The 57671-nt window shown below is 67.2% G+C and carries 51 protein-coding genes and 1 pseudogene (2 of these 52 running past the window's edge); 18 read left to right on the top strand and 34 right to left on the bottom strand.

Annotated features, from left to right (window positions below; all coding sequences use genetic code 11):
- From P0L94_10405 to P0L94_10375, 7 genes are all read right to left on the bottom strand, one after another.
- Positions 1-172: the start of a DUF4012 domain-containing protein gene (locus P0L94_10405; GenBank protein ID WES62870.1), read on the bottom strand. 1580 nt of this gene lie to the left of the window's left edge; the window shows 172 of its 1752 coding nt (coding positions 1-172); it begins with the start codon at positions 170-172; its stop codon lies off the left edge, out of view.
- 91 nt (positions 173-263) lie between these two features.
- Complete coding sequence (locus tag P0L94_10400) at positions 264-1523, bottom strand: polysaccharide biosynthesis tyrosine autokinase (GenBank protein ID WES62869.1); 1260 nt, start codon at positions 1521-1523, stop codon at positions 264-266.
- 201 nt (positions 1524-1724) lie between these two features.
- Positions 1725-2201, bottom strand: a complete 477-nt coding sequence (locus P0L94_10395) for a hypothetical protein (protein WES62868.1) — start codon at positions 2199-2201, stop codon at positions 1725-1727.
- 174 nt (positions 2202-2375) lie between these two features.
- Complete coding sequence (locus tag P0L94_10390) at positions 2376-3320, bottom strand: hypothetical protein (GenBank protein WES62867.1); 945 nt, start codon at positions 3318-3320, stop codon at positions 2376-2378.
- 56 nt (positions 3321-3376) lie between these two features.
- The gene (locus tag P0L94_10385) at positions 3377-4357 is read right to left on the bottom strand and encodes a GDP-L-fucose synthase (GenBank protein ID WES62866.1); all 981 of its coding nucleotides are present in this window, start codon (positions 4355-4357) and stop codon (positions 3377-3379) included.
- A complete protein-coding gene (gmd, locus tag P0L94_10380) occupies positions 4354-5388 on the bottom strand; it encodes a GDP-mannose 4,6-dehydratase (protein ID WES62865.1) in 1035 nt (344 codons plus the stop codon). Before gmd ends, P0L94_10385 begins: the two co-directional genes overlap by 4 nt.
- Before the next feature lie 36 nt (positions 5389-5424).
- On the bottom strand, positions 5425-6705 hold the full coding sequence (locus P0L94_10375; GenBank protein ID WES62864.1) for a glycosyltransferase: 1281 nt from the start codon (positions 6703-6705) through the stop codon (positions 5425-5427).
- Positions 6706-6761: 56 nt separating this feature from the next.
- On the opposite strand from P0L94_10375, the gene P0L94_10370 reads away from it, so the two are divergent.
- From P0L94_10370 to P0L94_10340, 7 genes are all read left to right on the top strand, one after another.
- Positions 6762-7325, top strand: a complete 564-nt coding sequence (locus P0L94_10370) for a hypothetical protein (GenBank protein ID WES62863.1) — start codon at positions 6762-6764, stop codon at positions 7323-7325.
- A gap of 126 nt (positions 7326-7451) precedes the next feature.
- A complete protein-coding gene (locus P0L94_10365) occupies positions 7452-8555 on the top strand; it encodes a glycosyltransferase (protein ID WES62862.1) in 1104 nt (367 codons plus the stop codon).
- Positions 8552-9658 carry a glycosyltransferase gene (locus P0L94_10360; protein ID WES62861.1) on the top strand — a complete coding sequence of 369 codons (1107 nt, stop codon included), beginning with the start codon at positions 8552-8554 and terminating at the stop codon, positions 9656-9658. Before P0L94_10365 ends, P0L94_10360 begins: the two co-directional genes overlap by 4 nt.
- Complete coding sequence (locus P0L94_10355; GenBank protein WES62860.1) at positions 9648-10784, top strand: hypothetical protein; 1137 nt, start codon at positions 9648-9650, stop codon at positions 10782-10784. Before P0L94_10360 ends, P0L94_10355 begins: the two co-directional genes overlap by 11 nt.
- Complete coding sequence (locus P0L94_10350; GenBank protein ID WES62859.1) at positions 10777-11955, top strand: oligosaccharide flippase family protein; 1179 nt, start codon at positions 10777-10779, stop codon at positions 11953-11955. The genes P0L94_10355 and P0L94_10350 overlap by 8 nt, the downstream gene beginning before the upstream one ends.
- Positions 11956-11985: 30 nt before the next feature.
- Positions 11986-13257 carry a glycosyltransferase family 4 protein gene (locus P0L94_10345; protein WES62858.1) on the top strand — a complete coding sequence of 424 codons (1272 nt, stop codon included), beginning with the start codon at positions 11986-11988 and terminating at the stop codon, positions 13255-13257.
- A gap of 152 nt (positions 13258-13409) precedes the next feature.
- On the top strand, positions 13410-14267 hold the full coding sequence (locus tag P0L94_10340; protein WES62857.1) for a hypothetical protein: 858 nt from the start codon (positions 13410-13412) through the stop codon (positions 14265-14267).
- A 135-nt stretch (positions 14268-14402) separates the two neighbouring features.
- Here P0L94_10340 and P0L94_10335 read toward each other — a convergent pair whose 3' ends face one another.
- Positions 14403-15827: an O-antigen ligase family protein gene (locus P0L94_10335; GenBank protein WES62856.1), complete on the bottom strand. Its 1425-nt coding sequence runs from the start codon at positions 15825-15827 to the stop codon at positions 14403-14405.
- On the bottom strand, positions 15824-16207 hold the full coding sequence (locus P0L94_10330; GenBank protein WES62855.1) for a DapH/DapD/GlmU-related protein: 384 nt from the start codon (positions 16205-16207) through the stop codon (positions 15824-15826). Before P0L94_10330 ends, P0L94_10335 begins: the two co-directional genes overlap by 4 nt.
- Before the next feature lie 252 nt (positions 16208-16459).
- On the opposite strand from P0L94_10330, the pseudogene P0L94_10325 reads away from it, so the two are divergent.
- Both P0L94_10325 and P0L94_10320 read left to right on the top strand, forming a co-directional pair.
- A pseudogene (locus tag P0L94_10325) lies at positions 16460-16982 on the top strand (transposase).
- Positions 16983-17224: 242 nt separating this feature from the next.
- Positions 17225-18349 carry an acyltransferase gene (locus P0L94_10320; protein ID WES62854.1) on the top strand — a complete coding sequence of 375 codons (1125 nt, stop codon included), beginning with the start codon at positions 17225-17227 and terminating at the stop codon, positions 18347-18349.
- Positions 18350-18452: 103 nt separating this feature from the next.
- On the opposite strand, the gene P0L94_10315 is transcribed toward P0L94_10320, so the two are convergent.
- From P0L94_10315 to P0L94_10300, 4 genes are all read right to left on the bottom strand, one after another.
- Positions 18453-20027 carry a sugar transferase gene (locus P0L94_10315; protein WES62853.1) on the bottom strand — a complete coding sequence of 525 codons (1575 nt, stop codon included), beginning with the start codon at positions 20025-20027 and terminating at the stop codon, positions 18453-18455.
- Between the two features lie 184 nt (positions 20028-20211).
- Entirely contained in the window at positions 20212-21081 is an 870-nt protein-coding gene (locus P0L94_10310) for a hypothetical protein (protein WES62852.1), read from the bottom strand.
- 59 nt (positions 21082-21140) lie between these two features.
- Positions 21141-22610 carry a polysaccharide biosynthesis tyrosine autokinase gene (locus P0L94_10305; protein ID WES62851.1) on the bottom strand — a complete coding sequence of 490 codons (1470 nt, stop codon included), beginning with the start codon at positions 22608-22610 and terminating at the stop codon, positions 21141-21143.
- A gap of 110 nt (positions 22611-22720) precedes the next feature.
- A complete protein-coding gene (locus P0L94_10300) occupies positions 22721-23320 on the bottom strand; it encodes a hypothetical protein (GenBank protein ID WES62850.1) in 600 nt (199 codons plus the stop codon).
- 119 nt (positions 23321-23439) lie between these two features.
- Between P0L94_10300 and P0L94_10295 the strand changes: the two genes are divergently transcribed.
- Together P0L94_10295 and P0L94_10290 are read left to right on the top strand one after the other, a co-directional pair.
- Positions 23440-24612 carry a hypothetical protein gene (locus P0L94_10295; GenBank protein WES62849.1) on the top strand — a complete coding sequence of 391 codons (1173 nt, stop codon included), beginning with the start codon at positions 23440-23442 and terminating at the stop codon, positions 24610-24612.
- A 24-nt stretch (positions 24613-24636) separates the two neighbouring features.
- Positions 24637-25560: a type II CAAX endopeptidase family protein gene (locus P0L94_10290; protein WES62848.1), complete on the top strand. Its 924-nt coding sequence runs from the start codon at positions 24637-24639 to the stop codon at positions 25558-25560.
- A 16-nt stretch (positions 25561-25576) separates the two neighbouring features.
- Here the strand turns inward: P0L94_10290 and P0L94_10285 are convergent, their stop codons facing one another.
- Positions 25577-28096, bottom strand: coding sequence for a hypothetical protein (locus tag P0L94_10285; protein WES62847.1), 2520 nt, complete (start codon positions 28094-28096; stop codon positions 25577-25579).
- A 141-nt stretch (positions 28097-28237) separates the two neighbouring features.
- On the opposite strand from P0L94_10285, the gene P0L94_10280 reads away from it, so the two are divergent.
- Positions 28238-29005: a dienelactone hydrolase family protein gene (locus P0L94_10280; protein ID WES62846.1), complete on the top strand. Its 768-nt coding sequence runs from the start codon at positions 28238-28240 to the stop codon at positions 29003-29005.
- Between the two features lie 72 nt (positions 29006-29077).
- Here the strand turns inward: P0L94_10280 and P0L94_10275 are convergent, their stop codons facing one another.
- The 3 genes from P0L94_10275 to P0L94_10265 form a co-directional block, all read right to left on the bottom strand.
- On the bottom strand, positions 29078-30448 hold the full coding sequence (locus P0L94_10275; GenBank protein WES62845.1) for a threonine/serine exporter family protein: 1371 nt from the start codon (positions 30446-30448) through the stop codon (positions 29078-29080).
- Between the two features lie 63 nt (positions 30449-30511).
- Entirely contained in the window at positions 30512-31921 is a 1410-nt protein-coding gene (locus P0L94_10270; GenBank protein ID WES62844.1) for a hypothetical protein, read from the bottom strand.
- Between the two features lie 91 nt (positions 31922-32012).
- Positions 32013-32144 (bottom strand): hypothetical protein, encoded by a 132-nt coding sequence (locus P0L94_10265; GenBank protein ID WES62843.1) that lies wholly within the window; start codon positions 32142-32144, stop codon positions 32013-32015.
- A gap of 214 nt (positions 32145-32358) precedes the next feature.
- On the opposite strand from P0L94_10265, the gene P0L94_10260 reads away from it, so the two are divergent.
- The gene (locus P0L94_10260) at positions 32359-33006 is read left to right on the top strand and encodes a VanZ family protein (protein WES62842.1); all 648 of its coding nucleotides are present in this window, start codon (positions 32359-32361) and stop codon (positions 33004-33006) included.
- 325 nt (positions 33007-33331) lie between these two features.
- Here the strand turns inward: P0L94_10260 and P0L94_10255 are convergent, their stop codons facing one another.
- The 15 genes from P0L94_10255 to P0L94_10185 all read right to left on the bottom strand — a co-directional run bounded on the left by P0L94_10255 (position 33332) and on the right by P0L94_10185 (position 49258).
- Positions 33332-33967: an isochorismatase family protein gene (locus P0L94_10255; GenBank protein ID WES62841.1), complete on the bottom strand. Its 636-nt coding sequence runs from the start codon at positions 33965-33967 to the stop codon at positions 33332-33334.
- Positions 33964-35037 (bottom strand): MFS transporter, encoded by a 1074-nt coding sequence (locus tag P0L94_10250; GenBank protein WES66313.1) that lies wholly within the window; start codon positions 35035-35037, stop codon positions 33964-33966. The genes P0L94_10255 and P0L94_10250 overlap by 4 nt, the downstream gene beginning before the upstream one ends.
- Before the next feature lie 161 nt (positions 35038-35198).
- Positions 35199-35888: a GntR family transcriptional regulator gene (locus tag P0L94_10245; GenBank protein WES62840.1), complete on the bottom strand. Its 690-nt coding sequence runs from the start codon at positions 35886-35888 to the stop codon at positions 35199-35201.
- The gene (locus P0L94_10240; GenBank protein ID WES62839.1) at positions 35885-37081 is read right to left on the bottom strand and encodes an FAD-dependent oxidoreductase; all 1197 of its coding nucleotides are present in this window, start codon (positions 37079-37081) and stop codon (positions 35885-35887) included. Before P0L94_10240 ends, P0L94_10245 begins: the two co-directional genes overlap by 4 nt.
- A gap of 39 nt (positions 37082-37120) precedes the next feature.
- Positions 37121-37867 (bottom strand): hypothetical protein, encoded by a 747-nt coding sequence (locus P0L94_10235; GenBank protein WES62838.1) that lies wholly within the window; start codon positions 37865-37867, stop codon positions 37121-37123.
- A gap of 30 nt (positions 37868-37897) precedes the next feature.
- Complete coding sequence (locus P0L94_10230) at positions 37898-38947, bottom strand: ABC transporter ATP-binding protein (GenBank protein WES62837.1); 1050 nt, start codon at positions 38945-38947, stop codon at positions 37898-37900.
- Complete coding sequence (locus tag P0L94_10225) at positions 38944-40905, bottom strand: dipeptide/oligopeptide/nickel ABC transporter permease/ATP-binding protein (GenBank protein ID WES62836.1); 1962 nt, start codon at positions 40903-40905, stop codon at positions 38944-38946. Before P0L94_10225 ends, P0L94_10230 begins: the two co-directional genes overlap by 4 nt.
- Positions 40902-41843 (bottom strand): ABC transporter permease, encoded by a 942-nt coding sequence (locus P0L94_10220; protein WES62835.1) that lies wholly within the window; start codon positions 41841-41843, stop codon positions 40902-40904. The genes P0L94_10225 and P0L94_10220 overlap by 4 nt, the downstream gene beginning before the upstream one ends.
- 74 nt (positions 41844-41917) lie before the next feature.
- Positions 41918-43456: an ABC transporter substrate-binding protein gene (locus tag P0L94_10215; protein ID WES62834.1), complete on the bottom strand. Its 1539-nt coding sequence runs from the start codon at positions 43454-43456 to the stop codon at positions 41918-41920.
- 49 nt (positions 43457-43505) lie between these two features.
- On the bottom strand, positions 43506-44987 hold the full coding sequence (locus P0L94_10210) for a carboxylesterase family protein (protein WES62833.1): 1482 nt from the start codon (positions 44985-44987) through the stop codon (positions 43506-43508).
- 514 nt (positions 44988-45501) lie between these two features.
- A complete protein-coding gene (locus tag P0L94_10205; GenBank protein WES62832.1) occupies positions 45502-46920 on the bottom strand; it encodes an NtaA/DmoA family FMN-dependent monooxygenase in 1419 nt (472 codons plus the stop codon).
- A gap of 124 nt (positions 46921-47044) precedes the next feature.
- Complete coding sequence (locus P0L94_10200) at positions 47045-47434, bottom strand: hypothetical protein (GenBank protein WES62831.1); 390 nt, start codon at positions 47432-47434, stop codon at positions 47045-47047.
- Positions 47431-48045 carry a nucleotidyltransferase domain-containing protein gene (locus tag P0L94_10195; protein ID WES62830.1) on the bottom strand — a complete coding sequence of 205 codons (615 nt, stop codon included), beginning with the start codon at positions 48043-48045 and terminating at the stop codon, positions 47431-47433. The genes P0L94_10200 and P0L94_10195 overlap by 4 nt, the downstream gene beginning before the upstream one ends.
- Positions 48046-48159: 114 nt before the next feature.
- Entirely contained in the window at positions 48160-48684 is a 525-nt protein-coding gene (locus P0L94_10190) for a flavin reductase family protein (protein ID WES62829.1), read from the bottom strand.
- A gap of 34 nt (positions 48685-48718) precedes the next feature.
- Positions 48719-49258, bottom strand: a complete 540-nt coding sequence (locus P0L94_10185) for an NAD(P)H-dependent oxidoreductase (GenBank protein ID WES62828.1) — start codon at positions 49256-49258, stop codon at positions 48719-48721.
- 499 nt (positions 49259-49757) lie between these two features.
- On the opposite strand from P0L94_10185, the gene P0L94_10180 reads away from it, so the two are divergent.
- The 5 genes from P0L94_10180 to add all read left to right on the top strand — a co-directional run bounded on the left by P0L94_10180 (position 49758) and on the right by add (position 55956).
- On the top strand, positions 49758-50306 hold the full coding sequence (locus P0L94_10180) for a flavin reductase family protein (protein WES62827.1): 549 nt from the start codon (positions 49758-49760) through the stop codon (positions 50304-50306).
- A gap of 14 nt (positions 50307-50320) precedes the next feature.
- The gene (locus P0L94_10175) at positions 50321-51031 is read left to right on the top strand and encodes a riboflavin kinase (GenBank protein WES62826.1); all 711 of its coding nucleotides are present in this window, start codon (positions 50321-50323) and stop codon (positions 51029-51031) included.
- A gap of 71 nt (positions 51032-51102) precedes the next feature.
- Positions 51103-52605 (top strand): DUF222 domain-containing protein, encoded by a 1503-nt coding sequence (locus P0L94_10170; protein WES62825.1) that lies wholly within the window; start codon positions 51103-51105, stop codon positions 52603-52605.
- Between the two features lie 476 nt (positions 52606-53081).
- Positions 53082-54848, top strand: coding sequence for a metallophosphoesterase (locus P0L94_10165; GenBank protein WES62824.1), 1767 nt, complete (start codon positions 53082-53084; stop codon positions 54846-54848).
- Positions 54849-54894: 46 nt separating this feature from the next.
- Complete coding sequence (gene add, locus P0L94_10160; protein WES62823.1) at positions 54895-55956, top strand: adenosine deaminase; 1062 nt, start codon at positions 54895-54897, stop codon at positions 55954-55956.
- 207 nt (positions 55957-56163) lie between these two features.
- Here add and P0L94_10155 read toward each other — a convergent pair whose 3' ends face one another.
- Together P0L94_10155 and P0L94_10150 are read right to left on the bottom strand one after the other, a co-directional pair.
- Positions 56164-56754 (bottom strand): nucleoside deaminase, encoded by a 591-nt coding sequence (locus P0L94_10155; protein ID WES62822.1) that lies wholly within the window; start codon positions 56752-56754, stop codon positions 56164-56166.
- Positions 56755-56849: 95 nt separating this feature from the next.
- Positions 56850-57671, bottom strand: the 3' portion of a protein-coding gene (locus P0L94_10150) for an 8-oxoguanine deaminase (protein ID WES62821.1). Its footprint extends 555 nt past the window's final position; only the last 822 of its 1377 coding nucleotides appear in the window; its start codon lies beyond the right edge, outside the window; it ends in the stop codon at positions 56850-56852.

Below are 57671 nucleotides of genomic sequence, written 5' to 3'. Positions count from 1 at the left end.
CCGTGTCCTCGGCGATGGCGGTGATGGATGCCGCGACGGATGTCGGATCGTCGATGTTAGCGACGACCTCGACTGCGCCTTCGCGGGCGCTCCGCAGATGGTCGGCCGCGATCCCGCCCCGCGCAGCGACCCAGCCCAGGGCGATCAGGGCCAGGATGAGCAACGAGGCCACCACCCACAAGACGACTACACCCGCGACCCGAACGGGACGGGGGAGTGTCGGCGAAGTCACCTGAGCAACCATAGGCGGTCGCGAACAGCGCTCAGCGCGTGGTCGCCTTGGCGTCGCTGCGCGCGCCGTACTCGCCCTGGTATTGGTAGCCGTAGTAGGTCGCGCCGGCGCCGCGGCGCGGCACCTTGTTCATCACGACGCCGAGCGGGCGCGCACGGGCCTTGTCGAGGTTCTCGAGCGCCTTGTGCAGCATGTCGAAGGTCGTCTTGCCGGTGGACAGCACGACGACGGCGCCGTCCGTCGCGGTGGCGAGGACGGCTGCATCGGTGACGGGCAGCAACGGGGGCGTGTCGATGATGACGATCGCGTGCGCCGAGAGGTTCGCGATGAGGTCCTTCATGCGCTGCGAGCCGAGCACCTCGCTCGGGTTGGGCGGGATGCGCCCGGCGCCGATGACGACGAGGTTGCCGGTTCCGCCGACCACGTGGGCCACGTCGGCGAGCTGAGCGCGGTCGGTGAGCACGTCGGTGAGGCCGGCCCCCTCGGGCAGGTTGAACATCGTCGCGACCATGGGCCGCCGCAGGTCGGCGTCGATGAGCACGACGTGCTCACCGGCGGCCGCCAGGCTGGTGGCGAGGTTCGCCGAGACAGTCGATTTTCCGTCGCCGGGAGTCGGGCTCGTGACGACGATCGTCCGCGGCGGGTTGTCGATGTCGACGAAGCGCAGGTTGGTGCGCAGCTCGCGTGTCGCCTCGGCGACCGGAGACGCGGAGTCCCCGCGGCCGGTGAAGGTGAGCACGCGCCGCTCGTTCGACAGATCCTTCGAATCCGGCAAGGCTCCGATGACGGAGACGCCCGTCTGCCGCTCGACTTCGCGCGAGTCGCGCACACGCAGATCGAGCACATGGCGCAGTACCGCGTACCCGATGCCTAGGGCCAGGCCGATCAAGCCGCCGAGCATGACGTTGAGGCGTGTGTTCGGGGACGAGGGTGAGGTGGGGAGGCGAGCCGAGTCGCCCGGAACGACTGTCACGGCTGCGTCATCGCCGGTTCCCTCGATCTGTTCGATCTCCGCGATCATCCCGCGCACCCACGATTCGGCGAGATCGCGGGCTTGCTCCGGTGACGAAGCATCCGCGGATACGCGGATCACCACTGTGTCGAGCGGGTTGGAGACACTGACGTGCCCGACCAGGGACTCGGGCGTCGTACTGAGCCCCAGATCATCGATCACGTACTCGGCGACCGAGCGCCAGGAGCCGATGTCGATGTAGGACTTGACGACGCTCTGGGCGAGCTGATTGCCCACCAGCCGTGCACCGGCTCCTCCATCACCACCAGAGGCGTTCACGATGGCACTCGTCGACGCGGTGTAAACGCGAGGTTGAAGCGCGCTCCACCCCCAGGCCGCCGACACCCCGAGCAGGCAGAGCAAGAACACCGCGAGCCAATGTGCTCGCAAGATTCGCAGGTAGTCGCGCAGTTCCACGGCGGTGCTTGCTGTGTCTTGGGTGCTTGCTGAAGGCGCGGCGTGCTCGGAGGCCCTGTTCGGCTAGACCGTGAAGGTCGAGCTCGTGAGTACCTTCACGCCGTCGAGGAAGAAGTCGACGTATGCGCTTGCGGTGCCCGCGTTGTGCAGCGAGAAGTCCGAGAAGGTGAACGTGATTGTGTACGTGTTGTTGGTCCCTCCCGTAACACCGACGATCGCATCGAACGACCCGGTCTTCGTGCCGCCCTGTGACCAGTGCAGCCTTGCGCTGACATCGTTTGCGCTGATGGGGGTCCCACCCGTCGTGCCGGTCGCAGTGAAGATGACCGTGAGGCCCTTCCAATCGCCGGTGACCGTATCGGGCGTCGTTTCGGGGACGAGGGTTCGGACGGTGTCTGTGGCGGCTACGGTCGGCGCGACGGCGATCGTCGCGATGGCCGGCGCCGCCCACACCCCGGACTTCACGAGTTGACGGCGGCTGACGCCTCCGGTCTTTCTGCCGTCATTCGCTGACTCGCGAATCGATGCGCCATCGGTCATCGGCCCATTCCCCCAGTAGATACTCGGCATGACGTCCGCAACGGGCGATGCGGACCGTGGTGCATGGAGCAAGAAGCGACAGCGCCATGACGCCGTCGCTGTGCCAACGCTAGCAGATGAGACGTCGGGTCCATTTGTCGGACGTCGACCGTTAACGAGCCAGAAACCTCTGCCTCATCGTCCTGCCGACGATGCGCGCATCGTGGCGTTTCGGCGTCGCCATACACGCGGAATCGCGAGCGATCCGCGAACGAGCCTCGAGAGTCGCGCGCGAAGAATCGTCCACGTCGAGTGGTCGTCGCGGGGGCTGTTGGTCAGGACGTCCGAGCGGGTCGGCCACAACGCTCGGAGAGCGACCCTGGGCTTGTCGCGCCACGGGGTTCGCGCGAGCATTCCCATCCATGCGGCGGCCGTCGCGTCCGGGACGGTGCCGAGCGCAGCCCCGCTGCGCTTCCATAGCCAGGATCGGTACTCGGCCGAGGCAAGTTCGTCCGGGCTTGGCTGAACGGGAACGCCCATCAGCGCGAGTTCGCCGGCGAGTGTTGAGGCGCAACCCGTAGCTTGCGCCAACGCGGCCAACTCGGAGAGTTCATCCTCAGCCAAAGCGAGATCACCGAGCGTGCTCTGACCGGTTCGGTCTAGAACAGCACGTCGAAGGCTGCGAGCGTCGTGTAGCAGCAGGAGCAATAGACTGCCCAGTCGGTCAGGTGCGTCGCAGGGTTGATGCGCCATGGTGATCGGCGTGCGACGCTCCCATAGCGCCTCGAAGACCACCTTCGGGTCCTGCAAGAACCCCGGAAAGTGGCGATGGATGTCGATCGAGTGTGGCCATCCATCGCGAGTCATGGTGACTGAGTGCGAGCTGAAGTGCTCGGTCTGGAAGGTAGCCGGCAGGCGCTTCCATCCGGCGTGTTCGAGGTCGTGCACGTAGTCGTCGAAGGCGGGCGGATCCACCAGGACGTCCACGTCCTGGGGGACGTGAGGCGGCCGCAGCCCATGATGTGCGGGGGCATCGCCCTTGATCACCAGCAGGCGAAACCCGTGGTCGACACCGTGACGGTAAAGCAGCGCGGCACATAGGCGAACAGCATCCAGCTGTGCGATCTCGATCCTCGGCACCCCGACCGCCTCCGAGCATGCAGCAGTCACCGGCATGTGGTCGTTTCCTGCGGCAGCTACTGGCGTACGAGACCGACGTGGTCGCGATACCAGCGAATCGTCCGTTCAAGCCCCTCGGTAAGCGAGATCTTCGCCGTCCAACCCGCCTCGGCGAGCTTCGACACATCGAGCAGCTTCTGCGGCGTCCCGTCGGGCTTCGAGGTGTCCCACTCGGTCTCACCCTCGAACCCGACGACGTCCGCAATGGTGTCTGCGATCTCGCGGATCGTCACATCGCTGCCCGTTCCGACGTTGACCTGCTCGGGCCCGTCGTAATGCTCCATCAGGTGCAGCACGGCGTCGGCCATGTCGTCCGAGTGCAGGAACTCGCGACGAGGGGTTCCGGTGCCCCAGTTCGTCACCGATGGTGCGCGGGAGGCAGCTGCCTCGTCGTACCGGCGGATGAGCGCCGGCAGCACGTGCGACCCCTTCGGCGAGAAGTTGTCGTTGGGGCCGTACAGGTTCGTCGGCATCGCCGAGATCCACGGCAGACCGTACTGACGCCGCACGGCCTGGGTGTGCAGGATGCCCGCGATCTTCGCGATCGCGTACGCGTCGTTGGTCGGCTCGAGGTGACCGGTGAGCAGCGAGTCCTCGCGGATCGGCTGCTCAGCGAACTTCGGGTAAATGCACGACGACCCCAGGAACGCGACGCGCTCGACGTCGTTCGCGAGCGCCGCGTCCAGCACATTGGTCTGGATCCGCATGTTGTCGCTGAGGAAGTCGACCGGGTACGTGCTGTTGGCGAGGATGCCGCCGACCTTCGCCGCCGCGAGCACGATGTACTTCGGCTTGATCTCGGCCATGTACGCGAAGACGGCGTCGCGGTCCTTGAGGTCGAGCTCAGCCGAGGTCTTACCCACGACGTTCTCGAAGCCCGAAGCCTCGAGCTTGCGCACGATCGCCGACCCGACGAGTCCGCGGTGCCCGGCGACGTAGAAGGTCGCGTCGCGGTCGAGCTCGCGCGGCGCGTAGTCGAGGCCGTCCGAAGCGGTCACGCCGCCTTCCCCCAGCTCGCGAGCTTGACCGTGTCGATCCACGGGCTGCCCTCGTGGCGCAGCGCCTCGATGTCGGCGTCGACCATGAGCTTCGCCAGCGCCCGGCCGTCGACCGTGGGCGTCCAGCCGAGCTTGGTCTTCGCCTTGGTCGGGTCGCCGATGAGCGCGTCGACCTCGGTGGGCCTCAGGTAGCGCTCGTCGAAGCGCACGTGGTCCTCCCAGTTCAGGCCCGCGTGCGAGAACGAGATCTCGAGGAACTCGCGGACGGTGATCCCCGTGCCGGTGGCGAGCACGAAGTCGTCCGGCTCGTCGACCTGCAACATGCGCCACATGCCTTCGACGTACTCGGCGGCATAGCCCCAATCGCGCACGGCGTCGAGGTTGCCCATGTAGACGTAGTCCTGCTTGCCGGCCTGGATCGCGGCGACCGCACGGGTGATCTTGCGGGTCACGAACGTCTCGCCGCGGCGCGGCGATTCGTGGTTGAACAGGATGCCGTTCACCGCGAACATATCGTAGGCCTCGCGGTAGTTCTTGGTGATCCAGTAGCTGTAGAGCTTCGCTGCGGCGTAGGGAGAGCGCGGATAGAACGGCGTCTCCTCGTTCTGCGGCGGGGGAGTGGCGCCATAGAGCTCCGAAGACGACGCCTGATAGAACCTGGTATCGATACCCGAAAGTCGGACGGCCTCGAGCATGCGGATCGTGCCGGTGCCCGTCGTGTCGGCGGTGTGCTCAGGCTCGTCGAACGAGACGCGCACGTGTGACTGCGCGGCGAGGTTGTAGACCTCGTCGGGGTTGATCTGCGCGAGCAGAGTCACGAGGCGCGCGCCATCCGAGAGGTCGCCGTAGTGGAGGAAGAGCCTCGCGTTTGGGTCGTGCGGGTCGACGTAGAGGTGGTCGATGCGGGACGTGTTGAACGTCGATGCGCGGCGGATCAGCCCGTGCACCTCGTACCCCTTCGACAGAAGGAGTTCAGCGAGATATGAGCCGTCCTGTCCGGTGATACCGGTGATGAGTGCGCGCTTGGTCACGTGTTCTTGCCCCCAGGGAGTGATTGTTCTTCCAACTTACGACGCGTCGACAGTCAGCGATTCTGACATGTCGTGCACGCTGGTGTCGTCTCGCCCCATGAGACGCATCAACATCGTGCTGAATCGATCGAGCGCCGTCTCTTCATCGAGCACGGTGTGACGATACGTGCGGCCGTTGGACCCGAGGATCTGGCAGCGCTCCGGATCCGCCGCGAGCGCCTCGACCGCTTCGAGGAGATGCGCGGGGTCACCTGCGGGGACAACCACGCCTGCGTCAGCCGCGCGAATCTCTTCTGCCGTGATCCCGGTGATGTCGGTCGCTGCGACGACCGGCCGGCCGGCCGCGAAGTACGACGTGAGCTTGCTCGGCACCGCCATCTCCGACACGCCCGGTAGCTCGTTGACGAGCAGACAGTCGGCGCTCGCGAGCGCCGCGGTGAAGTCGCCGTCGCCCAGCGGAGCCATGAACTGAAGGGTCGGTATGCCTGCGCCGGCGCGTTTCAGACCCTCGAGCTCGGACCCGGCGCCGAGCAGGACGAAGCGTGTCCTAGACCCCGAAGCATGCGCCAAGCGGGCAGCGTCGACGACGTTCCCGAGACCCTGTTTGACTCCCATGTTTCCGGCGTGAAGCACCACGGTCTCGTCGGTCCGCCACCCGAACTTCGCACGCGCCGCGTCGACATCGACGTCGGGTGCTTGAGGCAGGTGCGTCCAATTTCGGACAACCTCGATGCGCTCGCGCGGTACTCCGAAGTCCGTGGCCACGCGCTCAGCAAATCGATCATGGATCACGACGACCCGATCGGCTCGGCGCAGCAGCCAGCCTTCGATGATGGACATGCCGCGCACGACGAAGCCAGTGGCCTGGCCAGTCTCGGCTAGTCCCAACGTGTACAGGTCCTGCACCCAGACCACGAACGGCGTGTTCCGATGGCTGAGACTGGCGCGCAGCGCCGCGAGCGTAGACGAGATCAGGGCCGGTGAGACGGCCACAATAGCGTCGGCCTCGCGCCACCGACTAGCTCGCACACGGGCGCCGAAGCTGACCTCAGAAGCGAGGCGTCGAACGCCGTGAGGCTTCCTCGGCACGTAATGGAGCAGACGCGTGACGTGCACACCGTCGACATGTTCGCTCCGCGACCACTGTCCGTAACCTCGCTGTACTCTCCAGTCTGGATAATGCGGGTGGGTGGTCAGCACGCGAGTGTTGAAGCCTCGGCGAGCAAGTCCTCGGGCCATCGCCCCGGTGTACGGCGAGATGCCGGTGGGTTCTGGGGGGTAGTTCAGCCCGAGCACGAGTACGCGCGGCGAGGTCATACCCTTGAGACTAGAGACTTGTCGTTTCAAATGAGTAACGGGATGGGAAGCACCGTATGTCAGAGGTTCCGGTGATCGACCTGTCGAAGGCCCCGGGGGAGCGGGCCGCGTGGGACCGGCCTGTCTGGCTCGTCTATCTGTGGGGGGTGTGCGAACTGCTGTTCGTGACCAACCCGTGGCAGGTCAGTTCTGCGCTCCGTGTTCGTATGCTCCGGCTGTTCGGCGCGGAGGTTGGAGATGGGGTCATATTTCGCCCGCGGACACGAGTGAGATTCCCTTGGAAGCTGCAGATTGGTGACCGGTGCTGGATCGGAGAGGGCGTGTGGTTCCATAATCAGGATCACATTCGGGTTGCGAACGACGTTGTGATCTCGCAGGAGACCTTCCTGACGACTGGATCACACGCGCATCGCCGAGACATGGCGCTCGTTACTAGGCCCATTCACATTCAAGCCGGCGCCTGGATCACCGCACGATGCGTAGTTCTCGGGGGTACGCGCATCGGCACCTGCGCGCTGATTCGCCCGCTCAGTCTCGTCGATGGCCAGAGTGTTCCCCCCGGTGAGGTCTGGGGCGGCAACCCTGCTGGCTTCCTTGCACACCGGTACTCGGCGGCCTGAGATGACGTTGCATACTTACATGACTGAGGCGCCAGCATCGCTGGTATGCAGCAATCGCCCAGAGCGCATGCATGGCAGGTCAATATGCCAAGTGGGTGGATACGCGTCTTGAGAATTGCACATATCGTGACGTACATCTCGCCCGACGGTGCATTTGGAGGGCCTGTGCGCGTCGCGCTCAACCAAGCCGCGGCGCTTGCGCGCAGGGGCCACGAAGTGACGGTTTATGCCGGCGCACCGGACAAAGCCGCGTCGGTGTCACTTCAGGAGGGGTTCGAGCTGCGGACATATCCAGCACGGAAGGTCCTTCGAGCTGGAGGATTCGCGTCTCTCGTCGCCCCACAACTCGTGCGGGCGCTCAGGAAGGACGTGAAAGAGTTCGATGTCGCGCACGTTCATCTCGCGCGTGATCTTGTGACTATTCCTGCTGCGAGAACCCTTCTACGGGCTCGGTCAAAGTATGTGGTTCAACCGCACGGGATGATAGATGCGAGCAGCAACCCCCTTGCGGAGCCGCTCGACCGCTTCGCCACGAGGCCGATCCTCCGGGGCGCGCTCTCCGTTCTCGCTCTCACCGATAGAGAGATGGCGGATATCGCGGAAGTGGATCGATCCGTTCGCCCGCGCAAGATAGCGAACGGGGTGCGAGTTGGAGATCTCCCGGCGTATGCCGGACGCGATGACATTGTTCTCTTCCTCGCCAGACTGCACGTGCGCAAGCGTCCCATGGCGTTCGTCGAGATGGCGAGGATGCTGAAAGATAGGTTGCCAACCACGAAGTTCGTGCTGGTCGGTCCCGACGAGGGTGAAGGTCCGGCTGTGAGCAATGCGATTCAGGCGTCGGGGATGGGCAATCGTCTCGAGTGGATAGGGGCGGTTTCGCCTCAGAAGACCAGTGCGCTCATGGCGAGCGCCCGTGCCTACGTGCTGCCATCCTTCAACGAGGTCTTCCCAATGACGATTCTCGAAGCACTGCAGAGCGGTACTCCGGTAGTGACAACTGAATCTCTTGGAATCGCGGCAGAGTGTCGGGCGTTTGGTGCGGCGCGAGTTACGGACGGAAGCCCAAAGCAGCTCGCCGAGTCGACGTTTGAACTTCTGACGACGGATGGTCAGGTCGACTCGTTGCGCGACGGGGGGTTGAACTACGTGCGCGCGTTGCTCGACATCGACCTCATCGCGAAAGAGCTTGAGGGCATCTATGCGATGATCGAGCCAGGCCAGCCGTGAGCAGTGTCTGGGTTGTCCAGCCCTACGTTCCGGGTTACCGAGTACCTTTCTTCGAGTCTCTGGCGGCCGATCTGGCAACCAGCGATGTTGAGCTGAACGTCGTGGCTGGCCGCGCGCGCGATGATCAGCTGTTGCGGGGCGACGCTGCCCATCCGGACTGGTTGCACGTCGCGCGGGATCGTCAACTCCGCGCTTTCGGGCGCACCGTGACACTCACATCAACACGTCGCTATTGGAGGAGCGCGGCTGCGGTAGTCGTTCCTCACATGGGTAGCTCGCTCGATGCATTGTCGGCTCTTGTGGTGCCTGCCTCGGCCAAGGTGGGTGTCTGGGGTCACATCGCCCCCTATGTGTCTCCGCCCCATCCGCTTGACGCGGCGATCGAGCAATGGCAACTGCGGCGGGCCGACCGCGTCTTTGCGTATACGCCTGGAGGAGCCGACTTCGCAGTCCGCGCCGGCGTCGACCCGATTCGCGTGACTACGGTTATGAACGCCACTAACAGCGAGGATCTCGGTGCGCGGCTTGAAGCCATCGGCGGCTCAGACACTCGCGCGTTCCGCTCCAAGTGGCGCCTTCCCGCCGGGCCCATAGTCTGCTATGTCGGTGGGCTGGATGCGACGAAGCGCATCGCGCTACTGGCTCGTGCTCTGGATGTGCTGTTCGCGAAGGGCAGTAACTTGCACCTCGTAGTCGCTGGGAACGGAGCGCAGGTGGACCTCCTGGCTGACGCTGTTTCGCGCGGTCAGGCGACACTTGTCGGCCATGTGGTGGATGACGAGAAGGCTAGGTTGCTTGCTATGTCGCACGCAATTGCTTGTCCGGGGCGAGTGGGATTGGTGGCCGTCGACGGACTCGTCGCAGGCATTCCCGTTGTCACAACTGCATCTAGCTACCACGCACCGGAGATTGAGTATCTACGCGAAGGAGAGTCGTTGGTGACGACCAGGGACAGGCCAAGCGACTACGCGGCTGCGCTCGAACGAATCGCTGAGATGCCGCGGCGGGACGGACAATGGAACTACCCCACTCTGGCGGGGATGGTAGCGAATTTCAGCGCTGGTATCCGGGAGATGCTTTCGGAGCGATCGCGTGGCCGCTGACGTCACAGGCGTACTGATCGCCGAGCAGTCAAACACTGGCCACCGTCTTGAGTACGTACGTGTTCTCCTCGAGATGGCGAGAGCGGCAGGCATTACCGCGACCATTCTCACCTCGGAAGAGGCGCACGCGAGCGAGGAGTATCAGCGCGAGCTTGCAGACGTTAGGCCAATTTGCGCGAGAGGCGCCTCGCTAATTCGGCACTCCACGATCTGGTCGAACTTTGTCAATACTTGGCGCATTCTAGCGACAGCAAAGCGCGAAAGCTCGTGCATAGTGATTCCCAACGTCGACGAGAAACTGGCCGCCTTGGCCATCTGCGGGCTATTCTTTCCGACGCTCATCGTGCGGGGGGTTGTCATGCGGCCCGCTGGGCCAGTGCGGTGGCGCTCGTGGATCAAGAACGGGTTGGTGAGAGTGCTCCGCGCTCGCGGATACGACCTGCGAGATCTCGTTTCGCCAACCGCTGCTGAGCGCGGTGCGTTCAGCCTTATCGACCCCAGTGGTCTGCTCGATCGGAGAAGCGGCGGTCCCGTCGGGATGTCGGACCTCGCGAGAGACCTGCAGGCGTGGCGCGCGTCGTCCCCCAAGCCCGTCGTGGGCATCGTCGGCGTGCTCAACGAGCGAAAGTCGGTGGAGCAACTATTGCTGGGTGCGAGTGCGGCACAATCCTTCCGAGTCCTTCTCGCGGGCAAGCCGAGTTCCGACGCACTGGCGGGACGTTACGCGGCTCAGCTATCTGCGCTTGGCGCTGACGCGAAAGGACTCCTGCGGTCCTTGACCGTGGAGGAATTCGGTGTCGTTCTTGACTCACTCGACGCGCTCGCACTGCTCTATACCAACGAAGCTGGGAGTAGTGGTCTTCTGACTCATGCCCTTGTGAGGGGGATCCCAGCAATTGGGTACCGAAACGAATCGGTCAATGCTGCCTTGGAGCGCCTGGGCATCGGTTCCGCCGTTGCCTCTCTCAGCCCGAACGAGATCGCTGATACGGTCCTGTCGCTTTCCGCTGTGCGTGTAGATCGAGATGCGCTGGATCAGATCCGCAACGAGTGCCTGAGCCAGTGGGCAGCGCTAGCGACTTGCGGGCGCGGTGCCATCGCTGACAAAGGGAGGAGGCTTGCTTAGGCGCTTCTCAGTCTCTTTTGTGGGGCGAATCGTCGCAGCATTGCTGCAGGTTGGCGTTTTTGCGCTATTCGCACGACTCCTTGGTGTCAGCGGCTTTGGGTACTTCGCGACAGTCATCTCCGTCACGCTGGTTGCGATGTCGGTACTCGAACTGGGCATGGGGGCCCGAGTCCTTCGAGCTGGATCGGACTCGACGGGTCGGTCATCTCTGACGACCTTTGCGCTGGTGCGAGCCGGGTTGATCATAGTGCTCCCGTTCGCAGCGCTAGGGTACGCGCAGCTACTCGATATTCCAACAGTGCTCGCGGTGACCGCGGCCGTATATGCTGCGGGCGAGGCGACGGGTGATCTTGCGGTTGGCATTCTTCAGGGCGAGCGCCGAAGTTGGGCCGCGATGGCGGTACTGGTTTCGAGGCGAGCAGCGGCATTGGTGCCCATCCTGATTGTGAGTAGTGAGCAGGGTGCGCTCGTGGGGGCGCTCTCAGCCGCAGCCGCAGGGATTGTGCTGTTCGGCTCGCTCGTCTTGCATCGGCTGGCAAGACCGCGGAGTCTCGTATCGCTGATTCGAGAGAACCTCGGTGTCATGTTCAGCGGCGGTGCGGCCAATACGTCGCAACTCGACGTTGCAGTCGTGAACGGACGGCTGGGGTCGGTCGATGCTGGCCTGTTTGCCTCCGCGACACGTCTCTTCAACCCCATCAGCATGTTGATTGCCACGCTCCTGCAGGTACTCATTCCGGAGCTCGCCTCGGCTGGGAGCGGTGCTCGCAAGATGGCAGTCTTCCGGCGCGCTCGGTTGCTTGTGTACGGATTCTCCGTCGCGCTCATCGCGGCGTCATTCGTCGCCCCGCAGATTGTGGTCTTGTTGTACGGCGAGTCCTTCGCTGGGGCTGCACCCGTCGCTGTCGCGGTATTCGTGGGTGCAGGCTTATCGGCGGTATCGCAGATCCATCTGGCATGGTTCTACTCGGAGCGAGTCCCTGTGATAGTCCCAGCGTTGATGTGGGTCGCAGTGCTCGGCGGTCTGGCTTCGATCTGGACTCTGTCGGTGGCTATGGGGCTTGTCGGAGCGGCCGTCGGCCTAGTCGCAATGCAGTTTCTCTTTGCGGCTTCAATAGTGGGTCCTTGGTTCGTGGCAACCGCCCATCTACGCAGACAGAGCTCGAACTGACGGTCTCGAAAATGGTCAAGGAGGTGTGCTGTGCCTAGAACCGCTGTCTACAACCCAGGTTCTCATCCTGCGCTCGCATGGATCGCCGCCGCGCTCGCCGGACGGGGCGAACTTGCTGGCTACGCAACGGCGCTTCAGTTCACTAGTCAAGAGCGGGCCCGTCTTGCCGCGCTCGGATTGGATCGCGGTCTAGGGGCGCGAACATTGCCTCATAGTTTGAGCCGACCCGATCTGAACAGGACCGGCCTCCTGGCCGACCTCGCTGCGACCTATGCTAAGCGGCGAGGCAATGTCCTGGGCGAGCGTCGGTGGCTGACACGGCGGAATCGCATTGTGGCTGATACTTTCACGTCGATGCTGTGGGGCGAGCGTGAACCGGATGTCGCGCTAGTACCCACCAATACCCAATCGGGCGTCCACCGTCACCTAGATCGTGCGTGCCGGCTGGCGATCTACACGCCCTTGCCATACCTGCCCGTCCTTCACCGCCTCATGGATGGGGAAGCGGTCAGCAACCCGCGCTGGAGCACCTACTTGCAGTTTCGATCTACCGGGCGTCTCGAATCGGATCCGCATGCCAAGGACGAAGCGGCGAGCGCAGCGGTCGTGGTCGCGAACAGTAGGTTCACGGCCTCAACATATTCGCAGGAGTTGGACAAGCCGCTCATCGTGGCTCCCCTAGCGATCCCGCCAAAGCTGCTGGCCCGAACTGAAGTACAGCGCGAAGCCGATGCCAGAGGCCCCATCAAGCTCCTGTTTGCTGGGCAGATGAGCCAACGGAAGGGTCTTAGCTATCTCTTCGAAGCCATCGAGAGCCTTCGAACCAAGGCGGTGGCACTCACCCTCGTCGGGCCCGACCCGCTCAAGATGGTCCCGGAGTTGGCCCGCGCATACCCATCTGTCGAGATGTCATATGTGGGATCGCTTGATCAGGAATCACTCTGGGCACTTATGGGCGCTCATCACGCGCTGGTGTTTCCCTCCTTGGCAGAGGGATACGGGAACGTCATCAATGAGGCGCTAGCGCACGGCCTGCCGGTGATTGCCTCGGATCGAACCGGCGCCGTAGACGCTGGGCTTCATGGGCGAGCGGGCCTTGTCTTCTCAGCCGGTTCAGCTGACCCGATAGCTGGGGCGATCGACTTCATTGCGGGCGATTCGCAGACTAGGCGCGACTACTCGGGGGAGGCGCGCACGCTGGCCACTTCGTTGGGTGGGTGGGACAGTTACGGTGATGCCGTCGCCGTCGCTCTCGCCGCGATCCTGAGACCACTTGGGGATACTTCAGAGGCGGTGATCTAGCGATGGCCACTGTAGTCATTCCTTTCGCGAGCGCGCCCCGCGCGCAGAACCCCAACCTTCGGAAAGGCGGTGGATCATCCGCCGACGTATACCTGGACGCAGCTTTGGTGGCATTCTCGTCTCTTAGGCGGTGGAATCCAGACCTTGAGCTCGTGCTTGCCACAGATCATGAGGTCGGGCAGTCTCGCCTGAGCCAACTGGCGGGCATTGGGGTTCAGCATCGCTTGATTGCGTTCGACCACGCGCCGCCTGCGGGTTTTGCCCCAACTTTCCTGGGCTCTCTGTTTCTGCTCGATGTAGTGAGCGTCATGGAAGCTTCGACGCTCATCATCATCGACCCCGACGTCGTCTGTGTGGGGCCGCTCGCCCCGCTCCTGGAAGCTGTTCCAGACGACTCGGTCGGCGTCTTGCCGATAGAGTACGCACCTGACAAGCCGGTGAATGGGCTTAGCGCCCTTGATGCCGCTGTCATCCACGCCCAGCTTGGCGAGGAGAGGTCCACACCATGTCACTTCGGCGGAGAGGCCTATGTCATTCCGCAACGAGTAGTGGCTGAGGTGCGCCACGGTGTATCGGTGGCCTGGGCGGATTCTCTCAGTCGTCACGAGCGGAGGGAGCTGCACTTTCGGACGGAGGAGCACGTGATGAACTTCGCGTTGCGACGTGTGAAGGTAACAGACGTCTCGCCCTACGTGCGTCGAATATGGACGGCGCACGGCCATCGAAGTGTTCGGGGCGATGAACGTGGATTGTCGTTGTGGCACTTGCCCGCCGAGAAGGAACGTGGCTTCCGTTCTCTCCGCACTGCGTTGACCATGGAGGACAGCTGGTTCTGGGAGGCAGAGCGCGACAGATTCGTCGATGTCGTTGGTAGGAAGTGCGGGCTGTGGGGGCGTTCGCTTCCCCGGCTCTGCATTGACCTCGTTGCGCACACGGTCCGCCACTTTGCGAAACTGCTCGAGAGACCGGCTCAGATTCCGCCCGCGATTCAACGCCGACACACTTCGTGAGTCCAAGCTCAGACGAGTCTCGCGGTGAGAGCGACCTTGACTCGAGTGATCGCTTTCAGGAGCGACATCGCCCCTCGTAGAGCCGAACGGCTTCCGGGAGCGGCCCCGCGAGTCGCTTCGCGGCGTGGGCTCGGTCTAGCCGCGTACGCGATTCTGGGCGCCGGAGTATGGTGCGGTGCCGGCGGCGGGTTCTCGGCCGCGCTGTTTCTGTCTGCGACCCGTCCGTAGTTCGGTTACGAACTGTGCGGTGGAAGGACGCTGGGAGACTTCAGCGCTGATCGCCATGGTGATGAGCATGATCGCGAATCCGAAGCCGCGATCCTCGAGCGGCGTGCCGAACGGCAGGCTCAACACGGTGAGCCCGATCAGCCCCCAGAACGCCGTAATCGCAGGAGACGGCCCATACAGCTTGCGGCTGCGCCAAACCGCCGACCCCAGCGAGACTAGATACAGCGTCATAGTCAGGACTCCTAGCCACCCGAGCCTAACTACGGAGAGAAGCGGGGAGTCGATTGTGTAGCTGAGCGTCCAGCCGAGCCCAAGACCCACCAGGGGGTGATCCTGAATGAGTTCCCAAGCGGACGCATACTGCAGGCTGCGCCACGAGTAGGACTGGTCTTGCGCGGCGTTCCCGTCAACGACGGTAAGCAGTGCAGCGAGTCTTCTATCGATGAAATGGGGGTCGTTGATCAGGAATGACTCAACTAGGGGGAACGCGGCGAGTCCGACTAGCGCGGCGGCCGACAGGATGACAATCATCCGCGGAAGTGGAACTCGGGAATTGCGAAGACGTCCCATGACGAGCGGGACAGTCCCAAAGATAATGAGGTTGGTCCGCGTTCCAGTAATGAGCATGGCGACGGGAATGACAACGACGGCCAAGAGCCAGATCGCCCGGGAGAGAATTCTGCGGCGGTGGGCGACAAGCACGAGGGCCAGCGCGAACACCATTCCTGGCAGGATCAGGCTCGAAAGCACAAAGCGACCGAATGGCAGGCTCGTAACCCCCCTTCGGTCCAGCCAGTCCACCGCGAATCCGACAGCGGCGACTATCCCAACCAGCCAAAGTACGGCATACACGACGCGAGGGGATAGTTCGCGGCCAGCATCAATTCCTACGATCGGCCCAAGCACAATGAGCGCGTAGAAGATAATCTGCCGCCCGAACGTCGCAACGCTGAAGCCCTCGGGTGAGATCAGTGCACCGACGATAACCGTAAAGAGGAACAGGCTCCCCGTCCAGATGAGGGGGCGAAACACGCGGGCAATAGGCGGCGGATCTGAAGCGATTCGGGCAGTCGAAATGACTGCGCAGAACACAATGACGCCGGCGTAGATGAACTTGGTGATGCTGAGCTCGGACGACGATCCTAGAACGGCAAGCCCGCCACCAACGACTGCAATAAGCCGAGCCCACGAGAAGCGCAGCAGCGTCCAGACCGCCAAAGGCGCCAACCCGAACGCGACACCAAGCCATGGGTCTCGGACGAGGATCCATCCCGACAGGCCTACCCACGCTCCGGTGAATAGCAGAACCCCTGCTAGTGCACGATGTCTCATTCTTCGGACAGCGTCCTCACTTGCCGCGCGGGGACGCCAGCGACTAGAAGATTAGCGTCGACGTCGCGAGTAACGACCGCGCCAGAAGCCACGACGGCTCCCTGTCCGATTCTAACGCCAGGTAGGATCATCGCCCCCGCGCCGATCCAAGCCCCATCCCCAATGATGACGGGTTGCGGGTCCCAGGATCCAGGCTGCACCCTGTCGTGAGACGGCCCGATTATGTGATTGCTCGTGATGATGGTCACCCTCATCCCGATATCGACCTTCCGGCCGACCGTGATCGGTGCTCCGTCATCGAAGTAGACCTGGCTATTGACGAACGTCCCGGGCCCGATCGAGACGTTGGTGCCACCAAAGTAGCATCGGTCATGGATCATGGCACGCATTGGAATAGCTACGCCGGCAAGACGCAGGAGTCGCCAACGGTGCCAGTGAGGCACGAGCCCGGACGCGAGCGGCCCGTTGATGATCCATTGACGCAGTTGCCCCATACGTCTGGAAGCTACACCAGGGCCAGTTACGTCCGAATAACAAAGCTGAACTCCAGGCGCTCCGCGCGGTGGGCGCTTGACCCCTGATCTTGGACACGCTGATTCCAGCACGTTGCTGGGGGAGCGAGAATCCAAGGGATGGCAAGGAAGAACTACACGGACGAGTTCCGGCAGCGGGCGGTGGACTTGTACGAGTCGACGCCTGGAGCGACGTTGAAGGGCATCGCGGCGGATTTGGGGATCTCCCGCGGTGCGCTGCGGGAGTGGGTCGAGAAGCACGGCTCCGGCACCACGACCGCCGGGACAGGGCCGGCGCCGGCGGCGGGTCGGCAGGAGTCGCAGGCGGCGCGGATCGCAAGGCTCGAGGCCGAGCTGGCCGAGTCGAAGGCGGAGAAGCTGAAGCTCGAGACGGAGCGGGACATCCTCCGTCAGGCGGCGAAGTATTTCGCCGGGGAGACGAACTGGTGAACCGCTTCCAGTTCGTCGATGACCACAAGGACGCCTACGGCGTGAAGCGCACAAGGACGCCTACGGCGTGAAGCGGTTGTGCGAGGTCGTCGAGATCGGCAGGTCGTCGTTCTACGCCTGGCTGGACGCCGCCCCCAGGCGAGCCGCGAAGGCCGCCGACGATGCTGCCCTCGCTGAGCGGATCCGGGTGCTGCAGGACCCCGCCCGCCTACCGGGCCGTGTTCCGGTGGGCGAACCGCTACAACACGCGCCGACGCCACTCCGCGATCGGCCAGATCACCCCGAACAGCTACGAGAACGCCTACGCGTCGACCACCTCCGCTACCAACGCGGAAGCGGCATAACCCAACCGACACCGTGTCCACGATCGAGGGTCAAGGCCCGTGGCAGGCACATCTTCACGCGCCGTTAACAACGCGCGGCTATGTTGACGTCATGCCGGTCACTTCCAGCACGGCGCGACGGATCGAGGGTCTTGACCTCCTCCGGGGCATAGCCATCTTGCTCGTCATCGTTCGTCATTCTTGGCCAGATGTGTTCGGTGGTGCTGGCATCGTCGGCGTCGTCACGTTCTTTGCGTTGAGTGGGTATCTCATCACGGGACTGCTTGTCGACGACCTAAGGCGGTATGGCCGCGTCCGTTATGGACGGTTCTACTTCCATCGAGCAGTGCGCCTGCTCCCAGCGCTCGCGATGATGCTCGTCGTCTTCGCGATGGTGGACGGTGTGTTCGACTGGACGGGCCGTCAGGATCTTGTCCCCCGAAGCCTTCTGCTTGGGATTACGTACACGATGAATATCCCGGGTACAGGGGAGACAAATGGCGCGGTGAACCATTTGTGGACACTCGCCACAGAAGAGCAGTTCTACCTGGTTTGGCCGCTTGTCCTTGTGCTCGGCATCCGTCTGCGGAAGTTGCGTCTGGCCGTGATCGCGTCAGGCACGGTCCTCCTGGTGGCACTAGGGACGTCACTTCTCGTCGTCGCGCCGGGCTACGACCGGGTCTACGCGTGGCCGACTACGTGGGCAGTGTCAATGGTGATCGGTGCCGCGGCGCAACTAGGGAAGCGCAAAGTGATGGATATTCTCGATCGGAGTAGCCGTCGGGCGCGCATGTCCGCAGGCATGGCTCTCGGTTGTATCGTCCTCTTGTCGTTTGCCCCGGATGCAAAGTCACAATGGTGGTTGTACTTCGTGTTGGGCTTGTTGACGAGCGCCGCTACTGTCGTACTAATCTTCTTCCTCACGCGGTGGGAAATCATCCCAGTCCCGTGGCTGCGGCCGCTCCTATGGCTCGGAATCATTTCATATGCGGCCTATTTGTGGAACAAGCCAATCGTTGTCTGGCTGGCCGAAGCTGATCTGGGCGACGCTGGGCCGCTGCTCTCGGCAGCCGCGACGCTCGTCGCGGCCACAATCAGTTGGTACGCGGTTGAGCGCCCCGCCAATCGACTGCGAAAGAAGCTAGATTCCCGGTCGCAGGCCGATAGCGTCGGCGTCGCAACTCACGTGGGCACGCATTCGAAGGCGGGGTCGAGTGAGCATGGTGTTTCGTCGTAACCCGTCAAGCGGTCAGAGCGTCTCGCGACCGCATGACGGGCGCCCACCAATCCCTGTGGCCTGACAAGCCTCCGCGCGATTGCCCTTTGTGCCGCCCGCTGCCCTAGTGCGCGGTCTCTCCCGGAGCCAGTGCGGCCCTTGCAGTCTTCGCAAGGATTGCCACGTCGCCGACGAGCGACCAGTTTTCGACGTAGGAGAGGTCCAACCGAACTGACTCATCCCACGACAATGTTGAACGACCACTGACCTGCCAGAGGCCTGTGATGCCTGGCTTTGCGAGAAATCGACGGTGCACGTGATCGGCGTACTGTTCCACTTCCGAAGGGAGCGGAGGCCGCGGTCCTACGAGCGACATAGAGCCGCCAATCACGTTCAGCAACTGTGGCAGCTCGTCGAGGCTGTACTTGCGCATGACTCGTCCGATAGGCGTTACGCGAGGATCGTTCTTTAGCTTGAAGAGGACCTCGTTCCCGGCATCGCGATCCTGCGTCTGAAGTTGCGCGAGCAGAGTCTCGGCGTTGGGCACCATCGAGCGAAACTTGAGCATCGTGAACTCCTCCCCACGGAGCCCAACTCGCGTCTGCCGGAAGAGAATGGACCCAGGCCCGGACACACGAACACCAATCGCCAGCAGCGCCAAGAGCGGGCTGATTGCCACGATGCCTGCAACCGAGGTGACCAGATCCATGGTGCGCTTTGCAAACCGCTGGCCCATGCTGAATCGAGGGGTTTCGACATGAATCAGAGGTAGTCCGGAGACCGGGCGAGTGTGGATGCGTGGCCCCGCGATGTCGACGATGCTTGGGGCCAGGACCAGGTGTTGCTTTCCGGCCTCGAGACCCCAAGAGATCTGCTTCACTTTGTGCGGTGGGAGGTCATCCGTGCTTGTCACCGCAACGGTGTCGGCCGCGGTCGTAGCCATCGCGCGCTCAACTGAGCTGACATTCCCCATGATCGGGATGTCGGTGCCCTCGATCATGTCGGCGACGCGCCCGGATGGAACGCAAGCGCCAACCACTCGATAGCCCGCGCTTGGCGCACGGCCTAGCTCTCTGGCGATCTCTCGGACCGAGTTCTCGGAACCGACGAGCAGTACACGTGCCGAGTACTTCCCAACGTGACGTTGGGAGATCAGCCACTGTCTCCAGAGCCACCGCTCGAACAGCAGTACAGTGACGCCGAGAGGAAGGCTGATCAGGAGGAAGCCGCGCGCGACGTCGACGCGGAACAGGAACGCGGCGATCGCGATCAAACCGAACAGACGAACGCTCGAGTCGACGATCCGGATGTACTCCGTACTGCCAGCGCCCATGATCCGTGCGCTGCGCGAGTCAGACAGACTGAGCACCCACATCCACGTGATGATCAGGCCGGCAGAGAACAGCCAATAGGAGATGTCGCTCAGTCGGTGGTCTTCTCGCATCGAGACCTCGGCGTTGCCCAGCCCGAACCACGCGATCTGGGTACCGTAGACGACCCAAACCAGCACGAGCAGATCACTGATCCAGATTCGACGTGCGTAGCGCTCGCGCCAACCGTCGAGCGCGGGGACGACGGGGATCGGCGACGTCGTCGGTTCGGGTGTGTCTGCTGTCGACGGGCGTTCACGCACGCCTTCGTTCTCGGTGCTCGATTGCGACGTCCTCGTCGCGTCGACCCCTTCGAGGTTCGACGTCACGGACAGTCCTTTCCTCCAGATACCCCAGATCGCACAGTAGCGACGATGTGTGTCGCGCGAGTGACGGGATCCTGACAGTCCATGGCGGTGAGCTTCTTGTGCGGGAGCGAAGAAGAATTGGAGGATGAAGGACCAGTTTGACACTTTCGGTCTCAAAGCCTGGGCCAGTCCGCGTGAATCTGAGCTATTCCTGAGGCGCCGCGATGACCGAGTCTCCTGCCCAGACCACTGCCTGTCCGCCGGCGGTCGCAATGGCGGCGGATGCTTCCGAGGCGGTGGGATCGACATCGAGGCATATGACGCGGGTTTCCTGACCTGCCAGTCCGTCGATCGGAGACCGCTTCAACGCGAGACCCTCGCATTCGGAGTCATCGAATACCAGGACGAGCTCCCCTTCGCCGGCCGCAAGTACGTGTGCGGTCGGGATGCCGAACGAAGTCCATTCCTCGCCGTTGGTGACCATCGGGGTTCCGTCGCAAACGACCGCAATCGAGTCGTTCGCGGTGGCGACGCTCCATGGCTGGGCGCACGGTGCGTCGATCGACCCGGCTGGCGTCACGACCGTGCTCGACTCCGAGGGGGAAATGTAACTGAGCGTGTTCAGAACCTGATCGTCGGGGGCCCAGAATTCCCCCTCGGTGTATGTGCGCAGTCCCTGGACCTCGCAGGCATCCCCGACCCCCGCGACGATGTCTGCTTCCGTGCCCGAGAACGACTGCAGCGCGACGATCTGACGGACATCTCGATAACCAGGTGTGACGTCGAGCCAGTTGGCACCTCCGTCATCGGAGCGCTCGAGCATCGGGGCGGCGCCGTTGCAGGCTCCCGCAGTCGCGCGCCACATGACGCCGGAGCCGAGAGCGAGGAACCGCTCTTCGGCGCCCGGCGCGGTCACGGCCGGTGCCGTCCGCGTCGGCGTCGGGGTCGGCGTGCGGACGCCGAGCGTGAACGTCGGGACCGGCGCCGCTGACGCGGTCGTCGCGGTCGGATACCCGTGTTGCCAGGCGAAGACGCTCAGGGCGCCGACGATCCCGGCGACCGCGACGGCGGCCACGACGCCTGCGACCTCGCGCGCGGAAGTCCCGCGCCGCCATTGACCGGCCATAGCAGGACTCAGCGGATCGCGGCGGGGTCGTCCGCCGCGCTGTCAGCGGCCGGAAGAGCCGAAGCACCGTTGCCGCGGCGTCTCGACGACTGCGGGTCGCGCTCGGGCTGCAGGCGGTAGCCATAGCCATACCCGTAGCCATACGCGTTGCTGTAGGCGTAAGCATCCGGCCCCCGCGTCGGCACCATCGACAGAACGAGGCCCGCGACCTTGGCGCCGACGGTGTCGAGCGCATCGAGGGCGTGCCCGACCTGGTGACGGGTTGTGCGGCCGGCGGCCACGACGACGATCGCGCCGCTGGTCTCCTTCGACAGGATCGCGGCGTCCGTGACCGGCAGCAGTGGGGGAGCGTCGCAGATCACGACGTCGAAGTCGCGCTCGAGAATCTGCAGGAGCGTCTGCATCTGGTGCGACCCGAGCAGCTCGCTCGGGTTCGGCGGGATCTTGCCTGCAGGCAGCACATAGAGGCTTCGTCCACCCCACGGGAGCATGACATCGCCGACGCGCGTGCGGCCGATGAGCACGTCGGTCAGGCCCGCCCCGCCCTCGATACCGAGGTACTCGGCCACCTTGGGCTTGCGCAGATCGGCATCGATGAGGGCGACCTTCTTGCCGGCGTCCGCGAGCGCGATCGCCAGGTTGATGGCGCTCGTCGACTTGCCTTCTCCGGGAACGCTCGAGGTGATGACGAAGCTCGACCGGCCCTCCATGTCGAGGAACTGCAGGTTCGTGCGCAGCGCGCGGAACGACTCCGCGCGAGGACTCAGCGGGTCGGCGTGGACGATGAGCGGGCGATCCTTCGCCTTCGGGTCGAACGCGATCGCGCCGATCAGTGGCGAGTCCGAGACGTCGCGAAGGTCCTGCGGGGTACGCACCCGGGTGTCGAGCACGGTCCGGAGCACAGCGACTCCGATGCCGAGAGCGAAGCCGACCAAGCCGCCGAGCGCAAGATTCATCAGCACGTTCGGGCTCGACGGCTCGAGCGCCGGCTGCGCGTCCTTCACACGTGTGAGTCGCACCGGGCTCGTCTCGGCGCCGTTCGGGGTCTCGATCGCCTCGACGGCGCTCGTCAGACTCGCGGCCAGCGCGTTGGCCATGTCGGCTGCGGCGATGGGGTCAGCATCCGTGACCGAGATCGTGATCAGGGTGGTGTTGAGCGGGCTTGAAGCGGTGACCTTGCCGGCGAGATCGTTGGGGCTGAGTCCCAGCTCGAGCTCGGCGATCACCGGGTTCATCACGATCGGGGTCGTGACGAGGTTCGTGTAGGTGGTCACGCGCGACTGCGTGAAGTTCGAGCCCTGCTGCAGTTCGCCGATCGTGCTGCCCGACTGCGAGGACACGAACACCGTGCTCTGCGACTCGTACATGGGGGTCCGCGACAGCGAGTAGCCCGCGGCCGCACCGACTCCGATCAGCGTCGCGAGAACGATGATCAACCAGTTCTTGCGCAGGATCCGGATGTAGTCGGTGAGCTCCATGACGCCTTCCGCTCGTGCGGGAGGCGTCCGTCACGCGAACTGTGTCGCTGCCCCCGCAGTGGTCCCATCTTCACATGGAGGGGTTGCGGGGTTGTAAACGGCCGTGTGGGTCAGCCGGCAGCCAGCGCCGCCCGCACCACCCGCTCGACCTCGTCCAGGGCCGGCACGAGCTGGTTCGCAGTCGTCACGTACGTCTGCCACGAGCGCCCGTAGGGGTCGACGACGTCGTCGTCGTCGGGCGATGCCGGCGGCACGGCCAGCCCGCGGCGTGAGGCGACGAGCGCGGCGGCGGCGCGGACGCGAGAGGCGGCATCCGTCCCTGCGGTCGTGGCGGCTTCAGTGATCTCGGCGTCGGTGAGGTCTGCGGAGAGGCGCGCGAACTCTCGCACCGTGAAGGTCGACCGCATGCGGGCGGGGGCGAGCTCGGCGATCGCGCGGCGATGGTTGCGGGTCATCGCGAGGATGAGGTCGGGGCTGGTCAGCAGGTTCTCGGTGAGGAAGCGCGAGCGATGCTGCGACGCGACGTCGGCGGGGACGCCCAGCTGATCGGCGAGCGATACCGCCTCGGGGGTCATCGGGGCGCTGCGCAGCCCGCGCGTGCCGGCGCTCGCGATCGTCGGATGCAGGTCGGCCAGGCGTGTGCGCAGCAGCAGCTCCGCGAGCGGGGAACGGCAGATGTTGCCCGTGCAGACGGTGAGGATCTCGACCAAGGCGGGGCTCCGTGATGTGAGGCGGGGCGCGAAGGGAGGGGTTATCGTTAGGGCGCGTGCCGCCCCACTCTATCGACGTCGGGCGAAGGCACGGTTGAGACGTCTGGGAGGACGGCAGGGTGGCTGGGCAGATGCCGGGCGCGCGCGACGATGCGGCGGCCCCCGACCCTGTGGCGCCTGACGGTCGCCTGCGCGGACGAGCCGTCTACGTCGACCGGGCCCGGGGATCGGCGATCGCGCTCGTGCTGTTCGCCCACGCCATGAGCGCGTTCGAGGGCCGCGGCACCGGGATGCCCGAGGGCACGTGGGCTGTGATGGACGCGCTCATCCGATCGGGAACGCCCACGTTCTTCGTGATCTTCGGCATCGCCGTCGAACTCGTGCACGTGCCGCGGTGGCAGGCGGGCGAGACCGCGCGCGTGCGCCGGGCACTCCTCAAGCGGGCCCTGCAGTGCTACCTCGGGTACGCGCTCATCGCGCTCGCCGCGATCATCGGGGGCCGGATGGCCTGGCGAGGTCTGATTCCCAGCCTTGCGCTGCAGCAGGCGGTGCCCCTGGGCAACGTGCTGTCGTTCTACGCGCTCGCGTGCCTCGCGTGTCTGGCGCTCATCCCGCTGCGCAACCGCATCGGCACCGTCGGTGTGCTGCTCCTCTGCCTGGCCTGGTGGCCGATCGCCGCCCTCATCGATCCGCTCGTCGGAGAGGACGGCGGGTTCGTCCTGCTGCGCGTGTTCGGCCTGGGCTCGGGAATGGGGCCGTCCGTCCTGCACGGACTGGCGCTCGTGGCGGCCGGCATGGTGCTCGGAGAGGTCGTGAAGGCGCGACTGCGGGGCCCGGTGCCCCGCCGTGTCGCGATCCAGGCGAGCGTGCTGGTCGGCGCGGCCGTCGTGGCCGCGACGGTGCTCGTGGCGCAGCACGGCGCGGGCGAGACGGTGCGGATGTGGCGGACCCTCAGCGGGTTCCGCAGCGACAACCACTGGGGCTACTTCGTGCTCGGGTTCCTTGCGGCGGTCGTCGTGCTGCTGCTCTGCTCCCTCATCGTCGAGAAGTTCGGCGTCACACGGGCCCGGCCGCCGGGGCCGTTCGGCAGGTCGTCGCTGCTCGCGTTCACGGCCGCGAACATCGTGCTGAACCTGATCGCCGAGCGCGTCTGGGCCCCGAACGGCGTCGCCGGGATCGCGATGTCGGCGGCATTCGTGGCGGCGGTGTGGGCGGCGGTCAAGATCGGGCGCCTGCTGAAGGCCCGGTGGGGCGGTTCGCGCGTCGTCGATGACCTCGCGCGGGCGGCCTGAGGTGCGGCCGGTACCGTAGAGCGCGTGCCGTCCCACTCCTCCGAAGCGCTCGACGAGCCCGTCGACACGCCGGACAGCCGGGTCGACGACGTGCCGCTCGACGACGCAGCCGTCCACCCCGCCCTCGGCGAGGAGTCCGTCCCGGCAGGCGACCCCGAGCCCGCCGGCGACGAGCCCGATGCGGATGCCGGAGAGCCGGTGCAGCCCGAGACCCGCCGGTCGCGAGCCCGCGACTCGCGCCGCACCGACTGGCGACTCGGCGGGCGAACCACCGCGCGGTGGCGCGAACTGGTGCTCGGTGTCGCGATCGTCGCGATGGGCGCCGCTGTGCTGATCGGGGGAGCGGCCGATCTGCTGCTGCCGGCATCCGTCTCGGGGATCGTCGGCACCGCGGTGCTGTGGGCCGCGATGCTCGGCACAGTCGTGTGGGCGTTCTGGCGCTCGCGGCCGGCGTATCTGCTGAGGTTCTCTGCGAAGGACCTCGTCTGGGGGCTCGGCCTCGGCATCATCCTGCGCACGTGCCAGGGCTGGATCGACATCGCCACCGGAGGTTCGGGAGCGCTGCCGTCGTATCCCACGATCGGCGGCTCGCTGCCCGCCGGATGGGTGTTCGCCGACCTGATCGCGCCGGTCGCGATCGCGCCGGTGCTCGAGGAGTTCTTCTTCCGCGCCGTCGTGCTCGTCTCGCTCTACACGATCCTGCGCCGGCCGTTCGGCAAGTTCGTCGCGGGACTCGCGGCGGGGCTCGTCAGCGCTGGACTCTTCGTCCTCGGCCACTGGATGGTCGGCGCGACCGGCGCCGGCGAGATCATCCCGCTCGCGTTGCTCGGCGTCGTGTGCGCGGCGCTGGTGCTGCTGACCGGGCGCATCTGGGGCGCCGTGCTCGTGCACGTCGTCTACAACGCCAGCTTCGTGGTGCTCGCGCTCGCGGGGACGTGGCTGGGGTAGCTCGGCTGCGCCTGATCTACGTCTGGCCCACGCGCGCCTCGAGGTGCGAGACGAGGTCGGTGAGCGCCGCGGCATAGGCGCCGCTTCGCTCGTAGAAGGAATGCGTGTCCACCTCGTCCCCGTCGTCCCGGTACTCCTCGGCGTAGCGGTCGATCTCGTTCTCGAGCACTGCCGGTTCGGGGGATCCGACGCCCCCGCGAGCTGGTGAGTACCTCCTCCACCCTGCGAACGCAGGGAAACCCAGGTAGTCGGTCAGGCGCCATAGGCTCACCCATCGGATTCCCTCACCGGGGAGAAGCGTGCCGTTGATGTTGCGGGCGGTGCGTGGGATGTCGCGCCCGCCGTGCTCGGTGTCGTCATCGCTGCTCCAGGGCGACGAACCCCACGGAGACGGCATTCGTGCGGGAAACACGCCCAGGACCTTCGGGCCCATGAGCTCTGGAAGGATCCTGCCGAAGTACGTCCTCAGCTGTACGCCGTAGGTCAGAAGGGCGATGCGGGGCAGCACGGGCTTCTCGTCCGGCCCTTCGGCGTGACGCAACAGGCCCAGGCTCGCGACAGCGATGACCGCGCCCATGCTGTGTGCAGACAGCACCACGGTCCTGGCGGGCACCTTCTCCAGCCAGCACAGGATCCGCTGCGCCAGCTGCGGCACGGCAAGCTCCGCGTAGCACGGAGGCCCGAAAGGCTGCGCGGTTCGAGGCAGGAAGCACGCGACGTCCCACACGATCGCGACGAGCGAAGAGAACGGCTTCCACCGAGTGAAGTAGTAGACGATGCCCGTGAGGAAGACACCGACGACCATGGACGCGATCGCCGACGTGTTCGGCAGCCAGCCGAACCCGCTTGTGGGACGATCGGTCAGCGTCAGGCCCGCGATGACGAGGCCGACGGCCAGCGCTGCTGCCAACAGGGCGCAGAGCACCAGCGCGATGAACTCGACCGACTGATAGACCGTGGCGGCGCGCCTCGCGGACTCGATCCTGCCCGAAAGATCGTCCGAGATGTCGCGCGGACCGATCCACGCTTCTTCGCGAACTCGGTAGGTCCTGCGGGGTGGTCGCCGCCCGCTCACCCACACGCTCACTCCGACGGCTGCGATCGCGATGGCGCATAGCCCGCCCGGATAGGCGAAAGCGAGGGGGACGTCGGCGAGCAGGTCGCCCCATCTCCACCGCAGGAGGATGCTCGCGATCGTGATCGTCGCGGCGCTCGTCACGACGGCGAGGCCCAGCGAGAGTGTCATGAAGATCGCCGGCCCCGTGCCCGCCCACGCCACGGTCTGGCGCACCTTGTCGCGTCGCCACACCAACCCGGTCGCGGCGATCCCTGCAGCAATCGCGACAAGCACGAAAACGAGCCACTGCGCGCCGAAGAGGGACCTTTCTCCCGGGCGGGGTTCGGTGGTGTCCAGGAAGAGCCAGATGAACAGGCCGGCGTAGACGAGCACGCTTGCGATGATGAGCGTCCACGAAGCGAGAGCCGGCCCCGTCCCCCCGCCCTTGGTCTTCTGCGTGATCGCCATCGTCGGGAGCGCGCACGCGGCGACGACAGCGAGCAGCAGCACCGCGACGGCTGCGACGAACAGCGACGACAGCGCGCGATCGTTCGAGGAGACGAAGAACTCGGCGCAGGCGTCGATCGACTCTTGGCAGAGGCCAGCCGCCCGCTCCGCGGTCACGTGCAGCGCAACGATGCCCGTTGTCAGCGCGATCGCCGCGGCCAGGTGCACGCGCGCGAGATGCGCGGTGATCCGGTTGGACCAGAACGCCGCGTGAGCGATGATCGCCTGGCCTCTCTTGGTTGCCTTCTTGTACCCGCCCTCGTCAGCAGAGCGCATCGCCGCGCGCGCGTTGTCGCCCAGCGTCCCGGTGTGCTCGCCGAGCATGTCGTAGGTCTTTCGGGACCTCTTCGCGAAGTACGCGAGCGCCCCCACCGCGGCGATCGGGCCGAGCAGCGAAGCGACCGCGAGAACTCGGCCCTGTGTCGTCAGGAATGGGATCGGATCCGGGATCAGGAAGCAGGTCTCGCGGCCGACGACGCACTGCAGCGCAACGAGATCGATCATGACGATGGCGGCGGTCATCGCGAAGAGCAGGGTGAGGATGAGTCCGAACAGGCGTGCGGCGGCGGCGGTGGCTCCCGCCTGAATCCGCTCCCACCCGGTCACACCCGGCATCGTCAGCTGTCGGGTCCATATGGTCACGTTGCCGATCCGGAAGGGCAGGGCGAGAATCTGGAACGCCAGGGTAAAGGCCGCCAGCCGCTGCTGCCCTCGCGGAGCGTCGGGTGACCGGACCAGTCCTCCCCACGAGTACGCCTCGCGCTGGACGCCGGGCGGGACCCTCGGCGTCGACTCGGCACTGGTGTTGAGTCGCCAGAACGCCGTCGGCCCAGGTGGCGAGATCTGGGTCAACTGGGTCTGATCTGCGTCGAGCATCACCGCGGGCTTGGTGTTGTTCACGCCATGGACCCGAATCTCCAGGACCCGCGCGCCGGGCTCCTCCTCCGGACACCACTTCTCGGATGTCTTCATCGCAGGCCCCTAACAACATCCCCAGTGTTGATGCGTGACTGTAGTGCAGGCAAGACCCCACGGATAGAGCCGATTCATTGCCTGCCGACCACGCTGCGGCTAGTCTTCCCGCATTCATCCCAGAGGACAGAGGGGCGCGCGATGATACATCCGCCGCAGGATCCGCCGTGGTGTCCCGAGGGCTGGCGCCGCGACACGTTCGTGCACGGCGACCGCACCTACGTGTACTACGAAGCGCAGCACGGAACGTCTCGGAAGCGGCGGCCGGCGGTTCTGCTGCTTCACGAGCTCCCCGGCATCACCGAGCACCTCGTCGAGCTCGCCGACACGCTGTCGGAGGACTTCCGGGTCTTCGTCCCCTCGATCCTCGGAAGGGACGGCTCGCCGAGCATGGCCGGCAGCGCGCGCGAGATCTGCGTTCGGCGTGAAGTGCACCTGTTCGGCAGCGACGCGGTCAGCCGCTCCACCGGATGGCTGAAGGCGTTCGCCGCCGAGCACCTCGCGCCGAACGGCCGGTATGGCGTGATCGGCATGTGCTTCAGCGGCGGGTACGCGCTCGCGCTCGCCGTCGATCCTTCGGTCGCCGCCGCGGTGGTCGCGCAGCATGCGACGCCGATCCTTCCGGTGCGGAGCCTCGGCCTGTCGAAAGCCGATCAGGCAGCGCTCGAGGAGAACGATGACCTCGAGGTCCGCGCCTACCGGTTCGGGTGCGACGCCATGGCTCCCGCGGCCAAGGCCGTCGCGGCGAAGCGGATGCTGGGCGATCGCGTCGTCGTCACGACGCTCGCGAAGCCCCGGTGGGTCGCCCACTCGACGCTGACCGGACCGGATGCGAGCGACCGTGCGATCGCCGAGGTTCGCGAGTTCTTGACGGAGCGGCTGCGCAAGAAGCCGTGGTGGAGCGCCTAGCAGCGATCGCGCGCGAGGGCCGCATCGCCGAGCCCGGGCCCTCCCGAACGGGCATCGGCACCCGGTCGGGCGTCACAGCGCCGGCCGGCGCAGCCAGTTCGAGAACGCCGAGCCGGCGAGAACCCCGAGCGCGATCGCGACCATCGTCGAGAGCGTCGCCACCAGTGAGGCGGATGCCGCGGCATCCCGATCGAGCAGGTCCGCGACCCCGATGAGCCCGAGTGCGCCCGGGACGAGCAGCCAGTAGCCGGCGGTGAACGTCACGAGCGCCGCGGGGCCCGACGGCTGGCGTGCGACCAGCGACGCGACCGGGGTGAGGACCAGCGCGCCGAAGAACGCCGAGATGACGCCGCCGACGAGCTGATCGCCGAGCACCTGGGCGGCGTAGGCGGCATAGAGCACGAGCAGCATCCACGGCAGGGCGCGCTGCGGAGCGCTGGCGTACACCGAGATGCCCACCCCGAACACGCCGACCGCGACCCAGGGCGCCCACGGACCGAGCAGCTGGATCTCGGTGTTGAGGTTCACCCCCGCGACGCCGACGACGGCGCCGGCGGTGAGGATGCCGGCCCCCAGCAGCACGAGCTGGATCACACCGCCCGCGAGGCGTCCGGCGCCGGAGATGAGGTGCCCGGTGGCGAGTTCGAGCACCGAGGTGGTCAGGAGCGTCCCCGGCAAGAGGACCACGATCGGCGCGAGGAGCGCGGGCAGGACGCCATAGCCGAACCCGGCTCGCAGCGCGAGGAACACCACGACGGCGACGGCGAACGACAGGCCGACCATGATCAGCGCCGAGTAGCGGCGTGGCAGGCGCTCCGAGACGAGCAGCAGAGCGCCGGCGCCGAGGCCGAGAGCGCCGGCGACCCACACCCCGCGCCATGAGGCGCCGAGCATCACGGCGAGGGCGCCGCTGACGAACGCGTACCCGACCACGCGCATGACCGGTCCGTAGGTCGGGGGAGCCGCCATGACGCGGCCGATCTTCTCGACCACCGACCGCGGACCCAGCAGGCCGGTGCGGGCGGCGTCGACCGTGCGGTGGACCTCGTCGATCTGCGACAGCAGCAGTCGGGCGTCGTTGCTGGCGATGGCGCCGGTCTGATGCTGGCCGGCTCCCCGCGCCGAGATGAGGATCGCATTCGGGAACGCGAGCACTTCGCTCTCGGGCAGCCCGTTGACGCGGGCGATGTCGCGCAGCACGTCCTGGATCGTCTCGACGGAGTATCCGGCCTGCGTCATGGCGCGGCCGACCGCCTCCGCCGCGGCGAGCGTGGCTGCGGCATCCGGCGCGTCGTCGGGAGACACCGGGAGGCTGCCGGTGATCGCGGCGCTGCGTGCGCCGACGGTGATGTCGCGCTCGGCGCGCCGGCGCGTCGCGATGAGCACGATGGCGGTGACGACAAGCGTGCCGACCGCGAGAGAGATCGAGATCAGCGTGGTCATCATCACCTCGGGTGGTTCAGATTCTTGCACGGCGCTCGCCGCGTGAAACTGATCTCGTCGGATCTACGCCGACCGCCCGAGGTACTTCGTGATGCAGTGCACGACGCCCTGGCGCTCGGCGAACGGGCTGAAGTCGGCGAGGCGGTGCACCGTGAATCCGCGTTCGGTCCACCACTGCTCCATCCGGTCGTCGAGCGGGGCGAGTTCGGGATAGCTCGCGCCGTACGTCGGCATGTACACGTGCCTGCCCTCGCACTCGCTGTTCTCGACGAGGCAGTTGTTCCACGTGATGTGGTGCCAGTCGCGCAGGTGGACCTCGTCGTCGGGGCCCGCGCCGAGGTCGCGCAGCGCAGCGGCGGCGAGCCGCAGGTCTTCGGAGCCGTAGTCGGCGGCCGCCTGGTCGAGGGTCGCGAGGTTCGTCGTGCCGCGGAACGTCGCGTGATGCACCAGCGGATTGCGGCTCACCCTCGCTCCCGTCGCTTCGAGCGCGGCGGCGGCCGCGTCGTAGACGTCGTCGAGCGCGTACGGCGACGACGTGCCGAGGGCCTCGTCGGCCAGCCGCGGACTGCCGACCGTGACCTCGTACCGTCCATCGGATGCCGGCCCCAGCAGCGTCACGAACATGTCGATGTGGAAGATCGGCTGGTACATCCCGGCGCCGCCCGACGGCATGTCGAGGGTGAACCCGCGCTCGGACATCGCGCCGTAGTAGTCGCGCAGCCCGATGGGCTCGTCGGTGCCGAGCACGAGCAGCTCGCGCTGCGCCTCGAGATACTCGGCGAACAGGCTTGCGAGCGCGTCGGTGACCGGCCGATCCGCCGGAAGATTCACGGGCGGGCGCCCACCGGTGAGCAGTTCCTCGGACTCGGCGACGTAGTCGCGCCCCAGCAGCCAGAACGACCCGCCGACCAGGATGTTGCCGCCCTGGAAGATGAGCGGCGCCTGGCTCGCGGGGATCCCGGCGTAGTCCTGCACGTACTGGGCGATGAGGGCGTCGCCCGCGCGGGCGAACTCCCATGGCTCCATGAGGATCGTCTGCGGCGAATCGGTGTCCTTCAGTGCCGCGTAGGCATCCTCGGCCCAGTCGGTCAGCGCGACGTGCTCGGGCACCGGCACCAGGGTGACGTTCCCGGGCTCGTGTCCGGCGTCGGCGAACCACGCCGCGACCTCGTCGGCGGCATCCTGGTGCACCACCACGAAGTGCGTGCCGGGCCGCAGCTCGCGGATCACCGACCGGTACCCCTCGACGAGGTCGGGGCGCGTCAGCGCCCAGGTGGGCAGCACGAACAGTATTCGCTCGATCGCGCCGTCGGCGCTCGGGATCAGCGACGGCTCCTGCAGGCCCGGCCGCGGCTCGCGCGGCGTCGCTCCGGGCGCGAGCCCGCGGGCGGCGCGGCCCGGTTCGTCGCGCTCGGTGCGCCGGTGCTCCGGAGCATCCGGCACGAGCAGGTTGTACAGGTCGTCGTCGCGCATGTCGCCCCCACCGTCGCATCGACACTCACCGAGTGCGAGAAACGGTACAGCCGGGCGCGCGGCCGGTCCAGCCCCGCGGGCGCTGCCAGGGTCAGGGCGCCGGCACGCGCGTGTCGAAGGCGCTGCGCGTCGGGATGCGCCGGTGACCGTCGGTGCGGAGCGCGGCGACCGAGGCGATGGCACCCGCAATCGAGAGGAGGACGAACAGAACGAGGATGAGCACGACACCGCTCCTTTCGGTCGAATGCGCTGACGTGGCTCCAGCCAACTCCTGACGTGGCGCGCTGTCGCGAGCCAATCCGGCGCTGCTGGCTCGGCATCCGGGCGGCGATGGCGGGTGAGGGGGAGCGTCGATTCGTCACGGGATGCCCCTGGGCGCTGGGCTATGCTCGCCCCACACGCGCGGCGAGGTCGCGGCGCCCGAGAGGGGAGGCCGCATGACCGACGACACCGAGCGGATGCCGCCGCTCCCGCCGACCGCGCCGCCGTCGGCGGACGACATCGTGATCCCACCGCGACCGCCACTGCCCGCTCCGACGGACGTGCAGCGGCCCGAGCCCGCGTTCCCCGGCTGGGTGGTACCCGCTCGGCCCGTCACGGGAGGCCGCCCATCCGGCCGTACGGTCGCGCGCGAGTTGGAGCGGGTCGCCTCCCGTACATGGGATGCCCGCCGCATCGCCCGGTGGGCGCTCGTCGCCTACGCCATCGTGCTGGTGCTCATCGCGTGGTGGCCCTCGCCGGTCGACCGTGGTGCCGCACCGCTCATCGGCGCCGTCAACGAGGTCGTGCCCCCGGTCACACTCGACCGGGTCGAGTTCGCGGCCAACATCCTCTACTTCGTGCCGCTCGGGGCGCTGCTCGCGCTGCTGCTCACGCAGCGACATCTCATCGTGCCGATCGCCGTCGTCACGACCGTGACGATCGAGGCGGGTCAGGCACTGCTGCTCGACGCGCGCGTGCCGAGCGTGCTCGACATCGTCGCGAACGTCACGGGGGCGTGTGTGGGGCTCTTGACTGTGGCGATCGTGGAGTGGTGGCGCGCGGCGCGGGCGGCGACGGTCCCGCACATGGAATCGCGGCGGTGACGCGCACATGGAACGCGTAACCGCCGCGACGTATCGGTGGCGGATCGAAGGGGTCCGCTCGCTGGGCGTCTCGTCGGCGAACACGATGTCGTCCAGTCGCTCGCCCAGGGTGGTGCCGGCAAGCACGAGCTTCGCGATCGTGTGGGCACCCAGCCGTCGTTGCGCGGGGCGCCGTAGCCGGTCGCTCATATGATGGTGTCCACCTTCTCGACCGAGCCGTCAGTAACTGCATGAGGTCGCCGGCGAACCGGGCGATCTCGGGCACCGCGCGCACGCGGCCGCGCCCAGGAGGGGATGAGCGTGCTGACCAAGGAGAGCGACGGCCCTAGGCAGGCAGTGCAGCCAGGTAGTCGAGCGTCTCCTTCTCCGAGACCACGTCGGCGTACTTCGCGTCGAGATCGAACAGCGCCGCGTCGTGGGGTTCGGGTCGTCTGTCTCCTACCGCGTCACGGACGATGATCGGGACGAAACCGTACTGCATCGCGTCGACGCCGGTCGCACGCACACATCCGCTCGTGCTCAGCCCCACGAGGATGACGCTGTCGCACCCGAGGACTGTGAGATCGGTGGCCAGCGACGTCCCGAAGAAGCAGCTCGCATACTTCTTCGAGATGACGGGCTCTGATTCGAGCGGTGTCAGCGGCTCGGCGATCGATCCGAGCGGTGAGCCGAGTGCAAGGGTCTCAAGGCCCTTCACCTTGCGTGCGAACAAGCCGCCCCCGGCACCGTTCGGGGCGTGTTCGACGACGGTGAAGATGATCGGGATGTCGGCCTCTCGTGCCGCCTCGAGGATGCGCGTGGCGGACTCGAGCTCCCTCTCGACGGCGGCGTAGAGGGGCGAGTCCTCCTTGAGATAGGCGTCGACGAAGTCGATCACGACTAGGGCGGGGCGCTTGCCGAACCCGAGTCGCTGGTTGAAGCCGTTCGCGAGATAGTCATCGGTCGCGGTGGTGTCCGTCATGTGTTCTGTTCCGTTTCCTGGGTTGTGGGACGTCGGGTGTGAGCGAGGAGCGCCATGAGCGCCGCCACGGCAGACACGGCCGCAGCGATGAGCCAGCCGAGGGTGACGCCGAGCGAGTCGAAGACGAAGCCGAACAGGAACGGCCCGGCAGCGCTCCCGATGTACGCCCCCGACTGGACGATGCCGGTCGCGCGGGCGCTGTGTGGGTAGGCCACGTGTGAGACCACGTAGTGGATTAGACCGTTCCAGCCCCAGCCGAGCCCGAATGCCAGAACGCACCCGATCGCAAAGGCGATCGGAAGTCCGGTGGCGATGCACAACGCACCGAGCATGCCTGCGGAGAGCATCGCGGCAACCGTTGCCAGCGTGCCGCCGATGCCACGGTCGGCGAGCCAACCGACGAGTGGTCGGGCGATCGCCCCGGCGACACTGCCGAGGCTCAGGATCAGCCCCGCCATGCCTTCGGGGACGCCGATGGCGACTCCCGTGCTGACGGTGAAGGCGCCTACGACGTTCGCCTGCGCGGAACCGAGCCCGCTGGCGAGCGAGGTCAGCACGAGGAACCGCATCAGTCCACGGGGAAGGCGGCGACGGCCCGCGCCGCGGCGGGTGCGGACGACGACTCCGGGGACGACGAGCGCGAGCACGAGCAGCACGCACAACCCGCCGGCTGCGGCGATGACGAACGTCCATCGCCAACCCATGGTCAGCGCGAGTGTCGGCACGGCCAGACCTGCCAGCATCGTCGCCAGAGGGATGGCGGCCTGCTTCACGCCGTACGCGAGGGCACGATTCCGGCCGCTGACCTGGTCCGCGATCAGGGCATTCGACGGTGGGTGCCCGAAAGCGTTGGCGACTCCTGCAAGCGCGAGGAGGGCGAGCATCCACCACCATTCGGCGTGCACCAGGGCGATGCCGATCAGCGCGAGGCTTCCGAGCGCGGCGGCGATGATCATCGTGGTCTTCGAGCCCAGATGCCCGGACACCGTCCCGGCAACCGGGGAGAACAGGGCTGATGCCGCCCAATACGCGGCGATGACGATCCCGAGTCTGCTGATCGTGAGGCCGATGTCGTCCTGCATCTGGACGCTGAGACCGCCCACGAGGAACACCGGCAGGACGGTGACCACCGTCGTCGACACCGCGGCGAGGGTCGCGAGCCGTCCGCGACGGCGTGAGAAGGCGCGCTGAGGAGAGCGCCCTCGAGTGGGGCGTGATGCGACGACCATGTTCAGCTTTCGAACACGCTTGCGTCGACGGCGGTCATCGCCGCGTTGCGGGCGGCGAGGACATGGGAGCGCATCGCCACTTCGGCCCAGAGAGCGTCGCGCGTCTGCAGGGCGGTCAGGATGTCGCGGTGCTGATGATTGGATCGCGCACGGAAGGATGCGCCGTACTGGCGCAGTCCGCGGATCATCAGCGGCGCCTGCGTCACCGACTCGACCACGGTGACCAGCTGTGAGTTCCCCGAAGCGACCAGAATCGTGCGGTGGAACCGCTCGTTGAGTTCGCCGAGTCGTCGCAGGTCGGCGGCGTCATCCGAATTCACCAGCCCGTCCATCTCCTCGATGAGATCGCTGAGTCGGACGAGGTCCTCATCGTTGAGCCGGCCGGTCGCGAGCCCGGCGGCGCGGCTCTCCAGCGCTGCCCTGACGAAGTAGGTCTCGACGATCTGCTCAGGTGTGAATCCGATCACGGTCGCGCCCCGATTGGGCACGTATTCGACGAGCCCCGTCTCGGCCAGGCGGCGCAGGGCCTCGCGGACCGGAGTCCGGCTGGTGCCGAACTCCTCCGCGAGGGCCTGCGCACGCAGCACCGTCTTGGGCGGTAGTTCGCCGCTGACGATTCGAGACCGCAAGGCGTTGTAGACCAGGTCTCCGCCGGTCAGGTGCAGCTCGTCGGCCGACTCCTCGTCGATCATGCCCGCACACTCGCGAGCATCGATGAGGTCAGGAGGAAGTCCCGCCGCGCGGCGGAATCGGATCCGAGTGCGCGCCACTTCTCGCGCTGGAGCTCACGTCGTTGTTCGTCGTCGTCGCGGAGCGACTTCCAGTTGCTGTCGGTCTCCGCTCCGACATACTCCAGGGCGACCTTCCGTCGGGCATCTGCCCAGCCATCCAGGTCGGCTTCGCCGGCTTGGCCGTTCTCGAACGCGATGATCGCGTCCGCGAGGAACTGGCCGTCGTGGATCCCGCTGTTCATGCCCATGCCTCCCAGCGGGTTGTTCACGTGCGCGGCGTCACCCACGAGGAAGGCCGAGCCGACACGGAACGAGGAGGCGACCTTGCGGTGTACCTGATAGAGGGTGACGTGCTCAACAGGGTAGTGGTCGGCATGCGGAACCACACGGCGCATCTGCGCCTCGATGTTCGCCGGGTCGAGGAGCTCGGCATCGGACTCGCCGTGCGTGGGGAACAGGATTCGCCACCCCGACGGGTTGCGCAGCAGCACGTGCCAATCGACCGGATCGGCAACGTAGTTGACGACGGCGAGATCGTCGAGCAGCTCTTCGAGCGGCAGCTTGGTTGTGACCACGAGGTATCGCTCGGGGTACGTGTGGCCGGTGAAATCCAGTCCGAGCGTCGAGCGGACGACGCTGTGCATGCCGTCGGCGCCGATCAGCCGTCGGCCGTGGATGACGCCGCTCCCGTCGTCGTCGGACCACGAGACGCTGTAGCCGCCCTCCGTGTCGCTGATGGAGATCACCTCACGACCGAAGAACGCGTCGATGGTCGGTTCGGTCTCGAGGGCCTGGATCGCGCGATCCGTCAGGCGGCTCTGCTCGACCTGGAGCCGGTACGGGAACCGCGTGTCGCCGTCGAGGACGGAGTAGTCGAGATCGACGATCATTCCGAGCTTCGCGTCCCGGAACTGGTAGGACCGCGCGACGATCCCCTGTGACAGGAGGTCGTCGACGAGACCCAGCTCGTCGAGCATCTCGAGCGTCGGCGGATGGAACGTCGACGCTCTGTGGTCGAGAGCGACGGCCGATCGCTTCTCGAGGAGGGCAACCCGAAACCCGGCGCGGCCGAGCTTGAGCGCTGTCGTGGTCCCGACGGGGCCACCTCCGACGATGACGATGTCGTACGCGGAGGCTGTGGAGTTGTCTGGCATGAGGATTTCCTATTCGGTGAAAACTGATGGTGACGCGGCTCAGAAATCGCGCAGCAGGCTGCCGAATCCGCCCCACGTGTCGTTTATCCCGCCGGCGCGGAGGCAGTGCCACATGGTCGCGGCGTTGATCGCGATCACGGGCTTGCCCAGCCAGTGCTCGAGCGTGTCAGTGAGCCCGACCATCGACAGGTTCGTGCCGACCTGCACGATCGCCTCGGTCTCCGGCGTGTCGATCTCCTCGATCACCCGCTTGATCTCCTCGGGGGTGATCTCGGCGATCGCGGTCGCCGAGGGCGCGCGCAGCCCGGTGATCCGCACCACGTCGAAGCCCGCTTCGGCGAAGTATCGACCGACGTTGACGTCCGCCACCGGCTGGTACGGGGAGAAGACCGAGATCCTGCGCACACCCATCGCCTCCAGTGCGGCGCGGCAGGCGGACGCGCCCGTCGAGACCGTGAGCCCGTCGGACATCGCGCGCACGCGCTCGATGAACGCCGCATTCCCTTCGACCCCGCCCCAGAAGGTCTCGGCGGACATTCCCATCATCATCAGATCGGGCTTCGCGGTCATGACATCGCGGATCGCGGTCGACATGGACGCCCGAATCTGCAGCAGAAGCGCTTCAGCCGCCTCGTCGCTGTCGAGCGCAGGGTCCGATATGTACATGCGGCCCGTGTGGAACGTGACGCCGTGAGGGCGCATTGCGGCAAGGTCGTGCTCGACGACGGTGTTGGTCGATGGGACGATGACCGCCACCTTCGATCGGTAGCCAGTTACATCCGGCATGGCGGATTCCTTTCCAGTTTCGCGTTCGGGTCAGCCCGCGGAGGCGGGGGTTCGCGAGGGGCCTGCTGTTGCGGGGCTCAGGCCAGACTCTGCGGGGTACGACGAATCGGGGTCGTAGCGATGGCATGCGACGGTCCGGTCGCCCACCCGGGAGTCGCGCGGTCGCGCGACAGCGCACACCTCCTCGACGACAGGACAGCGTGCGGCGAATGGGCACCCTGCGTGGCCCGTGGCGGGTCCAGAGGGCTTGCTCGCCGCGCGGCCTGCTCGTGCCTCCCGCTTGGCTCGTTGCGCAGCCGGGTCCACGATCGGCGCGGACTCGAGGAGCGCCGCGGTGTACGGATGCAGTGGCGCATCGTGGATCGCATCGGAGGGGCCCTCCTCCATGATCCGGCCGCGGTACAGCACGACGGTGCGGTCGGCGATGTACCGCACGACATCGAGGTCGTGTGCGATGAACAGGTACGCCAGACCGCGGTCGCGCGAGAGCTCACGCAGGAGGTTGAGCACCTGAGCCTGCGTGGACAGATCCAGGGCGCTGACCGCCTCGTCGCAGATGATGAGGCTCGGGTCGAGCATGAGGGCGCGCGCGATGCCGATCCGCTGGCGTTGCCCACCCGAGAACTGGCTGGGGTAGCGGTCGAGGGCTTCCGACGGGAGCCCGACCTGGCTGAGCACCATGCGTGCCTTCTCGTCCGCATCACTTCGCATGCTCGGATTCCGCTCGAGGAAGGGCTCGGCGAGCGCCTGACCGATCGTCCGATGAGGGTTCAGTGAGCTGTATGGGTCTTGGAAGACCACCTGGAGATTCGAGGCGAGTTCGCGTCGGCTGCGCAGCCGACCGTGCGAGGTCAGCTCGATCCCGTCGAACACGATCGAGCCGGACTGCGGCTGCTCGAGGCCGAGCACGCAGCGGCCGATCGTGCTCTTTCCGGACCCGGATTCTCCGACGAGGCCAACGACCTCCCCACGACGCACCCTGATGTCGATGTCGTCGACCGCGTGGATGACGCGCCGGCGGTCACGCGGATGCCGGAAACGCACCTCGAGACCCGTGATGCTGAGGAGTTCCTCGGTCATGATGCGCTCCTCTCGGCCGGCGCCGACGACGCCAGGGCCAGCTCAGGCTGCGGAAGCTTCCGCGACAGCTCCGCGGTGCGAACACAGCGGACCGTTCGCTCGTCTGTCGCCGTCAAGGGGACCGAGGCGGTGCGGCAGTCCGGCGTGGCGAAGGAGCAGCGTTCGGCGAACCGGCATCCGGTCCCCCACTGCCGCGGAGCCGGCACGACTCCGGGAATCGTCTCCATCGCGACACCGCGCTCGGCCAGCGACGGGATCGCGGCAAGGAGCGCCCGTGTGTACGGGTGCTGGGGTTCCTCGATCAGTGCCTCGACCTCTGCAGATTCGACGATCTGGCCCGCGTACATCACGATCGCGCGGTCGCAGGAGTCGGCGACGACACCGAAGTCGTGGGTGACGATCACCAACGCCATGCCGAGCCGCTGACGGAGGTCATGCAGCAGATCCAGGATCTCCGCCTGAACGGTGACGTCCAGCGCGGTGGTCGGCTCGTCGGCGACGAGGACCTCGGGCTCCCCGGTCAGCGCGAGCGCGATCGCGGCGCGCTGCGCCATTCCTCCGGAGATCTGGAAGGTGTAGCTCCCGGCGGCCTGCTCCGGGTCGGGAATGCCGACCATCGACAGCAGTTCGATCGCGCGCGCTTCGACGTCGCGTCGCCGTGTGAGCGAGGTGTGTTGACGGATCGATTCGCGCAGCTGGCTGCCGATCGTGAAGGTCGGATCCAAGGCCGACATCGGCTCCTGCGAGATCAGCGCGATGCGCGTCCCCCGAAGGCGGCGCACGGTCCGGGCAGGAGCACCGACGATGTCGGTGTCCCCGATCCGGACATGACCGGAGATCTCGCCGCCTCGGGCGACCAGCCCCAGGAGAGCCTTGGCGGTCACGCTCTTTCCGCAGCCGGACTCGCCGACGATTCCGAGTGCCTCCCCACGGCGGACATCGAAGCTGACGCCCTGCACGACCGCGAAGGAGCCGTCGTCATCCGAGAAGCGGACAGTGCAGTCTCGTACGCTCACGGCGGCGTCAGCCGGCGGGGGAGCAGGAACATCGGCCGCGTGCGGCTGGTGCGCGGGTGCTGGGTGACGTGTGCGTCGCCGTGGCGGGCTCGCGAGCGCGTCGCCGAGCGTGTTGAACGCGAGTATCGACAGGATCAGGATCGCGCCGGAGGGCACGAGGAGCCAGGGGTGGATGTAGATGAGCTCGCTGGCGTTCGCGACCATCGCTCCCCAGTTCGGGGCGGGCGGCGGACTGCCCAGCCCGAGGAACCCGAGGCCCGCTTGAATCAGCAGGGCTCCGGCCATGGCCATCGAGATCTGAACGAGGAGGGGACCGCGGATGCTCGGGAGCACGTGACGGAAGAGCGTCTTCCCGGAGGCCACGCCGGCGACACGGGCGGCATCGATGTAGAGGTTGCCGCGAACGCCCAGAGTCGTCGCTCGGGCGAGGCGAATGAACCCGTCCGAGAGCGCGACGCCGAGCGTGATCATCGCGAGCGTGCTGTCGTTTCCAAACACGCCGATCACGGCGATGAGGACGATGATGAGAGGGAGCGCCTGGAAGACGTCGGCGATCCGCGAGATCAGCATGTCGGCCGCGCCGCCGCGAAAGCCGGCGATCATCCCGAGGGGAACGCCGATCACTGTGGCGATGGCGACGGCGAGTGCAGCGCCGCCGAGTGTCTCCGCCCCGCCGTAGACGAGCCGCGCGAGGACGTCCCGTCCGAAGTCATCAGTGCCCAGCCAGTGGGCCGCGGACGGCAGCTGGCGCATCGCAGTGAGGTCCTGGGCCAGGGGATCCTGCAGACCGATGATGTCGGCGAAGATGCAGGCCAGAGCCAGCACCACGAGGAAGAGCAGAGCTGTCAGCGCAGCCGGCGAGGAGTTGACGCGGCGCCAGCCGGTGTCCTTCCTTCGGGCGCGGAGACCGGGCGGTGCGGGAGCGACGTCTGCGCGAGTCATGCGAGTCTCGCTTTCGGATTGATGATGCCGTACACGATGTCGAGGGCCAGATTCATGAGCAGGATGAGCGCGGAGGTCACGATGACGACGCCCAGAGTCACCGGGAAGTCGCCCGTGCTGACGGACGTCATTGCGAGGGGGCCGATTCCTGGAAGCGAGAAGACCTGCTCGATGAGAACGGCGCCGCCGAAGAGCCCCACGAACGTGAGTCCGATGACGGTGAGCACGGGGATCGCGGCGTTGCGGAGCCCGTGGACGAGGATGATGCGCCACTCGGGCAGACCGACCGAGCGCAGCGTCGTGATGTAGTCGCGCTGCAGGACATCGAGCATCGCGACTCGGGACTGCCGGACGATGCCCGCGCTCGCGCCGACGACGATCGCCGACAGCGGGAGCACGAGGTGAAGCGCCCAATCGCCGGGATCGTCGGGGAACGGCGTCCAGCCGGTCGCGGGGAAGAGACCGAGCGTGACGGCGAACACGAACACGAGAAGCACCGCCAGCCAGAAGTTCGGGATCGCGACGACGACGCCGACGAACCCACGGATGGTCGTGTCTGTTGCGCCGCCGCGCACGGCCGCGAGCGTGCCGAGGGCCACGCCGACGATGACGGCGAGCAAGGTCCCGCCCATGGCGAGCGTCAGCGTGACGGGCAGTCGCTCGGTGACGCTGTCGAGGACGGGGCGGCCGCTGATGAGTGAGGATCCGAGGTCGCCGGTCAGCGCAGACGCCCAGAAGCCGATGAAGCGCGAGATCAGCGGCTCGTCGAGGCCCAGGTCGGAGCGCAGCGCGCTGCGCTGTTCGGGAGTCGCGTCGGGTCCGAGGATGGTCGACGTGACGTCGTTGGGCATCAACGCGGTCAGGATGAACGCCAGGGAGGTGATGACGAACACCATGAGCACCGCGATGCCGAGCCGTCGTGCGACGTAAGCGGTCACGATCTGCCTTTCTTCGGCGAGCCGGGGTGGAGGAGGGGCCCGGGTCGGCGTGGGGCGCCGACCCGGGTGCGGGGTTAGGAGACGGGCTCCCAGGTGAACGGAATCGAGACCGCGTAGCCGGGGGTCAGCTCGACACCGGTGACGACTTCCGGGTTGTAGAAGTTGTGCGTCTCGTAGTACGAGATCGGGGCGAACCATGCCTCCTCGACAACCCATGTGGAAACCTGCTGCCAGAGGTCGGCCGCCGCTTCAGGGTCGAGTTCGGCGGATGCCGCTTCGATCAGCTCGGTCAGCTCCGGATCGGTCGTCCCGAAGGGGTTGAGCGCGGCGTTCTCTGCGAGCAGCGACGTCATCCCGACGTACGAGTCGTTCATACCGGCCTGCGACTGCGCTGCGGCGAACTCGCCGCTTGCGATCGCGTCGTCGTAGTCGTTGGTCCTATCGACGAGTTCAACGGTGATGCCGATCGCTTCGAGGTAGGGGATCGTCGCCTCGAGTCGGGCGTTGTCACCGAAGGTGGCGCGCGAGACCACGGGCATGGTGAACCCGTCTGCGTAGCCGGCCTCGTCCATCAGCTCCTGCGCCCGCTCGGGGTCGTATGCGTAGTAGTCGTCGAGTTCCTCGACATACCCGGAGGTCTGCGTGGAGAACACCTGTGCGGTCGGCCGCTGGTACGAGCTCCATAGCGCGTTGCCCAGCGCCTCGCGGTCGATTGCGTAGTTGATGGCCTGCCGGACACGGACGTCGGCGAGCGCGGGGACGACCTCGCCATCGCGGTCGAACAGCCAGATGCCGCCGACATTGCCTGCGAAGCCCACGCCGGCCATTCCGTTCTGCTCAGCGGTCTCTCGCTGAGTCCATTGCGCGACGCCGAGGTCGACGTCGCCGGCCAGCAGCGCGTTGAGCTGGGCGACGAGGTCCGAGATCACCTCGAACTGGATGACGTCGAAGCCGACCTCGCGCGAACCCGTGTACTCGGGATTCAGCTCGTACGTGTACGAGCTGCCTGCCACGCTGTCAGTCAGCATCCACGGACCCGAACCGGCAGTCTCGGTGAGCATCAGATCCGGGTCATCGAGCGCGGCCTGACTGACGATCATCCCGGATGCTCCGGAGAAGGCCCCAGGCAGAGAGGGGTCCGGGGTATTCAGGGAGAACTCGATGGTGTCCTCATCGAGGGCGGTGATGGTGTCGATGGAGTTCATCCGGGACTGCACCGCGCTGGGCGTGTCACGAACTCGCTCGATGTTCGCCACCACCAGGTCGATGTCGAGGTCGGACCCGTCGCTGAACACCGAGTCGGTGCGGATGTCCATCGTGAGCGCGGTCGGCGACGTGTACTCCCACGAGGTCGCGATGCCGGGAGTCAGGCTGCCGTCGGTCTCGAGGCTGACAAGCGTCTCGTACGCGGTGACGACGTAGTTGTATGCCGGTCCGGTCCAGTTCGTGAGGGGATCGAAGTTGGTAGCCGGCGTGAGCGCGGCGACGGAGATGGACGTCGGGGCGTCGGTGTCGGCTGCGGATGTGTCGGAGCCGGAGCTGGAGCAGCCGACGAGGGTGAGTGCTGCCACAGCAGGGATGACTGCGGCGACACGGGCGATGCGGGAACGCATGAGCGTCCTTTCTCTCGGGTGAGGGTGGTGCTCGGGTCGGGATGGTGCGTCAGGGAAGGTCAGGGGACGACAGCGTGAGCGGCTCCGGCCGCAATACGTCGCGCTCAAAGGAGAAGGGATCGGAGACCAGCTCGGTGGTCTCGCCGTAGCGCCGAACGAGGCGATCCGCGGAGGTGTAGGCGGGCCAGGGCGCCTTGTGGTGGGTCGCGAAGTGACTGATGTCGGAGTGCATGCGGTCCACGAGGTGTCTGGGTGCGGTCGCCACGTCCACGCCTTCGGCGATCCCGGCCTCGATGGCGTCGAAGAAGAGGGGGTTGTCGAGGCCGTGGGTGGCGCCGAACTCGGATCCGGCAGGCGACCAGGCGAAGTCGTACCCCCAGGTCGGCGCCGGGGCCGCGAGCCGATGCTCGAGAATGCGCCCGGCGAACCCGCGGAATATGCGGTCCCCCATCCGATGCCCTGCGATCCAGGATGCGGAGCGTCCGGGAAAGCGGTGCGAGTACTCCTCGGACGAGGAGTGATCGAAGCCCGCGCGTGAGAGCGCCTCATGCAGTGGCAGGTCGTTCATCTGCTCACCGCCGGGGATGCGAGCTGTGAACTCATCCATGGTCGCGCCGGTCAGCAGTGGCACATCCTTGCCCAGTCCGGCCGCTAGGCCGGTCTCCATGTCGACCGCGAGATAGTCGCCGTCGACCATCGGACCGAATCGCTGCGGAACTCCGGTCGACATCCGAACCGATGTCTCGAACGGCGACTCTGGGCCGAAGGCCTCGAACTGCGCGTCGAGAACGTCCTCTTCCGGGACGGCGGCCAAGCCCTGCCGCGACGGCGAAACTCCCAGATAGCGTGCGAGTTCGTCGGCGATCTCGAACGCGTCGGTCGCTCCGACCTGGACGAGTCCAGGCGAGCTGGCGATCGCAGCCGAGAACAGGCCTGTGGCCTGCGGAAGAGTGAGAAGGCGGATGACCGACGATCCGCCGGACGACTGGCCCCACACGGTGACCCGTGAGGGGTCGCCCCCGAAGGCGCGGACGTTCTCCCGCACCCACTCCAGGGCTGCGACCTGATCCCGGATGCCGCGGTTGGCGGGGGCTCCCGCGATCGCGCCAAAGCCGTCCATTCCCAGGCGATGGGTGATCGAGACGAACACGATGCCGTGTCGTGTGAACGGAGCGCCGTCATACAGAGGACTGGCAGCACTTCCCGCGATGAACGCACCCCCGTAGATCCACACGAGCACCGGCAGACCGGCTTCGGTGCTCGGATCCGGCGTGAACACGTTGAGGTTGAGGGTTTCGTCGCCGGGGATCGCGTGCGGTGACCGCATGAGTTTCGACAGGCGGGTCGTCGTCGGACCATACGCAACGGCATCCCGCGTTCCGGACCAGGGCCGGGGGCGCTCAGGCGCGGCGAAGCGTAGATCTCCGACGGGCGGAGCCGCGAAGGGCACGCCCAGAAAGGCAGTGTCGTGATCGCGTACGGTGCCGCGCACGGCGCCAGCGCTGGTTGGGACGGGGGGTGAGGTCTGCACGGTTCTCCTTCACGAGGGATTGCATGCAATGTAAGGGCCAAAAGTCCCATTCCAAACCCCAGTAACACACGGTTTACATGATCTTCACGCGAGGAAAGTCGCCACCAGGAGGTAGGAAGAAGTTCTAATTTCCCAGGTCATAGGCTTTTTATGGGAGGCCGAATCGACCATACGGGTCGACCTCCGCTCAAGAATGCCTCTCGAAGAGGGGTCCGGCATTTTGCATCCCTTTCACATTCGAGTCGCACGCGAGACGGCGCCAGCAAAGCTGCCTGGGGAATGGAGCGACGAACTCGCCCCCGAGGTGACCCCGGTGAGCGTGGGCCCGGGCGCGACGACTCGACCGCCACGGATCGTGCCGGTGAAGATGCGCGGGCCTCCCGTCCGCGGAGGCGTCGCTGACGTGGCCCCGCGGACGAACACGTTGGGGTTCGGTCGGCGGCCACTCTGAACGGTTGGACTCAGGACGGTATGCCCGGATGCCGCTACGGCGCCTGGGGCGCGCAGCCGCTGCTCAGTCCTGGATGCCCCCGGCAGTAAGGACGGGGTGCTGTTGGCCGAGCCGGTCGTTGCCCCGCCGCTCGGTGAGCCGAGCCCGCAGAGTGTTGCCCGGCACGCCGTCGCGCAGACGCCCGCGCTCACGCAGGATCGGCATGACGAGGCGCCCGAAGTCCTCGAGGTCGCTCGGTGGGAAGACCGGCTCGATGAGGAACCCGTCGAGATCGGTCTGGTCGATGAGCTCCTCGATGGCGTCGGCGACCTGCCTCGGGTCGCCGACGACGCGGAACCCGCGGGTGCCGCGGCCGCGCAGCTGGTCGAGGATCTCGCCCACCGTCGGGGCATCCTCGCCGAGGAAGCGCTCGATGTTGCTCGTGCCCATCTGCCCGATCGGGCCGCCCGCGTCGAGCACCTGGTGCAGCGTGCGGTCGGGGTCGAGGGTGAGCAGGTCGATGCCCGTATTGCCCGCGTACAGCGACGCGACGATCTCGTCGGTCTGCATGGCGTCGAACTCGGCTTCGTAGGCGCGCGCCTGCTCCTCGGTCTCGCCCACGAAGACGGTGAGGCCGACCATGAGCTTCAGCGCGCGCGGATCGCGCCCGGCGTCGGCGGCGAGACGGCGGATGTCCGCCACCGCGGCGGCCGTGCGCCCCGGGGTCGTCGCCTGCACGAACACGCACTCCGCGTTCGCGGCCGCGAACGCGCGGCCCGCGGGCGAGGTGCCGGCCTGGAACAGCACGGGGCTGCGCTGCGCCGACGGCGGTGCCCCGAAGTATCCGCGCGATCGGTAGTGCTCGCCGTCGTAGACGACGCGATGGATGCCGTCTCGCCGCGCATAGAGGCCGGTCTCGCGATCGGCGACGCGGGCGTCGTCGTCCCACGCGTGCTCCCAGAACCGGCAGGCGAGCTCGACGTACTCCGCCGCCATCGCGTAGCGGGTGTCGTGCGACACCATCTCGTCGTGGCCGAAGAGGTCGGCGACGGCGTTCTGCGACGCGCCGGTGACGATGTTCCAGCCGATGCGACCGTCCGTGAGGTGATCGAGAGTCGAGAAGCGTCGCGCCATCTGCGCGGGGTGGTCGAGGCCCGTCGACTGCGTCACGACGAAGCCGAGAGTGTCGGTGTGCTGTGCGAGCACCGGGATGATGAACGCCGGGTCGACGCCCGAGAAGTTGATGCCCTTCTCGACCGCCACGTGGTCCACGTCGCCGTTGACCATCGGGTACCCGTAGCCGTCGGCGAAGAACAGGAAGTCGAAGCCCGCGTCCTCGAGCACGCGGGCGATGCGGATCCAGTGCTGCGGGTCCAGGAAGTCGATGCTGCTGCTGCGCGGATGCGGCCAGCTGTACGTTCCGCCCACCTGCGGAGCGGTGACCTCGAAGACGCCGAAATGCAGGGTCTTGGGGGTTGCGTCGTTCGGCTGTGCAGCGGCCATCCGTGTGCTCCATCTTTCGTCGGATCTCGCTCGCGCCCCACGCGACGGCCCTGGCGGATGGAGCGAGCAGGTCAACCGTAGGCGGGGCCTGTTTCGGCGAGGTGACGAGGCGCTCGGACGCTTCTTAGGCGCGTCGCGCCGCACGGACCAGCTTGTCGGCGGCGTTGCGGGCTTCGGTGACCCGCGTCGCAGATATCGGCGCCACACCGTAGGCCGACTCGCTCTTCCTGCTGAGCAGCCGCTGGAGGGCCGGCACGAGCGAGCGGTCGGCCCGCCGGAGCAGGTCGATCGCGTCGGCATGATTCTCGGACCGCGAATACTCGCCCAGCCGCGCGCAGCACACCACATCGGACGCGGCGATACCGGCGAGGACGTAGAGCGACAGCACGGCATTCGAACCTTCGTCGAGTTCGCGCAGGTCCTCGGCGGACTGCCAGAACTCTTCGGCCCGTGCTCGACGTCCGTCTCGCTCCGCTGCGGAGCACGGCGCCGTGCGGCTCGCCCGCGGGGTCATGCTCCCTGTCCCGCCCGCTCGAGCCAATCGTCTCGGCCTGCGAACACCACGGCGTCACGCACGATGTTGTGAACGAAGGCCGTGTCATGTCGTGCCGATGCCTCGTCTGCATCCATGTCGACGATCCGCGCGTCGTTTCCGGTCCACCGCGTGACAGCCGAGGTCAGTTCTGCGAGTCGAGCCGTCCACTCCTCGTCTCCTGCGTCGTCCGGGCGGATGAGCAGGAGGTCGATGTCGCTGTCCCAGCGCATGTCGCCGCGCGCGGCGGAACCGTAGATCGCGGCGTATACCGGCGGGTGGGGCCAATCAGCGACCGTCGCACGCAGCCGCGCGAGGAACTGCGAGCGCAGCGCAGCCAGTTCGCGAACGGCGCCGGCGGCGAGGTGGTCGTCGTTGAGAGAGAAGAGCTGAGTTCGACCGATGACCTGGCGGATCACGATTCCCTGATCGGTCAGTCGCTCGAGAGACCTCCGGATGCCCGCCGCCGACCTGTCTTCTATGACGGTGACCAACTGCGGGACCGTGAAGCCGCTGTCCGTCGATGCCAGGGCATACAGCACCTGTCCGTCGACGCCAGGGGTGACGACAGCGAGCGGGTGCTGCAGTTCCATGGGTGGAATTCTAGCGCCAAGCACACAATAGTGTTCCTATCGTTAGAAAAGTGTGCGGCGGGAGGGCGGCGGTGTGCGCTCGACGATAGCCGGGCGCACACCGCGTCGTTGTGGTCAGCTCGCGATCTGATCGACGGACCGCAGGTGGCGGTATCCGCCCTTGAAGTAGAGCAGCGGCTCGCGGGTGTGCCACTCGACGGGGCTCATCTCGACCACCTTGCCGATGACGATCAGGTGGTCGCCGGCCTCGTGCTGGGCCCACAGCTCGCAGTCGACCCACATGAGCGTGTCGGCGATGATCGGGTTGCCCGAAGCCGCGGGCTGCCAGTCGATACCGGCCCACTTGTCGGTTCCCTTGCGGGCGAACTGGTTGGAGATGTGGTCCTGGTGGTGCGCCAGCACGTTGACGGCGAACTTGCCGTCCGCGGCGATGCGCGGATAGGTGGTCGACGTCTTCATGACGCTGAAGGAGACCAGCGGCGGGTCGACGGAGACCGAGTAGAACGACTGGCACGTGAAGCCGACCGGCTCGTCGCCTTCGAGTCCCGAGACGATGGTGATTCCCGAGGCGTAGTGGCCGAGGGTGTCTCGGAACAGGCGAGCGTCGATGGGTGCGGGCGTGTTGACGGACTGCGACATGGTGGATTCCTCCTTATCTACGTGACGCAACCGGTCAGACGTGGGCGGGAGCAGGTGTCGTGGCGCCGGCGACCTTCGCGAGCCCGGCCAGGTTCGCGGTGTACTCCGCCGCGGCGGCCTCCACGACCTCGTCGAGCTTGTCCATCTGGCTGAGCGCCAGATAGAACCCGCGGCCGGGGACGGTCGCGCCCAGCTCCACCAGCAGGGGAGACAGGGTGAACGTCGGTCCCATGGCGTGGGTGAAGTCCGCGCCGGTGTGCACCGGGATCGCGGTCACCCCGGCCAGGCCGTTCGCGGGATACCGGTCGAGGAACGCCTTGAGAAGCCCGGTGTAGGTCGCCTTGTAGGTCGGCGACGCGAAGACGACGAGGTCGCTCTCAGCGACCGCGGCGTTCAGCGCCGACATCTTCTCGGAGGGCCACGCGAAGATCTCGCCGGTGTACTCGGCGAGATCGATGACCTCGAGTTCGTACGAGCCGGGCGTGAGGAGCTTCTCGACGAGGAACTCCGCGACCTTGCGCGTGCGGGATGCCGGCTTGGGGTTGCCGACCACGACCATGACTTTCAACGACATCTGCTGCTCACATCCGTACCGATTGACAGGGAACGAAGGATGTCGTGAGACCACGTACCGCACAGGGCTGTGGAGCGCACGACTCCTCCACACGCCACCAGGTTCTTTTGGCCCGGAGCGCCCACAACGGCTTACGCTGCAATGCCCAGTATGCCCGGCGCGTGTTTCGGGCGTGTGAAGGGGGACGGCCACGCCGGGGTGCAGGCGCGGGGGCATCGTCGGATTTATCGTGTCGCCCACGGCGTAGAGCCGCCGCAAGCCGCATGATCACGCGGCTCCAGAGGCCGCGGAACGGCGCAATCGACCGTTTACACCGGTGTGATCGACCAGCAATCCCGGTCTCGCACACTGATGATGCAGCGTGAGCCGCTGTGGACCCTCTCGGGACACAAGACCCCGGGGGCAAGCATCGAGTCTGGTGACGGACTGCTTCGTTGCATGCCGCCTACCGACCCGATGCTCACCATCCGAGCATCCGCTGTCGAAAGGGAGTCCGCACATGACCATCCTGTCCCCGTCCCCGTCCCCGTCCACGCCCGAGGCCGTGCGAGAGTGCGCCCAGATGAGCGCCGAACCCGAGCACGTGCGCAGTGCGATGGGACGCTTCCCCTCCGGTGTCGCGGCGCTGTGCGCTATCGTCGACGGCCGTCCCGTCGGCATGGTCGCGACGTCCTTCTCGGCCGGCGTCTCGTACAGCCCGCCGATGGTGATGTTCTCGGTGCAGAACTCCTCCAGCACGTGGCCGGTGCTGCGCGACGCCGAGCGCATCGGTGTCAGCATCCTCGGCGACAGCCAGTCGGATGCCTGCATGCAGCTCGCCTCGCGCAGCCGCGACCGCTTCGCCGGCCTGTCGATCACCGAGACCGAGCTCGGCGCGGTCCTCATCGACGACGCGACGATGTGGCTCGACTGCGAGATCGTCAGCACGACACCCGCCGGCGACCACACGATCGTGGTCCTGCAGGTGCACGGCATGAGCGTCGACCACGATCGCGTGCCGCTGGTCTACCACCAGCGACGCTTCCACTCGCTGAACGCGATCGGCTGAGGCAGGTGGAATCAGTGACGAACACGCGAACAGGCCACATCGACGCGTCGCCGGCGGATGTCGCGACGGTGCACACCGTCGGCGACGCCGCAGCCGTCGTCGGGACGGTTGTCGTCGGCGACCAGCGCGGACGGGACCTCGGATTCCCGACCGCGAACCTCCTCATGGGCCCGGACACCCGGGTCGAGGACGGCGTCTGGGCCGCGGAGGTCCACGTCGAGAACCGGCGCTACATCGCCGCGGTATCGCTCGGGCACCGGCCGACGTATTACGGAGACGAGGGGGTGCGACTGCTCGAGGCGCACCTCCTCGACTTCTCCGGTGACCTCTACGGGCGGATGATCGTCGTCCACCTGCGCCGACACCTGCGTCCGCAGCGGCGCTTCGGCAGCACGGTCGCGCTCATCAGGCAGATGCGGCGAGATGTCGACGGCGTGCGGCGCTGGGCGCAGACGCGGGAGCGGCAGCCCGTGCGACTGCGTCGCCAGCCGCCGACGCGCACCCCCGACGGCGGTCAGGTGTTCCGCGACCGGCCTTCACGGCGCTCCCAGCGCGAGTGCCGCATCGCGGCTGCCGTGCAGCATTCGATCGCGCGAGGCGAGCTGACCCACGAGCGCGTCGCGGAGCTCGCGCAGGTGCCGTACGGATTCATCCGGTGGGCGTATCCGACTCTCGACGACCTGCGTGGTATCGCGGGCACCGTCGAGGTGACGCATCCGTATTGAGCACGGCGCGCGCGGGCCGACGACATAGAGAAGATATCTTCGAATGTCTGAGGGTCGCGATAGCGTGAAGCATGCTCATTTTCACCGATATCGACGCGGCGATCGCCCGCGTGCGAGACACGTTCGGTGAGGATGTGGATGTCACCGGAGTGCCGGCGCGCGTTGTGGGCCTGGGCGCCGACGCCGCGGTTGAGATGATGGCCGACGTCACCGAGGCGATCCGTTCGCTCGAGCTGCTGCGAACCACGGCAGCGGGCGTCGTCGCCGCTGCCTCGACGCGCGACCACGGTCACGCCGGAGCGGCGCAGACGCGCGGGCATCGCACGCCGGAGTCGTTGGTGCAGGAGATCACCGGCTCGACGCGGGCCGAGGCGACGAAGTCGGTTCGCGTCGGCGAGTCGCTCGTGTCGGGCGTCGCGACGGATTCGGCCGGAGGGGACGAGCCCGGGGTCCCGGGCGGCGAGCAGGATGCCGACGCGCTGATCGCGCCGCAGGTCGCGGATCTGCCGATGGAGCGGGCATGGCGCGCTCCCGCCGACGACGCGCTGATCTTCGGCGCGATCACCAATGCGCAGCATGACGCGATCGTGCGCGGCCTGGGCGAACCTGCAGAATCAGCGGGCGGCGATGCGCGCGAGGCGTGGTCGCTGGCGGTCGAGAGGCTGGTCGCGGACGCACCGAACCGGACCGTCGAAGAGCTCGCCACGTCGGCGCGGTCGATCCGCGACATCCTCGACCCGGAAGGCGCGCAGCGCCGGTTCGACGAGCGCAACGCGCGGCGATCGTTCCGGCTCTACCGCGACGGCGACGGCGTGCGCCGCGCGTCGATCTCGTTCGACGATGAGGGCGGTGCGTGGGCCGCCGCGATCCTGGACGCAGGTCTGCGTCCCCGGCGAGGAGGGCCCCGCTTCGTCGACCCTGCCGAGAAGAGCAGGGCCGACGACCTCGTCGCCGACCCGCGCACGAACGAGCAGCTGGCCTACGACCTGTTCCTCGACGTGCTGCGAGCGGGCGCACTGGCCGACGCGAAGCAGGTGTTCGGCACTCGGCAGGCCGGCGTGCGGATGGTGATCATGGCCGAGAGCGCCGAATCGGTCGCTGGGGTCGGGCACCTCGAAGAGGACGGCGCGACGCTCCCGGCGTGGCTGGTCGCACGGCGAGCCTGCGACCTCGGCTACACCGAGGTCGTCACCGATTCCGGCGGGAATCCGCTCTACCTGGGGCGTGAATCGCGTCTGTTCTCGGCGAAGCAGCGGATCGCGCTCGCCGTGCGCGACGGCGGATGCCGGTGGCGCAGTTGCGACCGACCCGCGTCGTATTGCGAAGCGCACCACATGGATGGATGGGCTGCCGCCGACGGGAAGACCGACGTCGATCGCGGGATCCTGCTCTGCCGCTACCATCACATGGCGCTGCACCACGGCGGGTGGCGGATCACCCGCAGCGGCAGCGATGAGTTCGAACTCCATCCACCCGGCGGCGAGCCGCCCCTGCCGCTGCCGCGGCGACTTCACCTTCGCTACGCGTGGGATGGCGTGCGCCCGCCACCGCGAAGGTTCCGCCGCGCCGCGTAGCAGTGTGGCGCGGGGCGGGGATGTGCGCGGGGTGTGGGGCGCGGGGCGTCGGTTCCGGCGTCCGCGCAGCGGGGCGAGCGTCGCGATCTCTCGGGCTTGTACGCAACGCCGATGGGGCGACGAACATGAAAGCTAGCCGAAACGATCCGATGTCCCCCAAAGTGCCGACAGACAGCGTGCTTGCGGGTCCGTAGCGTTGTCATCACAGAGCTTCCCAGCGCTCTGAAAAACCCGCCATCGCCGGCCATGCTTCGGGTGCTTGAGCCGCGATTCTCTGGCGGTCAGCGGCCCGTGCGTCCCCAGCGCACGGGCCGCTTCTCCCGTCGGGCGCATCGTCTGGCCCGCGGCTCGCCCAGCGACCGGGAGGCGGCTCGCCCAGCGACCGGGAGGCGGTTCGCTGAGCGACCGGGAGGCGGCTCGCTGAGCGACCGGGGACGTTCAGCATCCGGAAACCGAGGAAGGGTACCGTGCAGGCGATGGAGAGCATCTCACTGCTCAGCGACCCGTTCCTGCAGCTCCCCGACGCGGGCGGGGTCCATGTCGTGTGGACGACCGAGTCGCCCGGCACGCGCCACGTCGTCCTGGTGGGTGACGGCGTGGCAGACCTGAGCGCGGATGCCGCGCGTGCCGTGGCCTTCGGCTCGTCGGCCGCATCGGCGGTGCACGTCTTCGTGGCCGCGTCGCGGCGCTTCACGCAGCTCGCCGAGGACGCGGGCTCGTTCGTCCCCGACGACCGCAGGCCGTCGGTGCGCGACGGCATCGTGCCGCGTGAGATCTGGCGCCACGAAGCGCTCGTCGACGCGCTCGCACCGGGGGAGCGGGTCGCGTATCGCGTCCTGTCGCTCGACGCGCGTTCGGCGGCGATCTCGTCGACGTTCACGCTCGCTCCGGCCCCGTGCCCCGGCGACCCGCTGCGGGTGCTGCTGACCAGCGACCACCAGGCGGCTCCCAACGTCGCGGCGAACCTCCAGAAGGCGGTCGAGGCGGCCGGCCCCTTCGACGCGGTCTTCGCCGCCGGCGACCTGGCCAACCTGCCCGACCGGGCATCCGAGTGGTTCGACGACACCCGCGGCAGTGCGTTCTGGGCGCTGCTCCAGGGCCGCGGTGGTCGCAGCGACCGTCACGGCCTCGCGCGCTACCGCGGCGGCGAGATCGTGCAGCACGCGCCGCTGTTCCCCGCAGTCGGCAATCACGACGTGCAGGGCCGCACGGACGGCAGCGTCAACATGCTCTCGGCGATCTTCAGCGCGGTGCCGCGCCCGGTCGCCGCGGCCGCATATTCGGCGGTCGCGGCATCCGTGAACCCCACGCGCGACCCGGAGGTGCGGCGCGCCTGGATCGAGCGCAACTCGTTCAACACGCGCACCTACGAGGAGATGTTCACGCTCCCGAACGATTCGCCCGGCGGCGCGACCTACTATGCGGTGACGTTCGGCGACATCCGCCTCATCACGCTCTTCGCCACGCGCATGTGGCGGGGGACGGATGCCGATGCCGACCCGGACGAGCGCACCAAGGCCGGGCGCTGGCAGGAGGCGCCCGCGACACTCGGCGACCCGATGGAGCAGGGGCACGGCGAGCACATCTTCGCCTCGCTCGCGCCGGGCAGCGACCAGCACGACTGGCTGCGGGCCGAGCTCGCGTCGCCCGAGTTCGCGCAGGCGCGCGTGCGCGTCGTGATGCTCCACGAGGGGCCGCACGGCCTCGGCGCCAACATCTCGCCCGCCTTCACCGACCCGGTGCGGATCGAGGAGCACGACGACGCCGGCGGGCTCGTCGGCATCCGCTACGAGTACCCGGTCGAGAACGACCTGCTGCGCCCGCTGGGCGCGATGCTCGAAGACGCGGGCGTCGACCTCGTGCTGAGCGGTCACTCGCACCTGTGGAACCGCTTCGTCGCCCCGTCGGGCACCGTCTATCTCGAGACCTCGAACGTCGGCAACACGCACGGCGCCCACTGGCCCGGAAGCGGGCGTGAGCGCGTGGTGCCGCCGGAGCCCTGGAACGCCGCCGACTACGCCGCGGTCGGCGACCCGGGCGGGCTCGAGCCGGTCGTGCCGTCGGTCGCTCCGTTCCCCGGCGAGGACGGGGTTCCGCAGCCGTATGTGCAGAGCAACGACCACGCGGTCTTCTCGGTGCTCGACACGGGCGCCCGCGAGGTCGTGACGTGGGCGTTCGACGTGCGCGCGCCGGACGTCGCGCCGTGGGTCATCGACCGCTTCGGCCTCGACGGACGCCCGTAAGCTGGCTCTCCGGCGGTACCCGGCCGCGCGGTGTGAAGGATGACGGATGCTGACTCTGCACGACTATCTGCGACTGCTGCCGAAGGCCGAGCTGCACTGCCACTTCGTCTCGACGATGCGCGTGAGCACGCTGGTCGAGCTCGCCCGCACCCACGACGTGGCGCTGAAGACCGATGACCTCGACGTGCTGCTGGACTACGAGGGCCTGCCGGACTTCCTCGACGTCTTCAACGCCGCCCACCGCGCCCTCACGACCGGCGACGAGATCGCCCGCGTCGCCTACGAGGGCGTCGAGGATGCCGTGCGCGACGGCAACCTGCGCTACCGCGAGTACTTCGTCAACCCCGACAACTTCGCCCCGTTCGGCATCGACTACCCGAGCCTCATCGACGCCATGACCGACGGGCTGGTCCAGGCCGAGCGCGACTTCGGCGTGGGCTTCCGCATCATCGCCGCCATCAACCGCTCGCTCCCGCCGCAGTCGGCGGTCGCGCTGGTCGAGACGGTGCTCGCGCATCCGCGCGATGCGGTCGTCGGCATCGGGCAGGACGACCTGACGCCGGAGTTCACCGAGGACCCGCTGCGCTTCCGCGACGCGTACGAGCTGGCCGCCCGCGCGGGCCTGCGGCGCACGGCGCACGCCGGCGAGACGATGAACGCGTCGCCGCAGAACGTGCTCGACGCGATCGAGGGGCTGGGGGTCGAACGCGTCGACCACGGCTATCGCGTCGTCGACGACCCCGAGGCGCTCGATGCGGTCGCGGCCACCGGCATCCCGTTCACGTGCACGCCGCACTCGACCGACATGCTCTCGTCGTGGGAGTTCACCCCCGAGCACCGCATCGCGAAGATGATCCGCGCGGGGCTGCCGGTGTCGCTCGCCACCGACGACGCGGTGTTCTTCAAGACCGACATCGGCCTGGAGTACACCGCAGCGCTGCCGGCGATGGGGTTCGGCGCCGCAGACGCTGCGCGCATCGCGCGCACCGGCTTCGAGATCGCGTGGTGCGACGACGATGAGAAGCAACGCCGGCTGTCCGAGGTCGACGGCACGATCGCCGCGCTCACCGCGGCGCTGGCCGCCGACGCCGCCACGCCGGCGACCTGAGGTCCGCCGACTCCGCGAGCGCCCGGGCGCTCGCAGCCGCGTCAGTCGCCGCCGCGCTGCGTCAGTCGTCGCCGCGCCGCGTCAGTCGTCGTCGCCGCGCCGCGTCAGTCGACGCCGCACCCCGCCACCCGCCACCGCGGACGACGAAGCGTCGCCGAGCAGCCAGCCGACGCTTCACCCTGCCCGCTTGACAGGAAGCCCTGCATATCAGTCGTCGCCGCGCGCGTTGTAGACGACGCTGTCGCTGGCGCCGTAGGCCCGGAAGACCGCGAGCGCATCGTCGCGTGCGACGCCGATCGTGACGTCGATGCCGCGGGCGCGGAACCGGTCCGCCCAGTCTTCGACCATGGGCCCCTCGTCGAAGCCGGTCAGCTCCTCGAGCTCGGGTCCGTCGCCCGCGACCACGAGGGAGCGCACCCCGCTCCACATCGTGGCGCCGTAGCACTGAACGCACGGCCGCCAGTTGACGACAAGGGCGAGGCGCGCACCGTGCGCGCCGAGGTCCCAGCGTCCGAGCCTGCGCTGGGCGAGAGCGAGTGCCATCACCTCAGCGTGGCCCGAGCTGATCCCGGTGCTGAGGACGACGTTGACGCCGGCCGAGATCAGCTCGCCGGTGGCGTCGTCGACGACGATCGCCGCGAACGGCCCGCCGTTGCCCTCGCGCCAGTTGCGGTCGGCGAGGGCGTTCACCAGCGCCATGCGCTCCTCGTCCGTGCCGAGCGTGCGCGGCAGCGACGGGATCTCGGCCACGAGCCAGTCCGGCAGCGTCATCGAGTAGGCGGTTGCGAGGTCGCTCATGCGGTCTCCCTCGGTCGAGCAGGTCGGGTCCGGTGGCCCGGGAGCGTCGTCGGCTTCCCCACCGCAGACTAGCCGTCCGGGCGGGGCGACGGACCTCACAAGCCGGCGACCTGCGCTTCGCCGATCCGCTGCAGACGGCGGGCGATCCGCTCGTGCGAGCGGAGGGCGTCCGTCAGTCCGCCGAGGCGCACCTCGCCGGCGTCGACGAGCACGCGGCCGCCGACGATCGTCGACCACGCCTTCGCGGGCGCGCAGCGCAGCAGCGCCTCCACGGGGTCGCTCCATCCGCCCGCGCTCGAGATCGGGTCCATCTCCCAGATCACCAGGTCCGCGAGCGCGCCCACCGACAGGTGGCCGATCTCGTCGTCCCACCCCAGGCACGCGGCCGACCCGCGGGTGCCGATGTCGATCGCGTCGCGCGCGGTCATCGCCTGCGGGCCGCCGAGGAAGCGCGCGAGCAGCAGGGCCGTGCGCGCCTCCATCCACATCGACGCGTGATCGGTCGAGGCCGAGCCGTCGCACCCGAGCCCCACCGGGGCGCCCAGCTCGCGCAGCCCGGTGACGTCGGCGGTCGCGCCGCAGATGAGCATGTTCGAGCTCGGGCAGTGCGCGACGCCCACGCCGGCGCGCGCCATGCGCGCCTTCTCGTCGTCGCTCGGGTAGGCGAAGTGCGCCACCCACGTGCGGTCGGTGGCCCAGCCGACGTCCTCGAAGTGCTCGACGGCGCTGCGCCCGTACATCTGCTGGCAGAAGTCCTCCTCGTCGACGTCCTCGGCGAGGTGGGTGTGCAGCCGGACGTCGAAGCGCTCGGCCATCGCGGCGGATTCGCGCATGAGGTCGTCGTCCACCGTGAACGGCGAGCAGGGCCCGAGACCCACGCGCACGAGCGCACCGGGGGAGGCGTCGTGGTGGGTGCG

The sequence above is a fragment of the Microbacter sp. GSS18 genome, from assembly GCA_029319145.1.
Lineage (GTDB): Bacteria > Actinomycetota > Actinomycetes > Actinomycetales > Microbacteriaceae > Microbacterium.
Note: the sequence above shows the minus strand (reverse complement) of the source record. Positions and strands in the feature narration are given on the sequence as shown.

What these genes read in the sequence shown, in the direction of transcription:
- P0L94_10235 (WES62838.1), bottom strand. Translation starts at nt 37,867, where the DNA reads ATGCCGGATGTAACTGGCTACCGATCGAAGGTGGCGGTCATCGTCCCA.
- P0L94_10285 (WES62847.1), bottom strand. Translation starts at nt 28,096, where the DNA reads ATGAAGACATCCGAGAAGTGGTGTCCGGAGGAGGAGCCCGGCGCGCGG.
- P0L94_10195 (WES62830.1), bottom strand. Translation starts at nt 48,045, where the DNA reads ATGGAACTGCAGCACCCGCTCGCTGTCGTCACCCCTGGCGTCGACGGA.
- P0L94_10260 (WES62842.1), top strand. Translation starts at nt 32,359, where the DNA reads ATGACCGACGACACCGAGCGGATGCCGCCGCTCCCGCCGACCGCGCCG.
- P0L94_10280 (WES62846.1), top strand. Translation starts at nt 28,238, where the DNA reads ATGATACATCCGCCGCAGGATCCGCCGTGGTGTCCCGAGGGCTGGCGC.
- P0L94_10370 (WES62863.1), top strand. Translation starts at nt 6,762, where the DNA reads ATGTCAGAGGTTCCGGTGATCGACCTGTCGAAGGCCCCGGGGGAGCGG.
- P0L94_10255 (WES62841.1), bottom strand. Translation starts at nt 33,967, where the DNA reads ATGACGGACACCACCGCGACCGATGACTATCTCGCGAACGGCTTCAAC.
- P0L94_10185 (WES62828.1), bottom strand. Translation starts at nt 49,258, where the DNA reads ATGTCGTTGAAAGTCATGGTCGTGGTCGGCAACCCCAAGCCGGCATCC.
- add (WES62823.1), top strand. Translation starts at nt 54,895, where the DNA reads ATGCTGACTCTGCACGACTATCTGCGACTGCTGCCGAAGGCCGAGCTG.
- P0L94_10205 (WES62832.1), bottom strand. Translation starts at nt 46,920, where the DNA reads ATGGCCGCTGCACAGCCGAACGACGCAACCCCCAAGACCCTGCATTTC.
- P0L94_10320 (WES62854.1), top strand. Translation starts at nt 17,225, where the DNA reads ATGCCGGTCACTTCCAGCACGGCGCGACGGATCGAGGGTCTTGACCTC.
- P0L94_10275 (WES62845.1), bottom strand. Translation starts at nt 30,448, where the DNA reads ATGACCACGCTGATCTCGATCTCTCTCGCGGTCGGCACGCTTGTCGTC.
- P0L94_10190 (WES62829.1), bottom strand. Translation starts at nt 48,684, where the DNA reads ATGTCGCAGTCCGTCAACACGCCCGCACCCATCGACGCTCGCCTGTTC.
- P0L94_10180 (WES62827.1), top strand. Translation starts at nt 49,758, where the DNA reads ATGACCATCCTGTCCCCGTCCCCGTCCCCGTCCACGCCCGAGGCCGTG.
- P0L94_10240 (WES62839.1), bottom strand. Translation starts at nt 37,081, where the DNA reads ATGCCAGACAACTCCACAGCCTCCGCGTACGACATCGTCATCGTCGGA.
- P0L94_10270 (WES62844.1), bottom strand. Translation starts at nt 31,921, where the DNA reads ATGCGCGACGACGACCTGTACAACCTGCTCGTGCCGGATGCTCCGGAG.
- P0L94_10200 (WES62831.1), bottom strand. Translation starts at nt 47,434, where the DNA reads ATGACCCCGCGGGCGAGCCGCACGGCGCCGTGCTCCGCAGCGGAGCGA.
- P0L94_10305 (WES62851.1), bottom strand. Translation starts at nt 22,610, where the DNA reads ATGGAGCTCACCGACTACATCCGGATCCTGCGCAAGAACTGGTTGATC.
- P0L94_10375 (WES62864.1), bottom strand. Translation starts at nt 6,705, where the DNA reads ATGACCTCGCCGCGCGTACTCGTGCTCGGGCTGAACTACCCCCCAGAA.
- P0L94_10330 (WES62855.1), bottom strand. Translation starts at nt 16,207, where the DNA reads ATGATCCATGACCGATGCTACTTTGGTGGCACCAACGTCTCGATCGGG.
- P0L94_10155 (WES62822.1), bottom strand. Translation starts at nt 56,754, where the DNA reads ATGAGCGACCTCGCAACCGCCTACTCGATGACGCTGCCGGACTGGCTC.
- P0L94_10245 (WES62840.1), bottom strand. Translation starts at nt 35,888, where the DNA reads ATGATCGACGAGGAGTCGGCCGACGAGCTGCACCTGACCGGCGGAGAC.
- P0L94_10215 (WES62834.1), bottom strand. Translation starts at nt 43,456, where the DNA reads ATGCGTTCCCGCATCGCCCGTGTCGCCGCAGTCATCCCTGCTGTGGCA.
- P0L94_10230 (WES62837.1), bottom strand. Translation starts at nt 38,947, where the DNA reads ATGACCGAGGAACTCCTCAGCATCACGGGTCTCGAGGTGCGTTTCCGG.
- P0L94_10170 (WES62825.1), top strand. Translation starts at nt 51,103, where the DNA reads ATGCTCATTTTCACCGATATCGACGCGGCGATCGCCCGCGTGCGAGAC.
- P0L94_10395 (WES62868.1), bottom strand. Translation starts at nt 2,201, where the DNA reads ATGACCGATGGCGCATCGATTCGCGAGTCAGCGAATGACGGCAGAAAG.
- P0L94_10335 (WES62856.1), bottom strand. Translation starts at nt 15,827, where the DNA reads ATGAGACATCGTGCACTAGCAGGGGTTCTGCTATTCACCGGAGCGTGG.
- P0L94_10165 (WES62824.1), top strand. Translation starts at nt 53,082, where the DNA reads ATGGAGAGCATCTCACTGCTCAGCGACCCGTTCCTGCAGCTCCCCGAC.
- P0L94_10225 (WES62836.1), bottom strand. Translation starts at nt 40,905, where the DNA reads ATGACTCGCGCAGACGTCGCTCCCGCACCGCCCGGTCTCCGCGCCCGA.